General features: G+C 58.8%; 53 protein-coding genes (1 of these 53 running past the window's edge). 26 read left to right on the forward strand and 27 right to left on the reverse strand.

Going from position 1 to position 57,671, the window contains the following annotated elements:
• Positions 1 to 398 precede the first annotated feature (398 nt).
• Positions 399 to 1,604: a tyrosine--tRNA ligase gene (gene tyrS, locus BWR59_RS06920; RefSeq protein ID WP_081564901.1), complete on the reverse strand. Its 1,206-nt coding sequence runs from the start codon at positions 1,602 to 1,604 to the stop codon at positions 399 to 401.
• 212 nt (positions 1,605 to 1,816) lie between these two features.
• Between tyrS and BWR59_RS06925 the strand changes: the two genes are divergently transcribed.
• Positions 1,817 to 3,253, forward strand: coding sequence for a peptidoglycan DD-metalloendopeptidase family protein (locus BWR59_RS06925; RefSeq protein ID WP_081564902.1), 1,437 nt, complete (start codon positions 1,817 to 1,819; stop codon positions 3,251 to 3,253).
• A 3-nt stretch (positions 3,254 to 3,256) separates the two neighbouring features.
• Entirely contained in the window at positions 3,257 to 4,348 is a 1,092-nt protein-coding gene (locus tag BWR59_RS06930; RefSeq protein WP_081564903.1) for an anhydro-N-acetylmuramic acid kinase, read from the forward strand.
• Positions 4,349 to 4,410: 62 nt separating this feature from the next.
• Here the strand turns inward: BWR59_RS06930 and erpA are convergent, their stop codons facing one another.
• Positions 4,411 to 4,761: an iron-sulfur cluster insertion protein ErpA gene (gene erpA, locus BWR59_RS06935; RefSeq protein ID WP_074752191.1), complete on the reverse strand. Its 351-nt coding sequence runs from the start codon at positions 4,759 to 4,761 to the stop codon at positions 4,411 to 4,413.
• Between the two features lie 166 nt (positions 4,762 to 4,927).
• A complete protein-coding gene (gene argC / locus BWR59_RS06940; protein WP_081564904.1) occupies positions 4,928 to 5,962 on the reverse strand; it encodes an N-acetyl-gamma-glutamyl-phosphate reductase in 1,035 nt (344 codons plus the stop codon).
• A 135-nt stretch (positions 5,963 to 6,097) separates the two neighbouring features.
• Here argC and hemJ point away from each other — a divergent pair, with 135 nt between their 5' ends.
• The 5 genes from hemJ (at position 6,098) to coq7 (ending at position 9,529) form a co-directional block, all read left to right on the forward strand.
• Positions 6,098 to 6,523 (forward strand): protoporphyrinogen oxidase HemJ, encoded by a 426-nt coding sequence (gene hemJ / locus BWR59_RS06945; RefSeq protein WP_081564905.1) that lies wholly within the window; start codon positions 6,098 to 6,100, stop codon positions 6,521 to 6,523.
• Between the two features lie 46 nt (positions 6,524 to 6,569).
• Positions 6,570 to 7,493: a DUF805 domain-containing protein gene (locus tag BWR59_RS06950; protein WP_081564906.1), complete on the forward strand. Its 924-nt coding sequence runs from the start codon at positions 6,570 to 6,572 to the stop codon at positions 7,491 to 7,493.
• 51 nt (positions 7,494 to 7,544) lie between these two features.
• On the forward strand, positions 7,545 to 8,330 hold the full coding sequence (locus BWR59_RS06955) for an SDR family oxidoreductase (RefSeq protein ID WP_081564907.1): 786 nt from the start codon (positions 7,545 to 7,547) through the stop codon (positions 8,328 to 8,330).
• 88 nt (positions 8,331 to 8,418) lie between these two features.
• Positions 8,419 to 8,757, forward strand: coding sequence for a histidine triad nucleotide-binding protein (locus BWR59_RS06960; protein WP_074752196.1), 339 nt, complete (start codon positions 8,419 to 8,421; stop codon positions 8,755 to 8,757).
• A 124-nt stretch (positions 8,758 to 8,881) separates the two neighbouring features.
• Positions 8,882 to 9,529, forward strand: coding sequence for a 2-polyprenyl-3-methyl-6-methoxy-1,4-benzoquinone monooxygenase (coq7, locus tag BWR59_RS06965; RefSeq protein WP_081564908.1), 648 nt, complete (start codon positions 8,882 to 8,884; stop codon positions 9,527 to 9,529).
• A gap of 67 nt (positions 9,530 to 9,596) precedes the next feature.
• On the opposite strand, the gene BWR59_RS06970 is transcribed toward coq7, so the two are convergent.
• Entirely contained in the window at positions 9,597 to 10,019 is a 423-nt protein-coding gene (locus BWR59_RS06970; protein ID WP_081564909.1) for an OsmC family protein, read from the reverse strand.
• Positions 10,020 to 10,226: 207 nt separating this feature from the next.
• Between BWR59_RS06970 and crp the strand changes: the two genes are divergently transcribed.
• Positions 10,227 to 10,871 (forward strand): cAMP-activated global transcriptional regulator CRP, encoded by a 645-nt coding sequence (crp, locus tag BWR59_RS06975; protein WP_081564910.1) that lies wholly within the window; start codon positions 10,227 to 10,229, stop codon positions 10,869 to 10,871.
• 17 nt (positions 10,872 to 10,888) lie between these two features.
• On the opposite strand, the gene BWR59_RS06980 is transcribed toward crp, so the two are convergent.
• From BWR59_RS06980 to BWR59_RS07000, 5 genes are all read right to left on the reverse strand, one after another.
• On the reverse strand, positions 10,889 to 11,584 hold the full coding sequence (locus BWR59_RS06980) for a lipoate--protein ligase family protein (protein ID WP_081564911.1): 696 nt from the start codon (positions 11,582 to 11,584) through the stop codon (positions 10,889 to 10,891).
• A 100-nt stretch (positions 11,585 to 11,684) separates the two neighbouring features.
• Positions 11,685 to 12,521 (reverse strand): indole-3-glycerol phosphate synthase TrpC, encoded by an 837-nt coding sequence (gene trpC, locus BWR59_RS06985; protein ID WP_081564912.1) that lies wholly within the window; start codon positions 12,519 to 12,521, stop codon positions 11,685 to 11,687.
• Positions 12,518 to 13,567 carry an anthranilate phosphoribosyltransferase gene (trpD, locus tag BWR59_RS06990; protein WP_081565246.1) on the reverse strand — a complete coding sequence of 350 codons (1,050 nt, stop codon included), beginning with the start codon at positions 13,565 to 13,567 and terminating at the stop codon, positions 12,518 to 12,520. Before trpD ends, trpC begins: the two co-directional genes overlap by 4 nt.
• An 18-nt stretch (positions 13,568 to 13,585) precedes the next feature.
• Positions 13,586 to 14,185, reverse strand: a complete 600-nt coding sequence (locus BWR59_RS06995; RefSeq protein WP_081564913.1) for an aminodeoxychorismate/anthranilate synthase component II — start codon at positions 14,183 to 14,185, stop codon at positions 13,586 to 13,588.
• Positions 14,186 to 14,537: 352 nt separating this feature from the next.
• Positions 14,538 to 15,464: a LysR family transcriptional regulator gene (locus BWR59_RS07000; RefSeq protein ID WP_081564914.1), complete on the reverse strand. Its 927-nt coding sequence runs from the start codon at positions 15,462 to 15,464 to the stop codon at positions 14,538 to 14,540.
• Positions 15,465 to 15,608: 144 nt separating this feature from the next.
• On the opposite strand from BWR59_RS07000, the gene BWR59_RS07005 reads away from it, so the two are divergent.
• A complete protein-coding gene (locus BWR59_RS07005) occupies positions 15,609 to 16,844 on the forward strand; it encodes an MFS transporter (RefSeq protein WP_081564915.1) in 1,236 nt (411 codons plus the stop codon).
• A 241-nt stretch (positions 16,845 to 17,085) separates the two neighbouring features.
• A complete protein-coding gene (estP, locus tag BWR59_RS07010; protein ID WP_081564916.1) occupies positions 17,086 to 19,026 on the forward strand; it encodes an esterase EstP in 1,941 nt (646 codons plus the stop codon).
• 67 nt (positions 19,027 to 19,093) lie between these two features.
• On the opposite strand, the gene trpE is transcribed toward estP, so the two are convergent.
• The 12 genes from trpE to BWR59_RS07070 all read right to left on the reverse strand — a co-directional run bounded on the left by trpE (position 19,094) and on the right by BWR59_RS07070 (position 34,186).
• On the reverse strand, positions 19,094 to 20,575 hold the full coding sequence (trpE, locus tag BWR59_RS07015; RefSeq protein ID WP_081564917.1) for an anthranilate synthase component I: 1,482 nt from the start codon (positions 20,573 to 20,575) through the stop codon (positions 19,094 to 19,096).
• Positions 20,576 to 20,644: 69 nt separating this feature from the next.
• The gene (locus BWR59_RS07020; RefSeq protein WP_081564918.1) at positions 20,645 to 21,475 is read right to left on the reverse strand and encodes a phosphoglycolate phosphatase; all 831 of its coding nucleotides are present in this window, start codon (positions 21,473 to 21,475) and stop codon (positions 20,645 to 20,647) included.
• On the reverse strand, positions 21,475 to 22,146 hold the full coding sequence (gene rpe / locus BWR59_RS07025; protein WP_081564919.1) for a ribulose-phosphate 3-epimerase: 672 nt from the start codon (positions 22,144 to 22,146) through the stop codon (positions 21,475 to 21,477). Before rpe ends, BWR59_RS07020 begins: the two co-directional genes overlap by 1 nt.
• Before the next feature lie 233 nt (positions 22,147 to 22,379).
• A complete protein-coding gene (locus BWR59_RS07030) occupies positions 22,380 to 23,804 on the reverse strand; it encodes a hypothetical protein (RefSeq protein ID WP_081564920.1) in 1,425 nt (474 codons plus the stop codon).
• A gap of 85 nt (positions 23,805 to 23,889) precedes the next feature.
• Positions 23,890 to 25,053 (reverse strand): iron-containing alcohol dehydrogenase, encoded by a 1,164-nt coding sequence (locus tag BWR59_RS07035; RefSeq protein ID WP_081564921.1) that lies wholly within the window; start codon positions 25,051 to 25,053, stop codon positions 23,890 to 23,892.
• A gap of 182 nt (positions 25,054 to 25,235) precedes the next feature.
• Entirely contained in the window at positions 25,236 to 26,609 is a 1,374-nt protein-coding gene (locus BWR59_RS07040) for a sigma 54-interacting transcriptional regulator (protein ID WP_081564922.1), read from the reverse strand.
• A gap of 184 nt (positions 26,610 to 26,793) precedes the next feature.
• Entirely contained in the window at positions 26,794 to 27,618 is an 825-nt protein-coding gene (locus tag BWR59_RS07045) for an ABC transporter permease (protein ID WP_081564923.1), read from the reverse strand.
• Positions 27,619 to 27,628: 10 nt separating this feature from the next.
• Entirely contained in the window at positions 27,629 to 28,876 is a 1,248-nt protein-coding gene (locus BWR59_RS07050; RefSeq protein ID WP_081564924.1) for an ABC transporter permease, read from the reverse strand.
• Positions 28,877 to 28,975: 99 nt separating this feature from the next.
• A complete protein-coding gene (locus BWR59_RS07055; protein WP_081564925.1) occupies positions 28,976 to 30,007 on the reverse strand; it encodes an ABC transporter substrate-binding protein in 1,032 nt (343 codons plus the stop codon).
• A gap of 89 nt (positions 30,008 to 30,096) precedes the next feature.
• Complete coding sequence (locus BWR59_RS07060; RefSeq protein WP_081564926.1) at positions 30,097 to 31,221, reverse strand: ABC transporter ATP-binding protein; 1,125 nt, start codon at positions 31,219 to 31,221, stop codon at positions 30,097 to 30,099.
• Between the two features lie 323 nt (positions 31,222 to 31,544).
• Positions 31,545 to 32,174: a response regulator transcription factor gene (locus tag BWR59_RS07065; RefSeq protein WP_081564927.1), complete on the reverse strand. Its 630-nt coding sequence runs from the start codon at positions 32,172 to 32,174 to the stop codon at positions 31,545 to 31,547.
• Entirely contained in the window at positions 32,171 to 34,186 is a 2,016-nt protein-coding gene (locus BWR59_RS07070; RefSeq protein WP_143490784.1) for a transporter substrate-binding domain-containing protein, read from the reverse strand. The genes BWR59_RS07065 and BWR59_RS07070 overlap by 4 nt, the downstream gene beginning before the upstream one ends.
• Before the next feature lie 191 nt (positions 34,187 to 34,377).
• Here BWR59_RS07070 and BWR59_RS07075 point away from each other — a divergent pair, with 191 nt between their 5' ends.
• The gene (locus BWR59_RS07075) at positions 34,378 to 35,364 is read left to right on the forward strand and encodes an alpha/beta hydrolase family protein (RefSeq protein WP_081564929.1); all 987 of its coding nucleotides are present in this window, start codon (positions 34,378 to 34,380) and stop codon (positions 35,362 to 35,364) included.
• A 113-nt stretch (positions 35,365 to 35,477) separates the two neighbouring features.
• On the opposite strand, the gene BWR59_RS07080 is transcribed toward BWR59_RS07075, so the two are convergent.
• The 3 genes from BWR59_RS07080 to BWR59_RS07090 are packed head-to-tail and all read right to left on the reverse strand — an operon-like array spanning position 35,478 to position 37,982.
• Positions 35,478 to 36,248, reverse strand: coding sequence for a DnaJ domain-containing protein (locus BWR59_RS07080; RefSeq protein WP_081564930.1), 771 nt, complete (start codon positions 36,246 to 36,248; stop codon positions 35,478 to 35,480).
• Positions 36,249 to 36,917 (reverse strand): N-acetylmuramate alpha-1-phosphate uridylyltransferase MurU, encoded by a 669-nt coding sequence (gene murU / locus BWR59_RS07085; protein ID WP_081564931.1) that lies wholly within the window; start codon positions 36,915 to 36,917, stop codon positions 36,249 to 36,251. It lies immediately after the preceding gene.
• A 36-nt stretch (positions 36,918 to 36,953) separates the two neighbouring features.
• A complete protein-coding gene (locus BWR59_RS07090; RefSeq protein ID WP_081564932.1) occupies positions 36,954 to 37,982 on the reverse strand; it encodes a phosphotransferase in 1,029 nt (342 codons plus the stop codon).
• Between the two features lie 129 nt (positions 37,983 to 38,111).
• On the opposite strand from BWR59_RS07090, the gene BWR59_RS07095 reads away from it, so the two are divergent.
• The 11 genes from BWR59_RS07095 (at position 38,112) to BWR59_RS07145 (ending at position 52,226) form a co-directional block, all read left to right on the forward strand.
• Positions 38,112 to 40,919 carry an LPS-assembly protein LptD gene (locus BWR59_RS07095; RefSeq protein ID WP_081564933.1) on the forward strand — a complete coding sequence of 936 codons (2,808 nt, stop codon included), beginning with the start codon at positions 38,112 to 38,114 and terminating at the stop codon, positions 40,917 to 40,919.
• Positions 40,900 to 42,222, forward strand: coding sequence for a peptidylprolyl isomerase (locus tag BWR59_RS07100; protein WP_081565247.1), 1,323 nt, complete (start codon positions 40,900 to 40,902; stop codon positions 42,220 to 42,222). The genes BWR59_RS07095 and BWR59_RS07100 overlap by 20 nt, the downstream gene beginning before the upstream one ends.
• Complete coding sequence (gene pdxA, locus BWR59_RS07105) at positions 42,219 to 43,208, forward strand: 4-hydroxythreonine-4-phosphate dehydrogenase PdxA (protein WP_081564934.1); 990 nt, start codon at positions 42,219 to 42,221, stop codon at positions 43,206 to 43,208. The genes BWR59_RS07100 and pdxA overlap by 4 nt, the downstream gene beginning before the upstream one ends.
• Entirely contained in the window at positions 43,205 to 44,011 is an 807-nt protein-coding gene (gene rsmA / locus BWR59_RS07110; RefSeq protein WP_081564935.1) for a 16S rRNA (adenine(1518)-N(6)/adenine(1519)-N(6))-dimethyltransferase RsmA, read from the forward strand. The genes pdxA and rsmA overlap by 4 nt, the downstream gene beginning before the upstream one ends.
• A 117-nt stretch (positions 44,012 to 44,128) precedes the next feature.
• The gene (apaG, locus tag BWR59_RS07115; protein ID WP_081564936.1) at positions 44,129 to 44,509 is read left to right on the forward strand and encodes a Co2+/Mg2+ efflux protein ApaG; all 381 of its coding nucleotides are present in this window, start codon (positions 44,129 to 44,131) and stop codon (positions 44,507 to 44,509) included.
• Entirely contained in the window at positions 44,509 to 45,390 is an 882-nt protein-coding gene (locus BWR59_RS07120; RefSeq protein WP_081564937.1) for a symmetrical bis(5'-nucleosyl)-tetraphosphatase, read from the forward strand. Before apaG ends, BWR59_RS07120 begins: the two co-directional genes overlap by 1 nt.
• 56 nt (positions 45,391 to 45,446) lie before the next feature.
• Positions 45,447 to 45,767 carry a thiosulfate sulfurtransferase GlpE gene (gene glpE, locus BWR59_RS07125; RefSeq protein WP_081564938.1) on the forward strand — a complete coding sequence of 107 codons (321 nt, stop codon included), beginning with the start codon at positions 45,447 to 45,449 and terminating at the stop codon, positions 45,765 to 45,767.
• Positions 45,768 to 46,055: 288 nt separating this feature from the next.
• Positions 46,056 to 47,978, forward strand: coding sequence for a PrkA family serine protein kinase (locus tag BWR59_RS07130; RefSeq protein WP_081564939.1), 1,923 nt, complete (start codon positions 46,056 to 46,058; stop codon positions 47,976 to 47,978).
• Between the two features lie 116 nt (positions 47,979 to 48,094).
• Entirely contained in the window at positions 48,095 to 49,366 is a 1,272-nt protein-coding gene (locus tag BWR59_RS07135; protein WP_081564940.1) for a YeaH/YhbH family protein, read from the forward strand.
• Complete coding sequence (locus BWR59_RS07140) at positions 49,363 to 50,925, forward strand: SpoVR family protein (RefSeq protein WP_081564941.1); 1,563 nt, start codon at positions 49,363 to 49,365, stop codon at positions 50,923 to 50,925. Before BWR59_RS07135 ends, BWR59_RS07140 begins: the two co-directional genes overlap by 4 nt.
• 71 nt (positions 50,926 to 50,996) lie before the next feature.
• Complete coding sequence (locus BWR59_RS07145) at positions 50,997 to 52,226, forward strand: multifunctional CCA addition/repair protein (protein ID WP_081564942.1); 1,230 nt, start codon at positions 50,997 to 50,999, stop codon at positions 52,224 to 52,226.
• A gap of 78 nt (positions 52,227 to 52,304) precedes the next feature.
• Here BWR59_RS07145 and folK read toward each other — a convergent pair whose 3' ends face one another.
• Complete coding sequence (folK, locus tag BWR59_RS07150) at positions 52,305 to 52,838, reverse strand: 2-amino-4-hydroxy-6-hydroxymethyldihydropteridine diphosphokinase (protein ID WP_081564943.1); 534 nt, start codon at positions 52,836 to 52,838, stop codon at positions 52,305 to 52,307.
• A complete protein-coding gene (gene folB, locus BWR59_RS07155; RefSeq protein WP_074886956.1) occupies positions 52,829 to 53,182 on the reverse strand; it encodes a dihydroneopterin aldolase in 354 nt (117 codons plus the stop codon). The genes folK and folB overlap by 10 nt, the downstream gene beginning before the upstream one ends.
• Positions 53,183 to 53,256: 74 nt before the next feature.
• On the opposite strand from folB, the gene plsY reads away from it, so the two are divergent.
• Positions 53,257 to 53,826 carry a glycerol-3-phosphate 1-O-acyltransferase PlsY gene (gene plsY, locus BWR59_RS07160; protein ID WP_081564944.1) on the forward strand — a complete coding sequence of 190 codons (570 nt, stop codon included), beginning with the start codon at positions 53,257 to 53,259 and terminating at the stop codon, positions 53,824 to 53,826.
• Between the two features lie 53 nt (positions 53,827 to 53,879).
• Here the strand turns inward: plsY and tsaD are convergent, their stop codons facing one another.
• Positions 53,880 to 54,905: a tRNA (adenosine(37)-N6)-threonylcarbamoyltransferase complex transferase subunit TsaD gene (tsaD, locus tag BWR59_RS07165; protein WP_081564945.1), complete on the reverse strand. Its 1,026-nt coding sequence runs from the start codon at positions 54,903 to 54,905 to the stop codon at positions 53,880 to 53,882.
• A gap of 196 nt (positions 54,906 to 55,101) precedes the next feature.
• Between tsaD and rpsU the strand changes: the two genes are divergently transcribed.
• The 3 genes from rpsU to rpoD form a co-directional block, all read left to right on the forward strand.
• A complete protein-coding gene (rpsU, locus tag BWR59_RS07170) occupies positions 55,102 to 55,317 on the forward strand; it encodes a 30S ribosomal protein S21 (RefSeq protein WP_002551877.1) in 216 nt (71 codons plus the stop codon).
• Between the two features lie 246 nt (positions 55,318 to 55,563).
• A complete protein-coding gene (gene dnaG, locus BWR59_RS07175) occupies positions 55,564 to 57,534 on the forward strand; it encodes a DNA primase (protein ID WP_081564946.1) in 1,971 nt (656 codons plus the stop codon).
• A gap of 67 nt (positions 57,535 to 57,601) precedes the next feature.
• On the forward strand, positions 57,602 to 57,671 hold the 5' end (the start) of the coding sequence (gene rpoD, locus BWR59_RS07180) for an RNA polymerase sigma factor RpoD (RefSeq protein ID WP_081564947.1). 1,775 nt of this gene lie beyond the right edge of the window; only the first 70 of its 1,845 coding nucleotides appear in the window; the start codon lies at positions 57,602 to 57,604; its stop codon lies off the right edge, out of view.

Below are 57,671 nucleotides of genomic sequence, written 5' to 3' on the forward strand. Positions count from 1 at the left end.
CTCAACCGAGGCGCGCATTCTACAGCGYCCTCYGYATCTGTCAAGCGGTTATTTTAAGAAGTTTTCAAAGTTTCCTTTTCAACTTCAACCACTTGCGCTTCGTTCGACTTGGCGYCTCACGTCAGCGGGAGGCGAATTCTACAGYGTTACAATCTGCTGTCAACCACCTTTTTCACCGCTGTCGATTCAAGCATCTGAACCGAAGCACTTCCTCACTGCTTACTTCGTCCAACTCTTTGATTCTCTTTTTCACCGCTGTCGATTCAAGCATCTGAACCGAAGCACTTCCTCACTGCTTACTTCGTCCAACTCTTTGATTCTCAAGGAGTTTTCCGTTTCGTCTGCGCCGGAAGTGGGGCGAATTATAGACAGTTCCTGAGGGGCGTCAAGCACTTATTTCAAACTTGCTCCAAATTCAGCGTAACGCGTCCGAAAGCCTTCTTGCCAGCCTGGCAAACATGGGTAGCGCCCAGCTTGAAGATGAAGGTGCGATCAACAACTTCTCCATCTATACGCACACCACCGGACGCCAGCAGGTCACGAGCGACAGCAGAGTTCTTCACCAGGCCCGCCTTATTAAGGACAGCAGCGATCGGCATGTCTTCAGCACCCATAACACTAATCTCAGGAAGATCTTCCGGTAGCTCGCCATCCTTCATACGGTTCCCCGCAGAACGGTGGGCCGACGAAGCAGCTTCCTCACCATGGAAACGGGCGACGATCTCTTCAGCCAGCTTGATCTTGATGTCGCGCGGGTTCGCACCTGCCTCGCAGTCCGCCTTGAAGCCGTCAATCTCTTCCATAGAGCGAAAGCTCAGCAGCTCGAAATAGCGCCACATCAACGCATCGGGAATGGAGACCAGCTTGCTGTACATGATGCCCGGCGCTTCCTGGATACCCACATAGTTACCCAGCGACTTGGACATCTTCTTCACGCCATCCAGACCTTCGAGCAAAGGCATGGTCAGCACGCACTGGGCTTCCTGACCATAAGCGCGCTGAAGCTCACGCCCCATGAGCAGGTTGAACTTCTGATCCGTACCGCCCAGCTCGACATCGGCACGCAATGCGACCGAGTCGTAACCCTGAACCAGCGGATAGAGGAATTCGTGGATAGCGATGGACTGGTTCGACTTGTAGCGTTTGTCGAAGTCATCACGCTCCAGCATGCGGGCTACTGTGTATTGAGAAGATAGGCGAATGAAGTCGGCAGGACTCAGTTGATCCATCCAGGTGGAGTTGAACGCCACCTCGGTCTTGGCCGGATCGAGAATTTTGAACACTTGAACCTTATAGGTCTCGGCATAGTCCAGCACTTGCTCGCGGGTCAGCGGCGGGCGCGTGGCGCTCTTGCCACTCGGATCGCCGATCATGCCGGTGAAGTCGCCGATCAGGAAGATGACCTGATGGCCCAACTCCTGGAACTGACGCAGCTTATTAATAAGCACCGTATGACCCAGGTGCAGGTCGGGCGCCGTCGGGTCGAAACCGGCCTTGATGCGCAGTGGCTGACCACGCTTGAGTTTCGCGACCAGTTCGGACTCGACCAGGAGTTCATCCGCGCCACGCTTGATCAGCGCTAGCTGCTCTTCAACCGACTTCATAACAGCCCCGTAATGCCTTATTTCAAAGGGAAACAACCATACAAGATCACCGCCCAAATACAAGATCCGACCGCAGACGGTAGACGAATCAGGAAGCGATCCGTACGCGAGCTTGCCTCAGGGAGGATTTGGTTATATTTTATACAGTTATTTCATCTTCATCATGTCATTCATCTTTTCCATTTCATCTTTTTTCAAAGTCAAAATTACCTATGAACGACACTCCGCCTAAAGCGCCCCCGCTTTATCCGAAGAGCCACCTGCTAGCTGCAAGCGGTATTGCAGCCTTGCTGAGCCTGGCCCTTCTGGTTTTTCCATCCAGTGATGTCGAAGCCAAGAAAACCAATCTCACCCTCGAACTGGACACGCCAGTTGAGCAGTTCAAGCAAGAACAAGACGCACAGCAACAGAGCCAAGCCACAGAAGACACCACAGTTTCTCCGTTTGCGCAGATCGACAACGGCGCGGACGAGTCGGAAGACACCGCTGCGACAGAGCCGGAAACCAAGCCCGCAGCCCCTGCAGCAGTAGCAGCGGTCAAAGGAGCGACACATAAGGAAGTCGTGGTTTCCAAAGGCGATACGCTTTCTACCTTGTTCGAGAAGGTCGGCCTCCCGCCAGCTGCGGTCCACGAGGTTATCGCCAGCGACAAGCAAGCCAAGCAATTCAGCCAGCTGAAAAACGGTCAGGTGCTGCAGTTCGAGCTGACCCCAGATGGCAACCTCAAGCAACTGCATAGCAAACTCAGCGATCTGGAAAGCATCAGTCTTTCCCGAACCGACAAGGGCTACACCTTCACCCGCGATGTCAGCAAACCGAACGTCCGCACCGCCTATGTCCATGGCGTGATCAGTAATTCGCTGTCTCAGTCGGCACAACGCGCGGGCCTGAGCCACAGCATGACGATGGATATGGCCAACATCTTCGGCTATGACGTCGACTTCGCTCAGGACATTCGCAAAGGCGATGAATTCGACGTGATCTACGAGCAGAAAGTCGTTAACGGCAAGACTGTCGCCACCGGCAACATCCTGTCCGCTCGCTTCACCAACCGCGGCAAAACCTATACCGCCGTGCGTTACACCAACAAACAGGGCAACACTAACTACTACACAGCCGATGGCAACAGCATGCGTAAGGCATTCATCCGCACACCTGTGGAATACGCCCGCATCAGTTCCATGTTCTCCATGGGCCGCAAGCACCCGATCCTGAACAAGATCCGCGCGCACAAAGGCATCGACTATGCTGCTCCACGCGGCACCCCGATCAAGGCCACAGGTGACGGCAAAGTTATCCTCGCAGGTCGGCGCGGCGGCTACGGCAATACCGTGATCATTCAGCACGGGGAGACCTACCGCACGCTGTATGGCCACATGCAGGGTTTCGCCAAAGGCATTCAGAACGGCAGCAGCGTCAAACAAGGTCAGGTCATCGGCTATATTGGAACAACAGGCCTGTCGACCGGTCCGCATGTACATTACGAGTTCCAGGTAAATGGCGTTCACGTTGACCCGCTGGGTCAGAAGCTGCCAATGGCAGACCCGATCGCCAAGTCCGAAAAACAGCGGTTCATGCAAGAGAGCCAGCCTCTGATGGCTCGTATGGACCAGGAAAAGGCCACCATGCTGGCCTCGAGTAAGCGCTGACCCATGACTTTATATGTAGGTGTAATGTCCGGAAGCAGTCTTGATGGACTCGACTTCGCGCTCGTAGAACAGGATGACCGGCCACGCTTGCTCGGCACCCATTACATTCCGATGCCCGACGATTTGCGCGCCGAGCTTCTCGGTCTGTGCTCCAGCGGGCCAGATGAATTGGCTCGCGCCGGCATCGCCGAGCAGAAGTGGGTGCATCTGGCCGCACAAGGCGTACTTGCGCTGCTGGATCAGCAGAATGTGTCAGCAGGTGAAATCCGCGCCATCGGCAGCCACGGCCAGACGATCCGCCACGAGCCTGCCCGTGGCTTCACTATCCAGATCGGCAACCCTGCCCTGCTTGCAGAGTTGACCGGCATTACCGTGGTGAGCGACTTCCGCAAGCGTGATATTGCTGCGGGCGGTCAAGGTGCCCCGCTTGTGCCGGCGTTCCACGAAGCGCTGTTCGATGACAACAAGGACTATCGCGCAGTCTTGAACGTCGGTGGCTTCAGCAATCTAAGCCTGATTGAAATCGATAAACCGGTATCCGGGTTCGATTCCGGTCCTGGCAATGTGCTGCTCGACGCCTGGATTCAGGCCCAACGCGGCCTGAGCTACGACAAGGATGGCGCATGGGGCGAGAGCGGCACGGTCAACGCCGATTTGCTCAAATCCATGCTGACCGATCAGTTCTTCCAGACCAAGGGCCCGAAAAGCACCGGCCGTGAGGTGTTCAACCTCGGCTGGGTACACCACCACATGTTCCAGTTGCCAACGCTGAAGCCTGAAGATGTGCAGGCAACACTGCTGGAAGTGACTGCACTGAGCATTACCGAATCGCTGCAATCGGCTCAGGCGCAGACCAAAGAACTGTTGGTCTGTGGCGGCGGCGCACACAATAAAGCCCTGATGGCACGACTGGCCGCCCTGCTGCCGAACACCAAGGTGTCGAGCACGGCGGAGTTCGGTGTCGATCCTGACTGGGTAGAAGCGATGGCGTTCGCATGGCTGGCTCATTGCGCACTGGAGAGTGTGCCAGCGAACCGCCCTAGTGTGACTGGCGCCAAAGGCCTGCGCGTTCTGGGTGCCATCTATCCGGCTTAACGGCTCAGGTGGACAGCAAAACGCCGCGCATATGCGCGGCGTTTTCGTTTGAAGCCGGTGAATCAGATCGAGAACGAGGAACCACAACCGCAAGTGGTCGCAGCGTTCGGGTTCTTGATCACGAAACGAGAGCCTTCGAGGCCCTCCTGATAATCCACTTCAGCGCCAGCCAGGTACTGGAAGCTCATTGGATCGACAACCAGGCTCACACCCTCGCGCTCGACAATGGTGTCATCATCAGCAACGTCTTCATCAAAAGTAAAACCGTACTGGAAACCGGAACAGCCGCCACCTGTCACGAAAACACGCAACTTAAGGCGGTCATTGCCCTCTTCGTCGACCAGGGTTTTCACTTTGTGCGCTGCACCTTGCGTGAATTCCAAAGCCGTAGGAGTGAAGGATTCGACGCTCATGCTCAATATCTCCCGGCGCTAAGCCGTCATAATGCGTAATGCGCGCATTATCCGCTTGTCCTAGAAAAATGGTCAACTATTTGGAGAGCAGCGGTAAGCCACAAGCTTCAAGCCGCAAGAAGCGTTGCCCCTCCTGCAGATTGAAGCTTGCCGCCAAAAGCTGCTTTTAAGGCAACAATGCGGCGTGAGACAGCCCCATGCGCTCGTCCAGCTCGAACATAATGTTCATGTTCTGCACCGCTTGCCCGGATGCACCTTTGACGAGGTTGTCGATAACCGACAACACCACCACCAGATCGCCATCCTGAGGACGGTGCACCGCGATTCGGCAGACGTTGGCGCCGCGTACACTGCGTGTTTCAGGGTGGCTGCCCGCCGGCATTACATCGACGAACGGTTCATTGGCGAAGCGCTTCTCAAACAGAGCCTGAAGATCAACAGACTGGTCGACAACGGTCGAATACAGCGTCGCGTGTATACCGCGGATCATTGGCGTAAGGTGCGGCACGAAGGTCAATCCGATGTCGCCGCCTGCTGCACGACGCAGGCCTTGGCTGATTTCAGGCAAGTGACGGTGACCTTTCACGGCATAGGCTTTGAAACTCTCACTGGTCTCTGCGTACAGGGAACCAACGCTTGCACCTCGACCGGCGCCGCTGATGCCAGATTTGCAGTCAGCGATCAGCCGCGTCGGGTCAGCCAGCCCCGCTTCAAGCAGCGGCAGGAAACCCAGTTGGGTTGCCGTTGGATAGCAACCCGGCACCGCGATGAGGCGAGCGCCTTTGATTTGTTCGCGATTGACCTCCGGCAAACCATAAACGGCTTCGTTGAGCAGCTCGGGCGCGCCATGCGGCTGGTTGTACCATTTGGCCCACTCAACCGGATCTTGCAGGCGGAAGTCGGCAGACAGATCGATAACCTTGGTGCCTGCGGCGAGCAGTTCACCGGCCAGCGCGTGAGCTACGCCATGGGGTGTGGCGAAAAATACAACGTCACAGGCACCCAGCACTTTCACATCCGGCACGCTGAAGGCCAGACCGTCGTAGTGACCGCGCAGGTTCGGATACATGTCGGCAACGGGCAAACCTGCCTCGGAGCGCGAGGTGATCGCGACCACTTCAGCTTGTGGATGCTGCGCCAGAAGACGTAGCAACTCGACGCCGGTGTAACCCGTGCCGCCGACGATACCGACCTTGACCATAACCTGCCCCTCAACGAAACCACTGGAAAGCCGCTGATAATATGAGTCAAGCGCCCTCGGAACAACCGTGAACGTGACGTACGGGCACGCAAGCCACTACTATTTGCGCCACCGTGATCCTGGAAAATAACCAAAATGCTCTATCTATGGATAAAAGCACTGCACATCGTTTCGATCGTCTGCTGGTTCGCCGGTCTGTTTTATCTCCCTCGGCTGTTCGTTTACCACTCCATGAGCGAGGACGCTGTCAGTCGAGAGCGCTTCTGCACCATGGAGCGCAAACTCTATCGGGGCATCATGGGCCCGGCGATGATCGCCACACTGGTGTTCGGCATCTGGCTGCTTACACTCACACCAGGATTTCTGCAGCAAGGTTGGTTGCACGCCAAGCTGACTCTCGTGGTCTTACTGATCGGGTATCACCACATGTGCGGCGCGCAGGTCAAAAAATTCGCCCGGGGCGAAAACGGCCGCAGCCACGTGTTTTATCGCTGGTTCAATGAAGTCCCGGTATTGATTCTGCTGGCTGTCGTGATTCTGGTGGTCGTCAAACCGTTCTGATCTCAATGCCGACAGACGCATTCAACCCAAGACAAGGAAGCCGAGCATGGCCGAGCACTTCAAGATCGTTTTCGAAGGACAGCTGCGAACGGGCGTCGATCTGGAGACGGCGCGCCTGAACCTGGCGCAGCTGTTCAAAAGCGATGTGGCCAACATGGATCGGCTGTTCACCGGCAAACCGGTGACGGTAAAGCGCGGCCTGTCCCACGGCGATGCCCAGCGCTACCTCAAGGCGCTGAATGACGCCGGTGTTGAAGCGAAGATCGAGCCAGAGCAACCGGTCAGTTGGACGCTGGAGGAGATCGACGAGCCTGCGTCTGATAGGACAGCCTTCGAACCGGCAACGTCGCCTTACGCGCCACCGAGAGCTTCTGTCGCGCAAGAGGGTCCGGATGTTGGCGAACTCAAAGTATTCACGGTGCAGGGTCGCATCGGCCGATTGCGTTATCTTGCATGGACTATGGCGCTGACGTTCGTCGGGCTGGTATTGGGCGCTCTGTGTTTCGGCATCATGAGCATGTCACTGGTAGCAGGCGGCTTGCTGGGCGCGATCGTGCTGGTGGCGTTTGTGGTGGTCAGCATTCAGATGGGCGCACAGCGGCTGCACGATGCGGGCTGGTCTGCCTGGTTGTTGCTGCTCAACCTTGTCCCGGTCGTGGGCGGTTTCTTTCCTCTGCTGATGATCGTAGTACCGGGCAACGGCGGCCCGAATAGATACGGCGCGCCACCCCCTCCCAACAGCCGGACAGTCAAGCTGCTCGCGGTGCTCTGGATTCTGGTGCTCGCGCTGGTGTTCGTCGGCGCGATGATGGGTGGCCTGCAGAAGGTTCAGGAGCAAGTGGAAGCAACGACCGGCGAATACGAACAGACCCTGCCCTACGACGATGACTCGGACGACGCAACGCCGCCTGCCGTTCCCGTCGATCCTGCAGATTCTGGTGACTCTTCCGACAGCGAAGACGACCAATAACTGTCTGGCAGCAAGGATGCTGTCTCAACACCTGCTTCATTGGAGAATTGCATGTCCCGTTACGCCCTGGTCACAGGTGCTTCCAGCGGTATCGGCCTGGCCATGGCCGAAGCCTTGGCTCGCCGCGGCCGCAATCTGATTCTGGTCTCGCGCCATCGGGACATGCTGGAGAGCATTGCGATCGAGTTCACTCAGCGATTCGGCGTCGAAGTGCTGTTCCGCGCCTGCGATCTGGGTGAACCATTGCGGCTTTCGGGCTTTCTGCTTGAACTGGAAGAAGGTGAGCGGCAGATCGACCTGTTGGTGAATTGCGCGGGCATCGGCAACAGCGGACCGTTTCTAGCGCAGGAATGGGCCCAGGAGCAGGATCTGCTGGATCTCAACGTGCTCGCCCTGACACGCCTTTGCCATACCGTCGGTAACCTGATGGCAGTGCAGGGCGGAGGGCAGATTCTCAACGTTGCCTCGATCATGGGCTTCCAGCCGGGGCCCTGGATGAGCACTTACGCGGCGAGCAAAGCGTATGTGCTGCATTTCTCCGAAGGGTTGCGCGAAGAACTGAAAAAAACCGGCGTGAAGATTTCCGTGCTCTGCCCAGGCCCTACGCGCACTTCGTTCTTCCGCACAGCGCAGCTGAGTGCGGACAAGTTCACCAACGAAAAGACCATGACCGCCGAGGAGATCGCGCTGTACACCGTCCGCGCCCTGGACAAAAACCGCGCGATCATCATTCCCGGGAGACGCAACCGCTTCCTCAGCCGCTTGCCTCGATTGGCCGGACGCTGGATGACACGAAAAATCTGGGGGTCGATGCTGAAGTCTCGCACGTCGGCCTGAGTCGCCGTACTACGAGAAACGGCTGGGCGCGGCTCGACACGCTCAGTACACTCGGCTCATTCCCCACAAGAAACGGAGAAACAAGGCTGTGGAAACTCTGTTCACCAAAATCATCAATCGGGAAATTCCGGCGAAGATCATCTACGAAGATGACCAGGTCCTGGCTTTTCACGACATCGCCCCACAGGCGCCGGTGCATTTTCTGGTCATCCCGAAAAAACCGATCCGCACCCTCAACGACGTGACTGAAGAAGACAAGGGCCTGCTGGGTCACATCCTTTTTACCGCGCAGCGCCTGGCCAAGGAGCAGGGTTGTGAAGACGGTTTCCGCGTTGTCATGAACACCAATGAGAAAGGCGGTCAGACCGTCTATCACATTCACATGCACGTGCTGGGCAAGCGTCAGATGACCTGGCCGCCGGGCTGAGTCGCAAATTCAAAGACTTACACCCGCCGAGCGTCTATACCGCGCTTCGGCGGGCTGACGCATTACAAGCTCCGTCAGATCGATTGAGGTAGACTGGCCGCCGTGGATTCATCCGGAGGTGCCCATGGCTACCGAACGTCACTACTCCCCTATCGACCGTTTCCTTCTGCAAGCCGATGCTGCGATGAAAACGCTGCTGCCTGCCAGCGCGCACTCTCACCGCCCTTCGCCTGCCATCGTTCAACCTGACACCAAGATGAGCGAGACCGACACCAGGCATGTCGCCGGCCTAATGCGCATCAATCATACCGGCGAAGTCTGTGCTCAGGCGCTGTATCAGGGCCAGGCCCTGACCGCCAAGCTGCCACACGTCCGTAAAGCCATGGAGCACGCCGCCGAAGAGGAAATCGATCACTTGGTGTGGTGCGAACAGCGCATTCGCCAGCTCGGCAGCCACACCAGCGTGCTCAACCCGCTGTTCTATGGGATGTCCTTCGGTATTGGGGCTGTGGCGGGCCTGATCAGCGACAAGGTCAGCCTTGGATTTGTGGCCGCTACTGAAGATCAGGTTTGCAAACATCTGAACGAACATCTTGAGCAACTGCCGGTGGAGGACGAAAAGTCCCGCGCGATTCTCGAGCAGATGCGTACCGACGAAGAACAACACGCGGAAGGCGCGATTCAGGCGGGGGGTTTTCGCTTCCCGAAGCCTGTGAAATTCGGCATGAGCATGCTGGCCAAGGTGATGACCAAGAGCACGTATCGGATCTGACCCGATTCGCAAACACAAAAGAGGCGCCTCGTTGGCGCCTTTTTCGTTTATCGGATCGGGCTATCGGTCAGCCCAGCTCGATAATTTCGTAATCGTGGGAGATTTCAACGCCCGCGTTGCCCAGCATGATCGAAGCCGAGCAGTATTTTTCAGCGGAAAGTTCGATGGCGCGCTTGACCTGGTTTTCTTTCAGGCCACGGCCCTTGACCACGAAATGCAGGTGGATCCTGGTAAATATCTTAGGGTCTTCAGTGGCGCGTTCGGCTTCCAGAAACGCCTCGCAACTTTCAACCGGCTGACGCGCTTTCTTGAGAATGCTCACCACGTCGAAGTTACTGCAGCCGCCCAGGCCAATCAGCACCATTTCCATCGGACGCACACCCAGGTTGCGGCCGCCGCTCTCGGGCGGGCCGTCCATCACGACCACGTGGCCGCTGCCCGATTCGCCGAGGAACATGGCCTCACCGGCCCACTGAATACGCGCTTTCATCCCCAGGACTCCAATGCTTGAAAAAAGGCGGCCAGCTTAGCACAGGGCCACGATGTCGCTGAGTGGACCGGAAATGTCGATATGTGCCAGAAATGTAGGAAATTTCTGAAAAAATGGCGATTTGCCGCTGTGGAACTGTGTCAAATCGGAAATACTGCCGATACCTATAAGAATGCCTCAGGGCGCAGTTTTTTACGGGATACAGCCATGGTTGCCATCGCCCCTGCGAACAAAGTGAAACTGGTCGACAAACTCCTCCCCCACGCGCAACGGAAGCGCTGCGCCGCCAAGAGCAACATTATTTGTGCGGGCGAGAATTCCGAGTCGTTGTACCTGATCATCAAGGGTTCGGTCACGATCCTGATCGAGGACAACGAAGGCCGCGAGATGATTGTGGCGTACCTCAACAGCGGTGATTTTTTCGGCGAACTGGGCCTGTTCGACCAAGCGAGCGCCGGGCCACAGCGCAGCGCCTGGGTTCGCGCCAAGACGGAGTGCGAAGTGGCCGAAATCAGCTACGCCAAGTTCCGCGAACTGAGTCAGCACGATCCTGATCTAATGTACGCAATCGGCGGACAAATGGCCGAACGCCTGCGCAATACAACGCGCAAAGTGGGTGATCTGGCATTTCTCGATGTCACCGGCCGCGTTGCGCGCAGCCTGCTGGACCTGTGCAAACAGCCAGATGCCATGACTCACCCGGATGGTATGCAGATCAAGATTACCCGTCAGGAAATTGGTCGTATCGTCGGCTGTTCACGGGAGATGGTCGGCCGTGTACTCAAGGCCCTGGAAGAACAGAAGCTGGTGCATGTGCGCGGCAAGACCATGGTGGTCTTCGGTACACGCTGAGCTGAAAGGAAGGGTAACTACAAGCGGGCGAAAACGTCCGCGTAGCGCTCGCCCAAACGGTGGAGAAAATCCGGGGCGGCAAATAACTCGCGCAAGGCGATGTGGCTGTCGGCGCGGCAACGCTGTTCGATTTCACATATTTCGTTGAAACGGTTAACCGCATTGACCATCTCGATCCGCTCGTTATCCATCAACATCGCGCCATGGGCGAGCACAACCGGCCGCTGCCCACCCTGACTTTGACGCCAGCGTTGAGCAGTGCCGACCATCTTTCGGCCATTCAGGTTGACGTTGAAGCGACCGTCGCAAAACGCCCCCTCGACTTCGCCCAGAGAGGCTGCGCCACCCAGCTCGGTCAAGACGTCGAGCATTGGCTGACAAAGGCGCATGTAGGCCTTCTCGATTCGGTCACGATCCAGATCCGCTTTGGGCTGAACGTAGACCAGCGCCACGTTGACTGTGGCATGGGATTGCGGCACCGGCTCGCCGCCGCTTTCACGCAGCAGCACTGGCCAACCGATGTCGGCCAGGGTTTCACTGGCTTCGGTGAATCCGCCCAGACGGCCCAGCCGACGGGGCATCACCAAGGCGTGATCATCAGGCCGCCAGAACAACAGGCCGTAATCGGCATCGCCAGCGCAGACCGAGGCCAGCAGATCCTGCTCCGCCTTGAGGCCTGCTTCAACGCAGATGTCGAGTACCTGAGGGGTCATGGGGATTCCTTGTCAGGACATACCAGTCGCAGCCGGCCTGTTGGCACTCGCGTTTTCGAAAAAGCCACCGCCAGCAATCGGGCTGCCACAAACGTCTATCTCAATCCAGGCTACTGGACTTGATCGCAGTGCCCTTCTCTGGAAAGAACAGACGCTGCAGTTCCACGCCCGGTTTCTCCGCGCGCATGAACGCTTCGCCGACCAGAAATGAATAGACGTCGTTTATTTCCATCAATTCGACATCGGCACGATTCAGGATACCGCTCTCGGTGATCACCAGACGATCACGCGGAATGCGCGGCAGCAAGTCCAGTGTGGTTTCCAGGCTGACGTCGAAGGTGTGCAGATTGCGGTTGTTGATGCCGACCAACGGGGTGTCGAGGGTTTTCAGCGCACGCTCCAACTCGGCACCGTCGTGAACTTCAACCAGCACGTCCAGTTGGTTGGCCTTGGCGACCGCCGCCAGCTCGGCCATCTTCACGTCATCCAGAGCCGAGACGATCAGCAAAATGCAATCGGCGCCCAAGGCGCGAGCTTCAACCACCTGATAGGGATCGATCATGAAATCCTTGCGGATCACCGGCAATTTGCACGCGCCACGGGCTTCTTTCAGGTAAGCGTCGGCGCCCTGAAAGAAGTCGATGTCGGTCAGTACGGACAGGCAAGTCGCACCGCCCGCCTCGTAGCTCTTGGCGATTTCAGCAGGCTGGAAATTCTCACGAATTACACCTTTGCTCGGTGACGCTTTCTTGATCTCAGCGATCACGGCGGGCTGTTTGCGCTTGGCCTGTTCAATCAGCGCCTTAGCAAAACCACGCGAGGCATCGGCGGTGGAGACCAGCGTCTCGAGCTCCGACAGGCTGACGCTGGCACGGCGCGCAGCCACTTCTTCAGCCTTGCGGGCGAGAATCTTTTCCAGAACCGTCGGCACACTCATCCTTCATTCTCCTGTTTGAATACCGCGGTAAACGCACCTAACTCTTCAAGCTTCTCGCGCGCAAGACCTGTATGCAGCGCGTCGTGAGCCAGTTCCACGCCCTCTTTCAGCGAAGAGGCATGGTCAGCAGCATAGAGGGCGGCCCCCGCGTTGAGCACGATCATTTCAGCGGCTTTCTGACCGTTCTCGGTCTTGCGACGCCCAAGAGCATCACGGATCAATTCCAGCGACTGGGCCGGGCTGTCGACCACCAGGCCAAACAGACTCTGGCTCTTCATGCCCAGATCTTCCGGCTGTACCGAGTATTCGGTGACTTCGCCGTTTTTCAGTTCAGCCACGAAAGTCGGCGCGGCGAGGCTGAATTCGTCCAGACCGTCCTGAGAGTGAACCACCAGCACGTGCTTACTGCCCAGGCGCAACAGCACTTCGGCCAGCGGGCGGCAAAGGGCCTGGCTGAATACGCCAACGACCTGATGCTTGACGCCTGCGGGGTTGGTCAGTGGACCCAGCATGTTGAAGATCGTGCGCAAACCCAGATCCTTGCGCGGACCAGCGGCGTGTTTCATTGCGCCGTGATGGGTCTGGGCAAACATGAAGCCAATGCCCACGCTGTCGATGCAGCGCGCCACTTGGACTGGTGTCAGATTCAGATACACACCCGCCGCCTCCAGCAAATCGGCGCTGCCGCTCTTGCCCGACACCGCGCGGTTACCGTGCTTGGCGACCGTGCAGCCTGCCGCAGCGATCACGAAGGATGCTGCCGTCGAGACGTTGAAGATGTTCGCGCCGTCGCCGCCAGTGCCGACAATGTCGACCACGCTATCGAGCGTCTTGAGTTCGACCTTGTCCGCCAGCTCGCGCATGACTGAAACCGCGCCAACGATTTCGTCGATGCTCTCGCTCTTCATGCGCATGCCCATCAGAAAAGCGCCGATCTGCGCCTGGGTGCACTGGCCGGTCATGATTTCGCGCATGACGTCGCGCATTTCGTCGGTGCTCAGGTCCAGTTGCGTGACAACCCGACCCAGCGCCGTCTTGATATCCATTGCCATAACGAAGTGTCCTTAACCCTGACGAGTGCCGCCGGTCTGCTTGAGGAAGTTGGCGAACAGCTCGTGGCCCTGCTCGGAGAGAATCGACTCGGGGTGGAATTGCACACCTTCGACGTTCAGCGTCTTGTGGCGCAGGCCCATAATCTCGTCCACCGAGCCGTCTTCGAGTTGGGTCCAGGCGGTTACTTCCAGGCAGTCGGGCAATGTTTCGCGCTTGACGATAAGCGAGTGGTAGCGGGTGACGGTGAGCGGATGCTTCAAACCGTCGAACACGCCTTTGTCTTCATGAATCAGGTCGCTGGTCTTGCCGTGCATCACCTGACGGGCGCGCACGACATCGCCGCCAAATGCCTGACCGATGGACTGATGCCCGAGGCAAACACCCAGCACCGGCAGTTTGCCCGCAAAGTGCTTGATCACTTCGATGGAAACCCCGGCTTCATTCGGGGTGCAAGGGCCGGGTGAAACCACGATGCGCTCGGGATTCAGGGCCTCGATCTCGGCAACGGTCATTTCATCGTTGCGGATCACTTTAACGTCGGCGCCGAGCTCGCCCAGATACTGCACGACGTTATAGGTAAAGGAGTCGTAGTTATCGATCATCAGCAGCATTTTGTGCTCAACCTCTTGAAATCACTGACCTTCATTCAAGCCTTTCGAAATCCGTATCCGCGCTTGCGCCCGCGTTATCAGTCATTGCGAAACGCTCGACTGGCGGCAGACGTCACGGTTTGAAGGCATGGTGTTGCAGGGCCGGGTGAACCGGCAGGGAAAAGAGTCAGGCGCGCCAACGCCAACGGGCGTGAGCCTTGATAACGCGCATCAAGAGTTTGCTGACAATTGTCACAGGAGGGGTCTCATCTATACGTTTCGGGACATTAGCGTACCGAACCCAGCGGTGCAACAGCATTCTACGATAGAAAAATCCAGGTGGATGTAGGCAGAACAGCGTGCATACCGCGGATCAGTCTTGAGCTGATGCAGGATCAAGGAACAGTTTGGATGTCCTGATGCGCAGCCGAGGGGCCACGAAGTCCAGAAAGGCCCGCAGCTTCAACGGCAGCGGCGTTTGCCCCTTGTGCACCAGGCTGACGGGCAAGGGTTCAGATTCGAATGACTCGAGCACCACGCGCAACGCATCCCCACGCACAGCGTCCTCGACCTGATAGGACAATACGCGTATCAGCCCCACGCCCAACGCCGACGCAGCAATCGCGGCCTCGGCTGTATTGACTGCAAGACGGGCGCGAACCGGAACCGACACTTGCGCCCTCCCGCTACCGAACACCCAGGCGCGTTTCGATTCCAGTACCTCGAAGGTGATGCAGTCATGACCAACGAGATCGTCAGGCGTCGTTGGAACTCCACGGTTAGACAGATAGGAAGGACTGGCGCAGACGACCCTGCGCACTTTTCCCACTTGAGTGGCCATCAGCGAGCTGTCGGGCAAGTCGCCGATGCGCAAGGCGACGTCGCCGTGCTCCTCCATCAAGTGCACGACACGATCAGTGAGCATGAGGCTGATGTTGATTTCGGGATAGTGCGCAAGAAACTCGGCAATTACGGGCACGACGTGCAAACGGCCGAAAACCACCGGCGCCGTGACCACCAGTTCGCCTTTGGGAGCGGCGTTTTCGCCAGTCGCCGCACGCTCGGCCTCGCCAATGTCCTCAAGAATTCGCCGACACGCCGCCACGTATGAGCTTCCCGCCTCCGTCAGAGAGAGCTGACGGGTGGTGCGATGAAGCAGCCGAGTATTCAAGTGCGACTCAAGCTCAGCCACCTTGCGGCTGACTGTCGCCAGCGGCATACCGAGCCGACGCGCTGCCGCTGTAAGACTGCCTGCATCGGCGACTGCGATAAAGATGGACATGGCGTCGAGACGATTCATGGAAATTCTCTCGAATTTTGGAAGGATGATTCCCGATCTTAGGGAATTCTCTTTATATAAGCGAGTGCGTAGGGTTTGAGCCTAATGATCGGTAAGCGGCGCTCAGCCGCCAACACCCAAGCCACTCAAACTCAGGAGGGTGCCATGAGCAGCCTGCCCAACTCAGCCCAAACCGCCAGCGCACCGAACGCGCCCACGACAGCGTCGCGGGGCAAAATCATCATGATGGCGATCATCGCGGGCGCGGTGATCACCAACCTGTATTGCGTCCAGCCGATTCTGCCGCTGATCGCAGCAAGCCTTGCGGTGGACCAGACTACAGTCGATCTCGTGGCGGGCTCGGCCCTGCTGGGTTTCGCCTTCGGGCTCGCATTGCTGTTGCCTCTGGGCGACCGATTCGACCGGCGCAAGCTGGTGCTGGGGCAAATCATCGTCGCGTTCTTTTTCGGCATGGCGGCGGCTATCTCGCCAAGCATCTGGACGTTGATCGCTGCAGCCTTCGGGTTGGGCGTCGTCAGCTGCGTTCCCCAGCAACTGGTGCCCTTCGCGGCGGTGATGTCCAGACCGAGCGAGCGTGGCCGCTCGGTGGGGACGGTCGTCAGCGGGATCATGGTCGGCATTCTCCTGGGCCGCACGATCAGCGGGTTTGTTGGCGACATGTTTGGCTGGCGGGCAGTCTTCGCCGTTGAAGCGGCGTTCATGATTCCGGTGTGGATTGCCGCGGCGATGCTGCTGCCCAAGGGCGTGCCCAGCACCAACCTTTCCTACGGGCGCTTGCTGGCTTCGCTCTGGCCATTGATGCGTGACAACCGTCCGATTCGCGAGTCGATGATCATTCAGGCTCTGCTGTGGGCGTGCTTCAACGCGTTCTGGGTCAACCTCGCGGCGTTGCTCGCTGACGGCCCGATGCATCTGGGCAGCGCATGGGCGGGAGCGTTCGGCATCATCGGCGCGGCTGGCGCACTCGCCGCTACGTTCGGTGGTCGTGCCTCCGACAAGTTGGGACCGCGCAGTGTGATCGGCGCCAGCATCGGCATCGTCACCTTGTCTTTCCTGCTCCTGGCTGGCGCCGAATCCTCGCTGATCTGTCTGGTGATCGGGGTCATCGTCCTCGACATCGGGGTCCAGGCCGGTCTCGTGTCGAACCAGACCCGCGCTTTTGCAGTCGATCCGAAAGCCCAAGGCCGCATCAACAGCCTATATATGACTGCCACCTTCTTTGGCGGCGCCGTGGGCACGATCATCAGCGGCTGGCTGATGGCGCGACTCGGCTGGGAGGGCATCGTCGCCTTCGGGATTCTGTTGGGGCTGATCGCGCTGGCAATTCACTGGATCGGCGCCCCTCGTCATGCAGAGAAGCCCGCGACACCGGGCGCCTGAAGGCTTCGCCGACATCAGATGCAGAAACAAACCACAACAAGCAGCACTAAACGCATCCTCTTGACCCCAATGCCCCGGCGCTGGGTGTCTACCTCCGCGGTGGACACCCTTTTTTACCTCTCTTCGTTTGACTTGACTCTTTTTCGACACAAATACGTCCTGCGTGACACAAAGCATGGCGGGTTGTCTCGTGGCTGCTACCTTGTCGTACAGCAACAAAAAGACAAGAAGGGATCTCTCGATGCTCAAAGCCACAATGTCGCGGCCCTTTGCCGCCTGCCTGCTCACCCTTGCCTGCTCCTCAGCGATGGCAGCATCCTCCCCCTACTCGACGATGATCGTGTTCGGCGACAGCCTCGCCGATGCCGGTCAATTCCCCGATGCTGGCGGCCCGCCGGGCGCAACGTTGCGCTTCACCAACCGCGTCGGGCCGACCTATCTCAACGGCAGCGGTGAGGTCTTCGGGCTGAACTCGTCGACGCTGCTGGGCGGGATGCTCGGTGTCGCACCGGGCGATTTGCAAGCATCTACGTCTCCGGTACGCGCAGCGCAGGGTCTGGCGGATGGCAACAACTGGGCGGTGGGCGGGGATCGGACGGATCAGATCCTCGCGGCGATCACCACCGAGTCGCAAGTGGCGAATACCGATACGTCCACGGGCGTGACTACGGTCTTTCGTACCCGGCCCGGTTATCTGGTGGAGACCGGTCTGCGCGCAGACCCGAACGCGCTGTATTACCTGACCGGCGGGGGAAATGACTTCCTCCAGGGCCGAGTACTGAGCCTGGGGCAGGCGGTCAACGCTGCCAATAACCTCGCCGACAGCGCCCAGGTACTTTCGCAGGCGGGCGCGCGCTACATCATGGTCTGGCTGCTGCCGGATATCGGCCAGACTCCTGCGGTTTCCGGCACTCCATTGCAAGGGCCTTCGACGCTGCTCAGCGGTGTGTTCAATCAGCAACTGGTCAATCGGCTGGGGCAGATCGATGCCGAAGTCATCCCGCTGAACGTTCCGGGACTGGTGCGCGAAGTCCTGAATGATCCGGCGCGGTATGGTCTGGCAGCCGATCAGAACCTCGTCGGCACCTGTTTCAGCGGCAACAGCTGCACCGCCAACAGTGTGTATGGGATCGGTGGCCTCACGCCCGACCCCACCAAGCTCCTGTTCAATGACGGCGTTCACCCGACCGTTGCCGGGCAACGCCTGATTGCTGATTACGGCTATTCGATCCTCTCCGCGCCATGGGAAATCACCCTGCTGCCGGAAATGGCCAACGGTACGTTACGCGCACAACAGGACGAGCTGCGCAGTCAGTGGCTGGCGGACTGGGGCAATTGGCAGAACGTCGGCGAGTGGCGTGCCATCGTCGCAGGTGGTGGTCAGAAACTGGACATTGACGCGCAAAGCAATTCCGCCAGCGGCGACGGCCATGGCTACAACCTGACCATCGGTGGCAGCTACCGATTTGCTGAAGACTGGCGTGCCGGTCTGGTCGCTGGCGCCTATCGACAGACGCTGGAAGCCGGGCCTCGCGATTCGGACTACAAACTCAATAGCTACATCGCCACCGCATTCGTGCAGTTTCAGGCCAATCATTGGTGGGCCGATCTGGCGGCATCGGGTGGACGACTGGACTACGACAATCTGAAGCGCAAATTCGCCCTCGGCATCAGCGAAGGATCGGAAAAAGGCGACACCGATGGCGACCTGTGGGCGGTCAGCGGTCGCCTGGGATTCGACATGGCCGAACAGACCAGTCGCTGGCATTTCTCGCCCTTCATCAGCGCGGACTATTCCCATGTCGAGGTCGACGGTTATTCGGAGAACAGTACGCGCTCGACAGCCCTCAGCTACGACGATCAGACCCGCCGTTCGAAACGTCTGGGCGCAGGGTTGCAAGGCAAGTTCGAGACCACCCCGCAGACTCAGGTATTTGGCGAGATCGCGCACGAACGTGAGTTCGACACCGATCAACAGGATTTGACCATTGCCGTGAACAGCGTGCCTGGAGTGGATTTCAACCTGGAAGGCTATGAGCCACAGCGCAGCCTGAACCGGGCAAGTGTCGGCCTGGCCCAGAAACTGGCGCCGGACCTGACGCTGCGCGCCGGCTACAACTGGCGCAAGAACGATGACGTGACGCAGCAAGGGGTGAATCTGGCGCTGAGTCTGGATTTCTGACCGATCGCCAGCCACAAAAAAACGCGGGGCCATTGGCACCCGCGTTTTGTTATCGACCCTACTGCGGTCAACTTTCCGGCGTCTGCTCCGCCAGTGCTACCGCGCGGAACATGGCGCGGCGCTTGTTCAGGGTTTCTTCCCACTCAAGCGCAGGCACCGAATCGGCAACGATCCCGCCGCCAGCCTGGACGTGCAGCTCTCCGTTCTTGATCACTGCGGTGCGGATGGCAATTGCAGTGTCCATGTTGCCGTTCCACGCCAGATATCCCACGGCCCCGCCGTAGACGCCACGCTTGACCGGCTCCAACTCGTCGATGATTTCCATCGCACGAATTTTCGGTGCGCCCGACAAAGTACCCGCTGGCAGAATGGCGCGAAGTGCGTCCATCGCCGTCAGCCCGCTTTTCAGTTGGCCGGTGACGTTGGACACGATATGCATCACGTTGGAATAACGTTCGATGACCATCTTCTCGGTGAGCTTCACCGAGCCGATTTCCGAGACGCGGCCAGTATCGTTACGGCCCAGATCGATGAGCATCAAGTGCTCGGCGATTTCCTTGTCATCGGAAAGCAGGTCAACTTCCAGCGCGTGGTCCGCTTCTTCGGTCGCGCCGCGAGGGCGAGTTCCGGCGATTGGCCGTACGGTGATCAGGTTGTCTTCGACGCGCACCAGCACTTCCGGCGAACTGCCGACGACGTGGAAATCGCCGAAGTTGAAGAAATACATGTACGGCGTCGGGTTGAAGCAACGCAGTGCGCGATAAAGATCGATCGGCGCCGCCTTGAAGTCGATCGACATCCGCTGCGACGGCACGACCTGCATGCAGTCGCCCGCCAGGATGTATTCCTTAATGGTGTCGACAGCTTTCTCGTAATCGCTCTGAGTGAAACTCGAACGGAACACCGGATCGGCCGCTTGCGGACGCGTCAGGTCCAGGCCACGACGTGGCGTGATCGGCTGACGCAGTTTTTCCATCAACTGTTCCAAGCGCGCGAGACCACTTTCGTAAGCTTCGGGCTGCGCTGGATCAACGAGCACGATCGCGTGCATCTTCCCGGCCAGGTTGTCGAACACCACCACGGCATCGGACACCATCAACAGGATGTCCGGCACGCCCAGCGGATCAGGATTCGGGCATGCACCCAGACGCTGTTCCACGTAACGCACGCAGTCGTAACCGAAGTAGCCCACCAGGCCGCCATTGAAGCGAGGAAGACCTGCAATGGTCGGGACGTTGTAACGCGCCTTGAAGGTTTCGACGAAGGCCAACGGGTCTTCGGCTTCCAGGCTTTCGATCTCGACGCCGTCAAGGGTCACGCTGATCTTGTGCTCATGCACTCGCATCACGGTGCGACATGGCAGACCGATGATCGAATAACGGCCCCACTTCTCGCCGCCCTGAACGGACTCCAGCAGATAGGAGTTCGGCTCGTCGGCCAGTTTGAGGTAGATCGACAGCGGCGTGTCGAAGTCGGCCAGGGTTTCAAGGGCAAGCGGGATGCGGTTGTAGCCTTCAGCGCCCAAACGCAGGAATTCTTCGCGGATCATGATCAGCCTCGTGGTCTGAGGTAAAACGGTCAGGTGTGCAAACGCGCCGGAGAGCCGGCCAGATTCAAGTCAGGCGCGCCAACGCCAACGGGCCAAGGCCTTGATGACTTTCATCCAGAGTTTGCGAGTGACCACCACGATGGATTCTCTAAAGGAGGGAGATTTGACGTCGGGCAACGTTATCTCAGCCCCATCTTCTAAGCAACCGCCAGTGCAACCCGTAATCAGTTTGCGCAAATCATCGATTACCAATGCCGGCGATTCCTCGGCAATCGGACGACCGTGGTTGTAGCCATAACTAAGCGCGACACAGCTGACGCCCGCAGCCTTCGCCGCCAGTACATCGTTGCGCGAGTCGCCGACAAACAGCGATTGCGAACCCGACGCGCCGGCCATCTTCATCACGAAGAACAGCGCCGCAGGATCAGGTTTCTGCTGTGGCAAGGTATCGCCACCGACGATCCAGCGAAAGAAACGGCCAAGCTTCATGTCATCCAGCAAGGGCGCGACAAACTGCTCGGGCTTGTTGGTGATGAGGGCCATTTCCACGCCATTTTTTTGCAGCCACTTCAGCGCTTCACGCACGCCAGGATAGACCTTGGTCAGGGAGTGATCGCCGCCATAGGCTTCCATGAATATGGCCAGCGCCGATTCAGTGGAGGCCTCATCGACGCTGGAGTGATCCATGTCGTTGGCCAGCGCGCGACGCACAAGCACCCGTACGCCGTTGCCGATCCAGTCGCGTACACGCTCGATGCCCGCAGGCGCACGGCCGAGCTGAAGCAGGGTTTTGTCCACAGCTGCGGCCAGGTCCGGCACCGAGTCGACCAACGTCCCATCCAGATCGAACATGATCAGTTTGGGGAGGCGACCCGGAAACAGCTGTTCGAAGCCGCTCATCAACGAGCCAACGCCAGTTCTGCGCGCATTTTCTCAATGACCTCTTGGTAGTCGGGCGCATTGAAGATAGCTGAACCTGCAACAAACGTATCGGCGCCAGCGGCGGCGATTTCACGGATGTTGTTGACGTTGACGCCGCCGTCGATTTCCAGACGGATATCACGGCCGGAAGCATCGATGAGCGCGCGGGCTTCGCGCAGCTTGTTGAGCGTGCCGGGAATGAACTTCTGACCGCCGAAGCCCGGGTTTACGCTCATGAGCAGGATCATGTCGACCTTGTCCATGACGTATTCGAGCAGGTTCAGCGGGGTCGCCGGGTTGAACACCAGGCCCGACTTGCAACCGCCTTCGCGGATCAGCTGCAGGGAACGGTCGATGTGCTGGGTCGCTTCCGGATGGAAGGTAATGTAGGTCGCGCCTGCTTCGACGAAGTCGCCGATGATGCGATCCACCGGGCTGACCATCAGGTGTACGTCGATGGGCGCCGTGATGCCGTACTTGCGCAACGCCGCGCAGACCATCGGACCGATGGTGAGGTTGGGGACGTAGTGGTTGTCCATGACGTCGAAGTGGACGATGTCGGCGCCAGCGGCCAGGACATTGTCGACTTCCTGACCCAGACGGGCGAAATCGGCGGACAGAATCGACGGAGCAATAGCGAAGGGCTGCATGACGCACCTTTTTTGAGCGAAATCACGGTGGCGCGCATTGTACTCCAAGAGTTTGAAACATGGGTTGTGTGGCGGATGAATGCGGTTTTACGTGAATCCGTACGCGGTCCATCGTGGGAGCTGCCGGCGGTTACGACGATGAGAGCCGCATCTGGACGAAAGCGGTGTCAGGCACCGCATCGCCACCGTCGTGACCTCCGGCAGCTCCCACAGAGGATCGTGATAAGCCGGGATCAATCCACCAACGCTTCTTCCTTGATGCGCTCAGGCTTGACGGGCGGCTTGGCGTCCACGGCTTTCAAATCCTTGCTGAAGGTGCCGTCCACTTCGCCCTTGAAGAAGTTCTTGCCGTAGATCAGCAGACACAGCACGACACCGATACCGAATGCCCAGCTTGCGCCCTTGATGGCCAGGACCGCCCCGATCACCCCTGCAATTCCCAGGTCACGCTGGCTGCGCGCTTCGAGGATCCCCAGACGCACGCTCACGTATCCCTGAATCAGCAACGTCAGCGACAGCGCCACACCGAGGATGGGTTGTACCAGCGTCACCACCGGCAACAGCAGCAGGCCGGTATTGGTCCCCCAACGGAATGAGCCAACGCCGCCGATGATCGACTGCATTGCCTTCGGCCCGCCTTTGAAACGTTCGATCACGACCACCAGCATCGCGGCCCATTTCGGGCCGCACATGGCGACGTCGGGGCCGAAGATGCTCATGAAGGCGTTGCGGGCACCGAAGATCAGGTGCGCGCGGTCGGGGTTGTAGTCCACGACTTCATCGGTACGGACAGTTTCCGCTTCATCGAGTAGGGATTTCGCACTGAGTACGTCGCCAAAAACGATGATGTAGACCGCCAGCATGGTCGGCAGCGCCGAGATGAACATCGACAGCGGCGGCATGCCCAGCCCGAATACGGTGTAGTTGCTCCACAGCCCCGCGAAGTCCGGTTTGCTGATGCCCCACTGGATGGTCGGCCACGCGGCTTCACCAAACAGCGGCGCAATCACCACCGCCAGCAGAATAATCGGCAGGATTCCCAGTTTGGCGAAGTTCCACCAGAACCGGTTGCGCTGTTTCAGTTCGTTGAAGTGTTGAGAAAAGATCAGGTAGAAGGCAATGCCGACTGCGATGGAAATGGTCCAGGGCAGCACGTTGAATTTGCCACCGACCTGAAACACGGCGATCACGGCGCTCAATCCGGCGCCGACAATGATCCCCGACTTGATCGCCGACGGCACATATTCCACGACCTTCTTCGCCATCCCTGTTGCCCCCAGTGCAATCGAGAAAACCCCGAGCATCAACTGGAAGGCAATCAAGGCATGGACACGCTCCGGGCCCATGGGAAATTGCGCGCAGTAGGCCATCAACAGCGGAACCGCCGGGGTGATCCAGCCGGGGACCGTCGGATCACCGAGCAGATGGTGGGTGAGATACAGCAAGCCGTTGAGCATCACCACTGCCAGCGCCACTTCGAAGGGCATGCCCAGCAGTTCGGTCATCAGCGGGATGGCAGCCAGATCCACGGCGCACATCAGCAGGCCTTGCAGGTAGTCAGGCATCTCGAACTTGTAGTGAATGAACGGCAACCGGACCTTGAACGGGCCGAGCGGGATGTAGGGGCTTTCGCTCCGCTGTTGGGGAGTGTTGGACATTGAGTGCACCTGTTTTATTGGTCTTATTTGTGTGTCTTGAAGCGGCAGACGCCCGTGCGCGTGGCCGGGCGTCGTGGTCTCGGGATCAGTAGGCTGCGCGGTAGATCTTCTCGATATCGGCGGCGGTCAATTTACGGGGGTTATTGCGCATCAGGCGGTCAATCTTGCTGGCCTCTTCAGCCATCGCAGGAATGGCATCTTCGGGGACGTTGAAACTGCGCATGCCGGACGGGATATCCACAGCGGCGCAAAGATCGGCCATGGCTTTGACGGCCTGATCGGCAGCGTCCTTGTCGCTCAGGTCGGCGACACGCACGCACATGGCTTCGGCGATGTCCCGGAAGCGCTCGACGCAAGCCATCTTGTTCCACTCCATTACGTACGGCAGCAGCAGGGCATTGCTCACGCCGTGGGCGATGTTGAATCGCCCACCCAACGGATAGGCCAGCGCATGCACCGCGCCTACGCCCGCATTGCCGAATGCCATCCCGGCCATGAGGCTGGCGGTGGCCATATCCTCTCGGGCTTGCAGATTCGAAGGATTGGCGTATGCCTTGGGCAGCGCCTTGGCGATCAGCTTGATGGCGCCCAGCGCGATGGCGTCGGTAATCGGAGAGGCATTGACCGACAGATACGATTCGACCGCATGCACCAGCGCATCGACACCGCTTGCCGCTGTCACGCTGCGCGGGCAGGTCAGGGTCATGATCGGGCTGACCAGAGCAACGTCCGGCAGCAGGTAGTCGCTGACGATGCCCTTTTTCAGCTGGGCCTCTTTGTCGGAGAAGATCGCCACGTTGGTCACTTCCGAGCCAGTGCCTGCCGTGGTCGGAATGGCAATCAGCGAAGGACCTTTGCGCTTTACCAGATCGACGCCAAACAACTCAGTCAGCGGGCCTTCGTGACCTGCAAACGCCGCCACGCCTTTGGCGATATCAATAGCACTGCCGCCACCCAGCCCGATCAAACCGTCGTGTCCACCTTCGCGATAGGCGCGGGTGCAGTCCTCAACGATAGAGATTTCAGGCTCGGGTTTGACCTGATCGAAAATGCCGTAACGACGTCCGCCCAACTGGGCTAGCGCCAGATCGACGGTGCCGGACTTGACCAGAATGGCGTCGGTGACGATCAGGGGATTGTTGACGTTGAGGCGGGTCAGCTCGGCGGCAAGCTGCTCAATGGCGGCAGGGCCGGTGATCAGCTTGTTGGCGATTTTGAAAGCGCTGATTTTGGAGGCAGAGGTGCTCATCGGGCTCGTCCTGTGTGCGTTGTTTTATTGGAAGACGTGCCGGAACAGATAGCGAAAGCTGTGCCAATACGCGCAAGAGCCCATGAACTGGGGCTTTGCGCGATTCACCTGAGGTTTGAAGGGTTTTGACAGGGCAGTTCTGATCAGCTTTTTGATCGAATTAAGGGGCCTTGATTGAAATCCTAATCAGAACGCTCCCAGCGTTTCATCTTCTGCACCACCGTCGCCTGGCTGACACCCAATGCCTTGGCCGCCAGGCGCGTGGTCTTGTGAGCCTGCAATGCGGCGCGAATCGCCGAACGTTCGGCGTTCTCCAATACCTTGCGCAGGGGCAGGCGGCTGTCGTCGGTGTTCTGCGGATTGAGGTTGAGGATTTCCTCGGGCAGATCCAGCGCCTCGATGGTCCCGGTCTGATTGGTCACCACCAGCCGCTCGACGATGTTGATCAACTCGCGAATGTTGCCCGGCCAGGCGTATTCGCACATCAGGTCGAGGGCTTCGAGGCTCCATTGCAGTTGCCGCTCGTAGCGGACGTTGAAGCTCTCGAGGTAGTAATGCAGCAGTGGCGGGATTTCTTCGCTGCGCTCGCGCAAAGCCGGAATGTTGATCGGCACCACGTTGAGCCGGTAATACAGATCAGCGCGAAAACGCCCTTCCGCCACCAGCTGTTTGAGGTCGTGGTGAGTCGCGCTGATGATGCGTACGTCGACCTCTTTCAACTCCAGCCCGCCGACCGGAATAAAGCGGTTTTCCTCGATGACCTTGAGCAGTTTCACCTGGACCGGTAGCGGCAGGTCGCCGATTTCATCGAGGAACAAAGTGCCGTGATGCGCCAGCTCAAGCAGGCCGCGCTTGCCTTTCGGGCCTGCACCAGTGAACGCGCCAGGGGCATAGCCAAACAGTTCGGCTTCGATCAGGTTCTCCGGCAGCGCGCCGCAGTTAAGCGCCAGAAACGGCTCGCTGGCGCGAGGACTGGCGTTGTGAATGAACTGCGCGACGAGCGTTTTGCCGACACCGGTTTCGCCTTGCAGCAGGACTTTCACCGAACTGTTGGCGACTTGCCTGGCGAGGGCGAAGACTCGCCCCGAGACTTCCTGATCGGCCATCAACGGTGAGTGCAAAAGGTTGTCGCGCTGGCCGGCATGCAGCTTGGCGGTGCTGTTGCGCAGTTGTTTGAGTTGCTGAAGCTCGTCGCGCTCGTGCTTCATGCGCAGCAGTTCGGTCATGTCGCGAACGGTGCTGACGACGTAGGAAATGCGGTGTTCGGCGTCGAGAATCGGCGTGGCGCTGACCAGCAGTTTCTTGCCTTGACTCAGGCTCTGCATCACCGAAACCGGACGGCCTTCCTGCAACACCCGCAATGAGGCGGATTGCGAGATGACCCCTTCCTTGACCAGCTCCTGCATTGGACGGCCGATGAGGTCTGCACCGCTGAGACCGGTCAGACGCTCGTAGGCATGATTGACCTTGAGCGTCTTGCCGGCGCCGTCGGTGATATAGACGCCGTCATGCAGAGCGTTGAGCAGTTCTTCGAAACTGGCGTCGTTGACGTTCACCGAGGGGCTCCATGCGTGGGTTGGGAGCGGTGAAGTTTAAACGGTGTGGTGCGGGTTGCAGAGCAGACATTGGTCTTGAAAATGACTAACGATGATCCTGCCCACGCAGAGCGCGGGCAGGATCATCATTCGCGCGCAAGCGCCCTCCCACAGGACAGGTGTCGTGCTTCAGACGTGCCTCAGATCACACCGCTGCCGTACGCAATTTCTCGCTGCGCCCACGCAACCACTCCAGCACCAGCAACAGCACCACCGAAAAGCCGATCAGCAAGGTCGCGGCGGCGGCGATGGTCGGGCTGAGGTTTTCGCGGATGCCGCTGAACATCTGGCGAGGCAGGGTCGCCTGTTCGGGGCCGGCGAGGAAAAGCGTCACCACGACTTCATCGAACGAGGTGGCGAACGCGAACAACGCACCGGAAATCACCCCTGGGGCAATCAGCGGCAGGGTCACGCGTCGGAAGGCGGTTACGGGTGACGCACCGAGACTCGCCGCCGCCCGCACCAGGTTGTAATTGAAGCCTTGCAGCGTTGCCGACACCGTGATGATCACGAACGGCACGCCCAGCACGGCATGCACCAGAATCAGCGAGGTGTAGCTGTTGCCCAGGCCCAGCGGCGCGAAGAACAGGTAGCTCGCGACACCGACGATCACCACAGGCACGACCATCGGCGAGATCACCAACGCCATCACCAGCGATTTGCCGGGGAAGTTGCTGCGGGTCAGTCCAATCGCAGCCAGTGTGCCGAACCCCATTGCCAGCACCGTGGCTGCCGGGGCGACGATCAGGCTGTTCTTCAACGCACGCATCCACTCGGCCGAACCGAAGAAGTCCTGATACCAGTGCAGTGAGAAGCCTTGCAGCGGATAGACCAGAAAGCTGCCGGAGTTGAACGACAACGGCACGATCACCAGCACCGGAAGCACGAGGAACAACAGGATCAGCCCGCACATGATGCGCAGCGTGTAATACCAGACCCGCTCGATGGGCGAGGAATAAGGGCTCAACATATCAGTCTCCTCAGCTCAGTCGCAGGCGGCTGGCGCCGACCAGCCAGCTATAGATCAGGTACAGCACCACGGTCGCCAGCAGCAACAGGCCACCCAGCGCTGTCGCCATACCCCAGTTGATGCTGGTGTTGGTGTAGAAGGCCACGAAGTAGCTGACCATCTGGTCGTTCGGGCTGCCGAGCAATGCCGGGGTGATGTAGTAACCGATGGCCAGAATGAACACCAGCAGACAGCCTGCCCCGACGCCGGCATAGGTCTGCGGGAAGTACACGCGCCAGAAGCTGGCGAACGGGTTGCAGCCCAGCGAAATCGCTGCGCGCATGTAGGTCGGCGAGATGCCTTTCATCACGCTGTAGATGGGCAGGATCATGAACGGCAGCATGATGTGCACCATCGAGATGTAGACGCCGACCCGGTTGAACACCAGCTCCAGCGGTTTATCGATGATCCCCAGCGCCATCAGCGCGCCGTTGATCAGGCCGCTCGATTGGAGCAGCACGATCCAGGCGGCGACGCGCACCAGAATCGAAGTCCAGAACGGCAGCAGCACCAGAATCATCAACAGGTTGCTCTGCCGCGCAGGCAGATTCGCCAGCAGGTACGCCAGCGGGTAAGCGAGGAACAGGCAGATCACGGTGATCACCAGACCCATCCAGAAAGTGCGGGCAAAGATGTCGAGGTAGATCGCCTGATCGGGGGTCGCCGGCGCCACTTCACCAAGGTCATCGATGCGATGGTCGACAGCGGCCAGCAGGTAATAAGGGGTGAAGCTGGAGGTGTTGCGACGGATCGCCTGCCAGTAGGCCGGATCGCCCCAACGCTCGTCGACGGCTTCCAGCGCTTCTTTATAAGAGGCGGGCTCTTCCTTGAATGGCAACGCGCGGGCGGTTTTCGCCAACAGGCTGCGGTAACCGGCCAGCTCTTGGTTGAGGCGCTTGGACAGGTCGCCCAGTGTCTGATTCTTGCGGGCGTCGGCCAAATCCTGGCTTGCAGCCTTGTACACCGACTCAGGTGGCAGACCCTTGCCATCCCACTTGGAGACTTCTACGACAGTGAGCGGCATGCCGCCGACCACTTCAGGGTTATTCACGCTCTTGTAGAGCAGTGCCGCAATCGGCACCAGAAACACCAGCAGCAGGAAAATCGCCAATGGCGCGATCAACGCCTGAGCCTTCCAGCGGTTGACGCGCTCGGCACGGGCCAGGCGTTGCTTCAAGGTCGGGCTGGCGCCTTCAGTCAGGGGCACGGCGGTGGCCATAGCGAACTCCGAAATCTTTCAACAAAGGGTGCGTTTTTTCCCCGTTACGAGAAAGAAAACGCACCCGGATCTAACTCAAATCAAAAAGCGATGCAGCACTTACTTGGCGGCCCAAGAGTTGAAACGCTGCTCCAGTGACTCGCCATTGTCGGTCCAGAAGCTCACGCTCAACTGCACCTGATCCTTGATGTTCTCAGGCGTGGTTGGCATGTTTTTCTGGTTGTCGGCGGTCAGCAGGCTGACGGCCTGCGAGTTGGCCGGACCGTATGCGATGTTTTCGGAATAGGTCTTCTGCTGCTCAGGCTTGAGGGTGTAAGCGATGAACTTCTTGGCTTCCTCGGCGTTTTTCGCGCCCTTCGGAATGGCCCACGAGTCGAAGTCATACACGCCGCCCGTCCATACCACTTTCAGGTTGCTTTCTTTCTGCACGGCAGCGATGCGACCGTTGTAGGCCGAGCTCATCACCACATCGCCAGACTGCAGGAATTGCGGCGGCTGTGCGCCCGCTTCCCACCACTGAATGCTTGGCTTGAGTTTGTCGAGCATCTTGAAGGCGCGGTCCTGGCCGTCTTTGCTGGCCAGCACTTTGTAGACGTCTTTCGGCGCGACGCCGTCAGCCATCAGCGCGAACTCCAGGGTGTACTTGGCGCCTTTGCGCAGGCCACGCTTGCCCGGGAATTTTTCGGTGTTCCAGAAATCGGCCCAACCGGTCGGTGCGGTTTTCAGTTTGTCGGCGTTGTAGGCCAGCACGGTCGACCACACGAAGAAGCCTACGCCACAGGTCTGAATCGCACCTGGCACGTAATCTTCTTTCTTACCCAGAATGGCCGGATCGAGCGTCTCGAACATGTCCTCGTCGCAACCGCGAGCCAGTTCGGGAGATTCAACCTCGACCAGATCCCAGCTCACGCTTTTGGTGTCGACCATGGCTTTGACCTTGGCCATCTCGCCGTTGTACTCGCCGGCAATGATCTTGCCGCTGCCCGCTTTTTCCCACGGTGCATAGAAGGCCTTTTCCTGTGCAGCCTTGTTCGCGCCACCGAAGGAAATGACAGTCAGGTCGGCTGCCATGGCTTGCGCCGCGCACATCATGCCGACCGATAGAGCGGTGAGCTTTAATGTCTTGAGCATTTATTTTTCTCTCCACGAACAATGTTGGTTAAGCGATGGGGGCGATGAGTCGCCTCTGATTGCTTCGGTTTGCGACTACAGCGGTTGAATCAATGCGCTTCCTGCAAAGGGTCTAGCGCGCGGGCGTGCTCGACCTGCCATCCAATGGGCACAACGTCGCCAACGCTCAAGGCCGGATCCAGCTCGGCAATGGGCTGTTTGACGAAGAAATCGGTTTTGCCGGCAACTTCCAGACGTACGCGCACGTGGTCGCCCAGATAAATGAATTCAGCAACGCGGCCGGAGAAACGGTTGACGCAACTTTCGCTGCGGCCGTTGAGGTTTACCCGCTCAGGGCGGATCGAAAGGGTCACAGGATCGCCCGCCGCACCCACGTTTACCGCCAGCGCCTCGACTTTCTCGCCACGGCCGAGGGTGACCACGCAACGGTCGCCTGTCTGGCTGAGCAACGTGCCGTTGATGCGGTTGTTCTCGCCGATGAAGTTGGCGACGAAGGTGTTCTTCGGCTCTTCATACAGGGTGCGCGGGGGGGCGATCTGCTGGATTTCACCCTGATGGAATACCGCGACCCGGTCGGACATGGTCAGCGCTTCGCCTTGGTCGTGGGTCACATAAACCACGGTCACGCCCAGACGCTGGTGGATATGCTTGATCTCCATCTGCATGTGCTCGCGCAGCTGTTTGTCGAGAGCACCCAGCGGTTCGTCCATCAATACCAGTTGCGGTTCGAACACCAGCGCGCGGGCCAGCGCCACACGTTGCTGTTGACCGCCGGACAACTGCGCCGGATAGCGATGGGCGAAGGTGCCGAGTTGCACCATGTCGAGGGCGCGCTTGACCTTCTCGGTGACGTCGGTCTTGCTCATGCCGCGCACCGACAGCGGGAACGCCAGGTTCTCGGCCACCGTCATGTGCGGGAACAGCGCGTAGTTCTGGAACACCATGCCAATGTCGCGCTTGTGCGGCGGCACGTTGTTGATCGAGCGGCCGGCCAACTGGATCTCGCCTGCGGTCGGCGTTTCGAACCCGGCGAGCATCATCAGGCTGGTGGTCTTGCCGGAACCCGAAGGCCCGAGCAGGGTGAGGAACTCGCCCTTGCGAATGTCCAGGTTGAGGTCTTTGACGATCAGGGCTTCGCCGTCGTAGCTTTTTTGCACACCACGAAAGCTGACCAGAACATCACTCGCCCCAGCGCTTGAATCGACGTTGCTCATTACCCACACCTTTGTTTAATCAACCGTTGGAACAAGCCTAGGCTAGCCTGCAGACCGCGCAAATCGGGGCGCAGGAGAGATTGTCCTAGGTGCGATGGAAGGTTTTGGGTAGGGATTGCCCTACACGGATGGCGGGGATAGGCATGTGGTCTTTCAGGAATTTATCCGCCGAGTCTGCAGGCTTGATCTGTGGCAGTCCGGCTTGACGGCGGTGTCGCCCTCAGGACCGCTACCGCTGGCAAGCCGGACTGCTACAAGGGTCGGTAGCCGTAGCAACGAACCCGCCCGTCATGGCGTCACCTCAACTTGGCGAAATGTCGTTTTCAGACCAGCTTGTGCTCCATCGCATACTTCACCAATTCGGCCAGCGACGTGATATTCAGCTTCTGCATCAGTCGCGCCTTGTGGGTGCTGATGGTCTTGCTGCTCAGCGCCAGTTGCTGAGCGATGTCATTGACGTTGGCGCCTTGAGCCAGGCGCTCGAACACCGAAAACTCACGCTCGGACAACAATGAATGAAGTGGCCGGCTGTCAGTCAAACCGACTTCAAACACCATGCGGTCGGCCAGGTCCGGATCGATGTAACGCCCGCCCGATGCCACCCGTCGGATCGCTGTCAGCAACAGCGCCGGATCACTGTCTTTTGTTGCGTACCCGGCTGCACCAACCTTCAATGCACGAGCCGCCATTTGCGCTTCATCGTGCATCGACAGCACCAGAATCGCCGGCGGATTGTTCAGCGCGCGGATTCTCGGGATGGCCTCAAGGCCGTTCACGCCTGGCATCGAGATATCGAGCAGCACGACCTCGCACTCGATATGACGCAAGGCTTCGAGCAGTTGTTCACCATTGCTGGCCTCCCCTACCACTTGCAGGTCCTTGGCTAGACCGATCAATTGCTTGATGCCTTCACGAACGATGGTGTGGTCTTCGGCGACCAATACACGAATCACTGCACTTGCTCCTGCGCGATCTGTTCCAGCGGAATGTCGATACGCAAGGTTGTGCCTTCTCCCAGCATACTGTCCAGATGCAATCGTCCGCCCATGATCAACACGCGCTCGCGCATGCCCACCAAGCCGAACGACGCGGGGCGCTCGGCACCTTGATCGAAGCCTTTGCCATCATCGGCGATGCTCATGCACAACACCCCATCGGTCAGGCTCAACTCCAGCTCGACGGTGTGTGCCTCGGCGTGACGCATGACGTTGGTCAGCGACTCCTGAAGAATGCGAAACAGGCCGATGGCCGTTGCGTCCGGCAGCGCTGGCAAGTTGTCGGGCACCTGCACCAGACACGGGATCTGCGTGCGCGCCTCGAACCGACGCGCCTGCCATTCAATGGCCGAGGCAATGCCCGCATCGAGAATCGGCGGACGCAATGCAGTCGCCACATCGCGCACCAACTGGAACAACTGAGCGATCAGGCGCTTCATGCTGTTCAGGCGATCACGCAAGCCGGGGTCGAGATCGGCGTAGGCCAGTTCACACATGGACGTTTCAAGTTTGAGAACGGTCAGCATCTGACCCAGCTCGTCGTGAACCTCCCGAGCAATCCGGGCCTTTTCCTCTTCCCTCACCGTTTCCAGGTGCGCAGACAAATCGCGCAGCTGTTCGGCCAACACCTGCAAACGCGCCTCGCTTTCCTGCAACGCGGCCAGAGAACGCCGACGCTCGGTGACGTCGGTAATGAACACCACCAGGTATTCGGCCTCGCGAAAACGCAGGAAGCTCAGCGAGACATCGGCAGGCAAGATGCTGCCATCGGCGCGCACGCAATTGCTCTCGAAGTTCTGTGGGGCTTCATCGCTCGCGCGGGCGTTTTTCCACAGATTGAGCCAGCGATCCATATTCAGGCCCGGCTCGAAATCGATCAGCGGTCGGTCGACCACGCCACCCGACGCATAACCGAGCATGCTTTCGGCGGCTCCGTTGGCGTAGCGCACGTGGCTGTCCCAGTTGACCCAAAGGATGCCGACCGTGCTCTGGTCGATGGAGAATTGCGCCAGGCGCAACGCTTCTTCACCCGCCAATCGACGGGCGATGGTTTCACGGGCAGCCAACAGATCGCGCTCCAGGACCTGCTGCTGCTTGCGCTGCCAGACAACGATGGCGCCGCTGGCCAGCGTTAATAAAAGCAAAAGAAGCGCGATGTTTTTCCACAGCCCCGGCGATTCTGTGGCCTGCGGATACTTGGGTTGCAGCCATTGGGCGTGCAGTTGATCCAGATCCTTGGGCGCAATCGCATTCAGCGCCTGACTGATGATCTCGGCCAGTTCCGGCGCATCGCGACGAGACGCGACGCGAAGCAGTTGCGGAAAACCGATATCTCCTACCACGGCCAACCCGGCGAACTCGCTCTCGCGGGACAGCCGGCTGAGCTGCGCCTCGTCGACTACCGCGTAACGGGCCTGCTGGCTGAGCAACAGCTGTAACGCCTGTCGCTCCAAAGGCACGCCTTGCAGATTGAGATGGGTGAAGTTGGCCCGCAGATAATCCGCCGTGGCGCTGGGCATGCGCACCGCGATACGAACCTGACTGTCGAGCTTTTCCAGATCCACGACACCGGAGCCATCGCGCTCACCCACCACCAGTTGTGGCACGCGCATGTAGGGGTCGGAATACAGCCACATGCGCAGACCGGCCGGGGTTTGCGTCAGGCCGGGAGCAAAATCGATCTGCCCCTCAGCCAGGGCTTTCTCAAGTTCCGCCTGATCCGAAAAGTTGCGCCATAGCAACTCGACCTGGAGGGTTCTGGCCATCAGATTGACCAGATCGACGTTGGCCCCGGAAAGCACCTGCGCCCGCCGATCGAATTGCGCATAGGGCGCCTGCAATACCAGGCCGACACGCAACTGACCGCGCTGATTCAGCCATTCGCGCTGAACACCGTTCAGTGGATCGGGTGGGGCGGTGGGCGCTCCAGCCTGCGTCATAGAAGACAGGATCAGCAGCACCAGAAACATCAAGAGCGCTCTCGGACAGCCGATAACCCGAAGGCCCAGCACGCGGATTCTCAACCTGTCATCTCCACTTCCCTGAATCCTCGTTCGATCGCGCATTGCGTTAGGCTCACGAAACGAGCGCCGCTGCCCGCCTGACAAACAATCATCAACCCATTAGGCTGCCGGAATTGTTTCTGGCTTTGGAATATTCGATGTCCTACACCATTCGCGCAATCTTTCCCGCGATCTGCCTGACGCTGATACTACCCTGCTCGCAGATCGCAATGGCGGCGGATCCCGCTCCAGCGAAAGACGCCAAGCCCGCCGAAACCCCGATCGAGCGCGCTCCGTTGCCCTCGCGCAGCCAGGAAGACACGCTGGCGCTGGAGCGCACGGTGCCAGCGGCCGAGCAGCAGCAATTGCAGGCTGGGGACGAAAGCTTCCTCGCCCTATGGAAACCCGCCAACGTCGATGAGCCCAAAGGTGCTGTGGTGATCGTGCCCGGCGCCGACGAATCCGCCGACTGGCCAAATGCAGTAGGACCTCTGCGCCGCAAGCTGCCGGACGTGGGTTGGTCGAGCCTCAGCCTGAGCATGCCTGACGCATACAATGACGGCATCTTCGCCCGTGCGGCTGATGCACCGGCTACAGATGACAAGACGGCTTCCGACAAGGACAAAGCCAAGGACCCACAAGCCAAGGCGCCGGACCCTGCTGCCAGCGCAGAAGTCGACGCAGCTGCGGCCGCCGAACAAGCCGCCGCTCAGGCAGAACTGTCCAAGGCCAACGCCGAAAAAATCTTTGCCCGCATCGACAGCGCAGTGGCCTTTGCACAACAGAACAAGGCCCGCAGCATCGTATTACTGGGTCACGGTACCGGTGCCTACTGGGCTGCGCGATACATGAGCGAACGCCCGTCGCCGGCGGTTCAGAAACTGGTGATGGTGACCGCAGTCGATAGCGGCAAAGACACGCCTTCGCTACTGGACGTCCTGCCGACCCTGAAAATCGCCACGGCGGACTTCGTGAATAAAGAACGCCCCGTCGCTCGCCAACAAGCTCAGGATCGGCTCGACGCCAGCAAACGCGTGAAGAACGCGCGGTTCACGCAAGTGGCACTGAACGCAATCCCGGGTAATTCGGCGATGGAGCAGGATCAGCTTTTCCGCCGAGTGCGCGGGTGGCTGGAAGCGCAGTGAGGAACGATTCAAATCCTGTCGCAGCACGGCTTGCTGGCGGTGGCGTCGTTGAGATCGCTACCGCCGGCAAGCCGGACTGAGACAGGGGATGTCGGCGGCCCTAAGGCCTGGACTCAGCGAAACCCGCGCTTGTCTCTGATCACCGCATAGGCATTGTGCAGCTCGCGGGTTCTTTCGGTGGCATCCCGCACCTGGGTCTGATTGGCTCCGGAACCGGCGATCTTGTCCGGGTGGTGACGACTCAACAAACGACGATAGGCCCGTTTGATCTGCGCAGGCTCCGAGTCTGACCTGACACCCAGCAGACGCAAGGCCTCCTGATACTCGCCACCGCTGCTGGCTGGCGCCCGGGTGCGCTGCTCGTCTTCTGTCGATGACAAACCCTCGACCTTGTCCGCAGGCCAACCCAGCCACTTGCCCCACAACACGATCAACTCGCGCTCGGCTCGCGAAGCCTTGCCATCCGCCCAGGCCATGCGCCAGCAAGCACGCAGCAAACCTTCGGCGGCATGAGGCTGGGTTTTCATGCGCGTCAGGTGCACACGCAGATTGTCGCGGCCATCCTTGCCCCGGTTAAACGCAGCGATGGCGCGTCGCGTTGCGGGCTCGCTCAAATCCAGACGACGCATTTCAACCCGCGCCTGCTGAATGTGGCCGTCGACCACTCGCCCATCACTCTTGGCGACGCGTCCCAGCAGGATGAAAATCAGCTCGTCGTCGCGGGGAACGCCGCGCCCGCTGAGGCGCTCGCGCAACTCTGCAAGGCTTTGAACGTGCAAGCGCCGATCAAGTGCCTGGCCCAACAAAGCGCCCAACATCGCACCGGGAATGCTCGCAATCGCGTACCCGGCGCCACCGCCGATCACTGTGAATGGCCAGAGCATTTAGGATTGCACCGCAAGAATCTGTTCGACTTCCGCCAATCGTTCGTGAGTACCGACATCCACCCAGCGTCCGGTGAAATGCTCACCGGTCACCAGACCTTTAGCCATCGCGTCGCGCAACAACGGCGCGAGTTTGAAAGCTCCGTCGCTGCAGCCGGCGAACAGCTGCGGGTGCAACACCGCGATCCCGCTATAGGTCAGGCGCGGCAGGTTGGCGTCATCCCGCACTTCGCCTCCTACCAACGCGAAGTCGCCAGCGGGGTGGTGCAGCGGGTTATCCACCAACACCAGATGCGCAAGCCCTTTGATGGGAGCGTTGAGTGCGGTGAAATCACAGTTGGTCCAGATGTCGCCATTGACCACCAGAAACGGCTCATCGCCGAGCAAGGGCAGCGCACGAAAAATGCCGCCACCGGTCTCCAGCGGCTCGCCTTCCGGGGAATAGCGAATATTCAGCCCCAGCCGTTGCCCGTCGCCGAGGTAATCCTCTATCTGCTGACCGAGCCATGCATGGTTGATCACCACATCGGTGAAACCCGCAACCTGCAGAGCTCGCAGGTGATACTCGATCAGCGGGACGCCGCCGGCACGAACCAGCGGCTTGGGCGTGTGCAGGGTCAGCGGGCGCAGGCGCTCGCCTTTGCCAGCGGCCAGAATCATCGCTTTCATGCGTCCCTCTTCAAGACAGTCTTCACATCCAATCCTTCAAACGGCGGCTTCTTGTTTTGGCTGACCGAGGCTGGTCAGCAGATTGCTCAGTTCGACCAGTTCAGGTCGACGGGCCAGCACCGCTTCTATATAGGAGAAGAAGCGCGGGACATCGGCGACGTAACGCGGCTTGCCGTCACGATGGCAGATACGGGCAAAAATACCGATCACCTTCAAATGGCGCTGTACGCCCATCAAATCGCTGGCGCGGTGAAACTCTTCAAAATCGTCCTGCACCGGAATTCCAATCGCGCCGGCCTTCTCCCAATAGGTCTTGAGCCAGTTCGCCACCCGCTCTTCAGGCCAGCTCAGGAATGCATCCTTGAACAGGCAAGTGATGTCGTAGGTCACCGGGCCATACACTGCATCCTGAAAGTCCAGCACGCCAGGATTGGGCTCGCTGAGCATCAAGTTACGTGGCATGTAGTCGCGATGCACCAGCACCTTCGGTTGTGCCAGGGCGCTGTCGATCAACAGGTCACTGACCCGCTGCCAACTGGCTTGCTGAACTGCATCGAACTCGATGCCCAGATGACGCTTCACGTACCACTCAGGGAAAAGCTCCAGCTCGCGACGCAAGAGTGCCACGTCATAGCTGGGCAGCGGCGCCTGCATCGGCAACTGCTGATAAGCCAGCAATGCCTCGATGGCGTCGGCGAACAATCGATCCGCATTTTGTTCGTCGATGACCTCCAGATAGGTTTTTCGACCCAGATCGTTGAGCAGAAGAAAGCCCTGATTCAGGTCTTCGGCATAAATTTTTGGAACATTAATTCCCGATTCGCTCAATAAATGAGCGATATCAACGAAGGGTTTGCAGTTTTCCTGGGGGGGAGGAGCATCCATAACAATAAAAGTATGGCCCTGGCCTTCCCAGCGGAAATAGCGTCGGAAACTAGCGTCGCTGCTCGCCGCAGTCAACGTGGCCGGGGGTATGGCGCCCCAGCCTTGAGCCGAGAACAATTTCGGCAGTTGCTCATCGAGCCAAACTTTCAGGTGTTGCAGGCGTACATCTTGATCTGGCATTGCAAGGGTCTCCGACGGCGCTAGCCGTCAAGCGGGTCATGCTTTATTATCCGACATCTTTTTCAGCCCATCGAGAGGCGTGCGGCCCCCCCGCGGGCAGATGGCGCGCAGGAAGCCCGGACTAATAAGATGGCATTGAAATCCCCCGCGTTTCGTAAAAAATTTCCGTTGCTCGTAACCGGCAGTTTGCTGGCGATGCAACCTCTGGCCACCCAGTACGTGGTTGCAGCCGAACAGTATGACTGCTCGGTGTCTGCAGCAGGTTCCTGGGATTGCTCCCCGAAAACCAACGCAGCCCAGTTGCCCCCGCGGCCGGTGCACGACGCCAACAGCGTGTCGTCCAACAGCAGCACGGTGACTGAAAGCACGACCACCACCGAAACCGGTGAAGTCGTGCCCAAGACCATGCTGGTCACCGAAGCGAAGGGCCGTGGCCTGAAATCGCGTAGCGCAGACTACAGCCATCTGGACTGGGTGCCACGCGAGAAGTTGACCGCTGCCCAACTGGCGGAGACCGGCCCCTACTGCTCCGGTGCCTACATCGAGCCGATTCGTCCAGGCATGGACGACAAGACCGCGAAGAGCGACGCCCCGACTTTCATTGGCGCCAAAGCTTCGCGTTATCAGCAGGAAGAGCAGATCGCAACCCTGGCCGGTGACGTTGTCATGCGCCAGGGCTCCATGCAGATCGAATCCGACGAAGCCAGCCTGCATCAGGCCGAGAACCGTGGCGAGCTGAACGGCGATGTGCGTCTGCGCGACAACGGTGCCCTGATCGTCGGCGACCACGCTGAAGTCCAGTTGGACACCGGCGAGGCGAAGGTCGACAACGCCGAGTACGTGCTGCACAAATCCAACGTGCGTGGTAACGCGCTGTACGCTCGCCGTGCAGAGAACGCGATCATCCGCCTGAAGGACGGTACGTACACCACGTGCGAACCCAACAGCAACGCCTGGACCGTCAAGGGCAACAACATCACCCTTAACCCGGCCACCGGCTTCGGTACCGCGACCAATGCAACCCTGCGCGTGAAGGACATCCCGATCCTCTACACGCCCTACATCTATTTCCCGATCGACGACCGTCGCCAGTCCGGCTTCCTGCCACCGACCATCGGTGCCAGCAGCGACACCGGCTTCTCGTTGCTCACCCCGTACTACTTCAACCTGGCGCCGAACTACGACGCTACGTTGTATCCGACCTACATGGCCAAACGCGGTCTGTTGCTCGAGGGTGAATTCCGCTACTTGACCAAGAGCAGTGAAGGTCAGTTTGGCGCGGCTTACCTGAACGACGACAATGACGATCGTAAAGAACAGTCGGACTACAAAGACACCCGCTGGTTGATCAACTGGCAGAACCGCAGCGGTCTGGACGAACGTCTGACCGCGCACGTCGACTACACCAAGGTCAGCGATCCTTACTACTTCAGGGATCTGAAGAGCGGCCAGGAAGGCGTCAGCACTCACGACTTCCTCAATCAACAGGCTGATCTGACGTATCGCGGAGACGGCTACAACGCGCGCCTGAACGTTCAGCAGTACCAGTTGACCACCGTGACCCAGATCACGCCGTACGGTCGTCTGCCACAGCTGACGCTGGACGGCACACTGCCGTTCAATCCGGGCGGGCTGAAATTTGACTACAACACCGAGCTGGTTCGCTTTGACCGTGACTTGAGAACAGGGGATTTCACCGATGAAGACGGAATTTCGTCTACTCGCCTGGATAACAACGTCTTCGGGATCGAACGCGCCACTGGCGACAGGCTGAACCTCGCTCCAGCGATTAGTTTGCCGCTGACAGCCAGCTACGGCTATGTCACCCCGAAACTGAAGTACGTTTACACCAAATATGATCTGGACCTGGACGGACGGGGCAGGGCCGACCTGGCGTCAAACGCCAATCTGCAAGATGCAGGCAGGCAGCAGAACTTCGATAGCGGCGTAGACCGAGCCGTGCCGATCTTCAGCGTCGACAGCGGTCTTTATTTCGATCGCAACACCAATTGGTTCGGCAAGGATTACCGCCAGACCCTGGAACCACGTCTCTACTACCTCTATGTCCCAGAGAAGGATCAGAATGACATTCCGGTCTTTGACAGTGGCGAGACGACATTCAACTATGCCTCGCTGTTCCGCGACAACCGCTTCGTCGGCTCCGACCGTATCGGTGACGAGAACAAGCTATCGCTGGGTGTGACCAACCGCTGGATCGAAGACAACGGATTTGAGCGTCAGCGTTTCAGCATCGGTCAGGCATTGTATTTCGCCGACCGCAAGGTGCAGTTGCCAGGCATCAGCTACGAAGACCGCAAGGACGCACAGTCCGACGTGTCGCCGTATGCACTGGAATACGAATACCGCTTCAACCGCGATTGGCGTGCCACTTCGGATTTCAACTGGGATCCGGACAGCAAGACAACCCGTTCCGGCAGCGCGATGTTCCATTACCAGCCTGAAGACGAACCGGGCAAGATCGTGAACGCCGGCTTCCGCTACCGCAATGACCAGGTCCGGTATGACCAGAACTCCGGTCGCTGGGTAGTCGGCAGTGGTTTAGGGACGCCTGGGCAACCTGGATATGATCCGGACTACTACAAGATCAAACAACATGACTTCTCGGTCATCTGGCCGATCGTGCCGCAGTGGAGCGCAATCGCTCGCTGGCAGTACGATTACAACCGTGATCGCACCCTCGAAGCCTTTGGTGGTTTTGAATATGACAACTGCTGCTGGAAGCTGCGCCTGATCAACCGGTACTGGGTCGACTACGACGAAACCAGTCAGGACGTTGCTCAGAATGAAAAAGGCGACCGCGGCATTTTCCTACAAATCGTGTTGAAGGGACTTGGCGGCGTTGTTGGCCAAAAAGTTGAAAGCTTCCTCGACCAAGGCATTCAAGGTTATCGTGAACGTGAAGACCAAGCTTTCTGATTGTCTGCGCCCGCTGATGCTGGGCGCGCTACTCATCGGTACCGTGGCGCACGCTGAAGTGCGCTCCATCGACAAGGTTGTAGCCATCGTCGACAACGACGTGGTCATGCAAAGCCAGCTCGACCAGCGCACCCGTGAAGTTCAGCAAACCATCGCCAAGCGCGGTCAGGGCGTTCCGCCTGCCAGCGCGCTGGAGTCTCAGGTTCTGGATCGTCTGATTCTGGAAAACCTGCAACTGCAGATCGGCGAGCGCTCCGGCATTCGCATCACCGATGAAGAACTGAACCAGGCGGTCGGTACCATCGCTCAACGCAACAACATGAGCATCGACCAGTTCAAGGCCGCACTGGCACATGACGGCTTGTCATACAACAACGCTCGTGAGCAGATTCGCCGGGAAATGATCATCAGCCGCGTGCGTCAGCGTCGTGTCGCCGAGCGCATTCAAGTGTCGGAGCAGGAAGTGAAGAACTTCCTCGCCTCGGACATGGCGAAGGTTCAGTTCTCCGAAGAATTCCACCTGGCCAATATCCTGATTCCGACCCCTGACAGCGCGACCTCGGACCAGATCCAGGCAGCAGCCGCCAAGGCCAAGGATATCTACGGCAAGCTTGAGCAAGGTGCAAACTTCGAGCAGATGGCGATTTCCTCCTCGGCCAGCGAAAGCGCCCTGGACGGCGGCGACATGGGCTGGCGCAAGGCTGCTCAACTGCCTCCGCCATTCGGTGACATGCTCAGCTCTATGAGTCCAGGCCAGGTGACGCCTCCAGCGCGCACACCAGGCGGCTTCATCATCATCAAATTGCTGGAAAAACGCGGCGGCGAAAATCAGACCCAGATGCGCGACGAAGTCCACGTTCGTCACATCCTGATCAAACCAAGCGAAATCCGCAGCGAAGCTGAAACCAAGTTGTTGGCACAACGCATCTATGACCGGATCCAGAACGGCGAAGACTTTGCCGAGCTGGCGAAGAACTTCTCCGAAGATCCGGGCTCGGCTCTGAATGGCGGCGACATGAACTGGGTTGATCCCCGTTCGCTGGTGCCTGAGTTCCGTGATGTGATGAACGAAACACCGCAGGGCGTTGTGTCCAAACCGTTCCAGACTCAATTCGGCTGGCACGTTCTCGAAGTCCTGGGGCGTCGCGCAACCGACGGCACAAACCAGGCTCGCGAACAACAGGCCATGACAGTATTGCGTAACCGCAAATACGACGAAGAGCTGCAAACCTGGCTGCGTCAGATCCGCGACGAAGCCTACGTTGAAATCAAGCTCCCTGGCGCTGACCAGGCTGCCAAGTGAAACCCCGGCGTTTCGCCCTGACACCCGGCGAGCCCGCCGGCATCGGTCCAGACCTTTGCCTGCTGCTCGCCGCGCAGTCCCAGCCACACCCCCTGATCGCCATCACCAGTTGCGACCTGCTCACCGAGCGGGCCGCGCAACTGGGTGTGGCTGTCAGCCTGATTCCCATCATGCCGGACGTCTGGCCTGACATACCCGCCCCAGCCGGCAGCCTGTATGTATGGGATACCCCGCTTCAGGCCCCCGTGCTTGCCGGGCAACTGAACACGGCCAATGGCGCCTTCGTTCTGCAAACACTGACCCGCGCCGGTCAAGGCTGCATCGCCGGCGATTTCGCCGGGATGATCACCGCGCCTGTTCACAAGGGCGTTATCAATGAAAGCGGCATCGCCTTTTCCGGGCACACCGAATTTCTCGCCGAACTGACCCAGACCGAACAAGTGGTGATGATGCTCGCGACCGGCGATCTGCGCGTGGCACTGGTGACCACTCACCTGCCCTTGCGTGATGTTACCGACGCCATCACACCTGAGCGGCTGGAGCGCGTGGCCCGCATTCTCCACGCAGACCTGGTCAATAAGTTTGGCATCGCGCATCCACGCATTCTGGTCTGCGGCCTGAATCCGCACGCCGGCGAAAGCGGCCACCTCGGCCGCGAAGAAATCGACATCATTGAACCAACTCTGGAGCGTCTGCGCAGTGAGGGCCTGGATTTTCGCGGCCCGCTGCCAGCAGACACTCTGTTTACCCCTAAATATCTGGAGCACTGCGATGCAGTGCTGGCGATGTACCACGACCAAGGCCTGCCCGTATTGAAGTACAAGGGCTTCGGCGCCGCCGTCAACGTCACGCTTGGTCTGCCAATCATTCGCACCTCCGTGGATCACGGTACGGCGCTGGATCTGGCCGGCAGTGGCAAGATTGACACCGGTAGCCTCAAGGTCGCTCTGGAAACCGCCTATCAGATGTCCGAGACCCGTAAATGACTGAGCAATACCAACACAAGGCGCGCAAGCGTTTCGGCCAGAACTTCCTGCATGACGCGGGCGTGATCGACAAGATCCTGCGCTCGATCCGTGCCAAGGCAGAAGACCGCATGCTGGAAATCGGCCCGGGCCAGGGCGCCCTGACTGAAGGCCTGCTGAGCAGCGGCGCTCAGCTGGATGTCGTGGAGCTGGACAAGGACCTCGTTCCGATCCTGATGCAGCAGTTCGGTGACAAACCGAACTTCAACCTGCATCAGGGCGATGCTCTGAAGTTCGACTTCACAAGCCTCGATGCAGCGCCGAACAGCCTGCGCGTTGTCGGTAACCTGCCGTACAACATCTCGACGCCGCTGATCTTTCACCTGCTGCAAAACGCCCACCTGATCCGCGACATGCACTTCATGCTGCAAAAAGAAGTGGTCGAGCGCCTGGCGGCAGGCCCTGGTGGCGGCGACTGGGGTCGCCTGTCGATCATGGTTCAGTATCACTGCCGCGTGGAACACCTGTTCAACGTAGGTCCTGGTGCTTTCAATCCGCCGCCGAAAGTCGACTCTGCGATTGTCCGCCTGGTGCCGCATCAAACGTTGCCGCATCCAGCCATGGACCAACGCGTCCTTGAGCGCGTCGTTCGTGAAGCCTTCAACCAGCGCCGCAAAACCCTGCGCAATACCTTGAAGGCGCTGCTCACCAGCGAAGAAATCACCGAAGCTGGTGTGGACGGTAGCCTACGTCCTGAGCAGCTGGATCTGGCAGCATTTGTCCGGCTGGCTGACAAGCTCACCGAGAAGTCTCTCGTCGGCTAAGCCAAAAGGACATGTCCGGTCTAAGCACCAATTGGTTTTTTAGCCGTCACATGTCCTAGACTGAGTCTTCTCCGGGCTTTTCCGGCTTTTTCCGCTTCCGCTTTTAAGGCCTCTTGCATGTCCGATCTTCGTTATCAGGTCGACGTCAGCGTCGTCACCCGCTTCCTCGCAGAACAATCCCAACCCGAGCAGAACCGCTTTGCCTTCGCCTACACCGTCACTGTTCACAACAGCGGCCAGCTACCGGCCAAGCTGTTGTCGCGCCATTGGGTGATCACCGACGGTGACGGCCATGTCGAAGAAGTTCGCGGTGAGGGTGTGGTCGGTCAGCAGCCGCTGATTCAGGCGGGCCAGAGCCATACCTACAGCAGCGGTACGGTGATGACCACCAAGGTCGGGAACATGCAAGGCACCTATCAGATGCTTGCCGAAGACGGCAAACGATTCGACGCCATCATTGCTCCATTCCGGCTGGCGGTACCGGGGGCGCTTCACTGATGACGGTCTACGCGGTCGGCGATCTGCAAGGTTGCCTCGAACCTCTGAAATGCCTGCTTGAGCGGGTTTCTTTCGAACCTGGCAAGGACAAACTCTGGCTGGTGGGTGATCTGGTCAACCGTGGCCCGCGCTCGCTGGAAACCCTGCGATTCCTATATGCCATGCGTGACTCGCTCGTTTGCGTGCTGGGCAACCATGACCTGCACCTGCTCGCGGCCGGTCGCAACATCGAGCGCCTGAAGAAAGGCGACACTTTGCGGGAGATCCTTGAGGCCCCGGACTGCAACGAGCTGCTCGACTGGCTGCGGCAACAAAAGCTGCTGCATTACGACGCCCAGCGGGACATCGCGCTGGTGCATGCAGGCATCCCGCCGCAATGGACGCTGAAGAAAGCGCTGCGCTGCGCCGAGGAAGTCGAAGAGGCGCTGCGCGACGACAATCTGTTCGAACCTTTTCTGGACGGCATGTATGGCAACGAGCCCGCCAGATGGGACAAGGATCTGCATGGCGTCACGCGCCTTCGCGTGATCACCAACTACTTCACGCGCATGCGCTTCTGCACCGCTGACGGCAAGTTGGACCTCAAGAGCAAGGAAGGCCTGGACAGCGCCCCTGCCGGATACGCGCCATGGTTCAGCCACAAGGATCGCAAGACCAAGGGCCTGAATATCATTTTCGGGCACTGGGCTGCGCTGGAAGGCCGCTGCGACGAGCCCGGCATCTACGCGTTGGACACCGGCTGCGTATGGGGCAATGTGATGACCATGCTCAACGTCGACACCCGCCAGCGGATCAGCTGCGATTGCGATGAACGTGGCAACCTCGCGCCTTCAGCATCCAGCAACCCGCCCGCTGGCGACTCGGTCGCCGCCCGGCGTTAGAATTGTCTTTTCCGTTCTCGACCGATCGAGAACCCAATGGCCCAGGAGCCCACGCCATGACCGACTTCAAACGCATTCCGCCGGAGCAGGCCCAGGCCCTGCGTGAACAAGGCGCCGTGCTGGTCGATGTCCGCGACGCACAGACATTCGCCAGTAATCACATTCCTGACTCGCATCACCTGGACAATCACTCCATTGCCGATTTCATCCGCAATGCCGATCTCGACAAACCGCTCGTCGTCCTCTGCTATCACGGCAATTCCAGTCAGAGCGCGGCCGCCTATCTTGTAGGTCAGGGCTTCTCCGAGGTCTACAGCATGGATGGCGGTTTCGAGCTGTGGAAAAACACTTTCCCGAGCGAAACCGCGCAAGGCTGATCGAAAAATATTTTTTTCAGTGCGCGAGCCCGCGTTCTACGCGGCCTCGCGCGTCCAACTGACGAACGGTCCCCCTTCATTCATACGCCTTCCTTCTTTCTGTGTGCGAATCCGAACTATCCTTAGCCTCAGGCCATCCGAATCAGGGGAGAGCCGGTACACCGGCGCGTGGGTCATCGGTAGCTACTTTTATGGTGTTTGGGGGGTAATGGCTTCTGAGTAATCAGATGTCAGCCAGCATCGACTGACGATCCGCCGCCGGCTCCACGTATCGAGCGAGGTGACGTCATGAGTATTTTTAGCCACTTCCAACAACGCTTTGAATCGACACGCCAGGAAGAGCTCTCGCTACAGGAGTATCTGGAGCTCTGCAAAACCGACCGCAGCGCATACGCCTCAGCCGCAGAACGTCTTCTGATGGCCATCGGCGAGCCTGAGTTGTTCGACACCTCGACCAACTCCCGGCTATCCAGAATCTTCTCCAACAAGGTCATTCGACGCTATCCCGCGTTCGAGGATTTCCACGGCATGGAGGACTGCATCGAGCAAATCGTCTCGTACTTCCGCCACGCCGCTCAGGGCCTGGAAGAGAAGAAACAGATCCTTTACCTGCTCGGCCCTGTAGGCGGCGGTAAGTCGTCCCTGGCTGAAAAACTCAAACAGCTGGTTGAAAAAGTACCTTTCTACGCCATCAAGGGCTCCCCGGTTTTCGAATCGCCCTTGGGCCTGTTCAAACCCACCGAAGACGGGACGATCCTCGAAGAGGACTACGGCATCCCGCGTCGTTATCTGAATACCATCATGTCGCCATGGGCGACCAAACGTCTGGCCGAGTTCGGGGGCGACATCAGCCAGTTCAAGGTGGTGAAACTCTATCCGTCGATCCTCAACCAGATCGCCGTGGCCAAAACCGAGCCGGGGGACGAGAACAACCAGGACATTTCGGCGTTGGTCGGCAAAGTCGACATTCGCAAACTCGAGGAATACCCACAGAACGACGCCGACGCTTACAGCTATTCTGGCGCGCTGTGCCGGGCCAACCAGGGCCTGATGGAATTCGTGGAGATGTTCAAGGCGCCGATCAAGGTCCTGCACCCACTGCTCACCGCTACTCAGGAAGGTAACTACAACAGTACCGAAGGCCTGGGCGCGATCCCGTTCACCGGTATTCTGCTGGCCCACTCCAACGAATCGGAATGGCACAGCTTCCGCAACAACAAGAACAACGAAGCCTTCATCGACCGTATCTACATCGTGAAGGTGCCGTACTGCCTGCGCGTCAGCGATGAGATCAAGATTTACGACAAGTTGCTGTTCAACAGCTCACTGGCCAAGGCGCATTGCGCACCGGACACGCTGAAAATGCTTGCGCAGTTCACTGTTCTGTCCCGCCTCAAGGAGCCTGAGAACTCCAATATCTATTCCAAGATGCGGGTTTACGACGGCGAGAACCTAAAAGACACCGACCCCAAAGCCAAGTCGATTCAGGAGTACCGCGACAGCGCGGGCGTCGATGAAGGCATGAACGGTCTGTCTACCCGGTTCGCGTTCAAGATCCTGTCGAAAGTCTTCAACTTCGACCCTCATGAAGTGGCAGCCAACCCGGTCCACCTGCTGTATGTGCTTGAACAGCAGATCGAGCAGGAACAGTTTCAGGCCGAAACCCGCGAACGCTATCTGCGGTTCATCAAGGAATATCTGGCCCCACGCTACATCGAGTTCATCGGCAAGGAAATCCAGACGGCCTACCTTGAGTCCTATAGCGAATACGGCCAGAACATCTTCGACCGCTACGTGCTCTATGCGGATTTCTGGATTCAGGATCAGGAATACCGCGATCCGGAGACCGGCGAAATTCTCAACCGAGTCGCACTGAACGAAGAACTGGAAAAAATCGAGAAACCGGCCGGCATCAGCAACCCGAAAGATTTCCGCAACGAGATCGTCAACTTCGTGTTGCGCGCACGTGCCAACAACAACGGCAAGAATCCGACCTGGCTCAGCTACGAGAAGCTGCGGGTGGTGATCGAGAAGAAAATGTTCTCCAACACCGAGGATCTGCTGCCGGTTATCAGCTTCAACGCCAAGGCGAGCAAAGAGGACCAACAGAAGCACAACGACTTCGTTACCCGAATGGTCGAGCGCGGTTACACCGATAAACAGGTACGTCTGCTCTCTGAGTGGTACCTGCGCGTGCGTAAGTCCCAATAAAGCAGCTGTGAGCTACAAGCCTCAAGCGGCAAGCTGGACGGATCAGCGCCTAAGTGCCTGGCAGGATCAGCTTGCAGCTTGTAGCTGTTTTTTTCTTGTAGCTGCCCGGAGGGCCTATGAGCTATGTGATCGACCGACGTCTCAATGGCAAGAACAAGAGCACGGTGAACCGGCAGCGCTTCCTGCGCCGCTACCGTGACCACATAAAGAAAGCAGTCGAAGAAGCAGTCAGCCGCCGCTCCATTACCGATATGGAACATGGCGAACAGATCAGCATCCCCGGTCGCGATATCGATGAACCGGTACTTCACCATGGTCGCGGCGGGAAACAAACCGTCGTCCACCCTGGCAACAAGGAATTCACAACTGGCGAACACATCGCCCGCCCGCAAGGTGGCGGCGGCGGAAAGGGGCCTGGCAAGGCGAGCAATTCCGGCGAAGGCATGGACGAGTTCGTGTTCCAGATCACCCAGGAAGAATTTCTCGAATTCATGTTCGAAGATCTCGAACTGCCTAATCTGGTCAAACGCAACCTGAGCGGCACCGACACGTTCAAGACCGTCCGCGCGGGGATCAGCAACGAAGGCAATCCTTCGCGCATCAACATCATTCGCACCCTGCGCTCAGCCCATGCGCGACGCATCGCGCTGTCCGGCAGCAGCCGCGCCAAGCTTCGAGAAGTACTCGCCGAACTTGAGCGCATGAAACGCGAAGAACCCGATAACTTTGGCGACATTCAAGAACTCGAGATCGAGGCTCAGCGTCTGCAAGCGCGGATAAAACGCGTCCCCTATCTCGACACCTTCGACCTCAAGTACAACCTGCTGGTCAAACAACCCAACCCCAGCTCCAAGGCCGTCATGTTTTGTCTCATGGACGTTTCCGGCTCCATGACCCAAGCCACCAAAGACATTGCCAAGCGCTTTTTCATACTCCTGTACCTGTTCCTCAAGCGGAACTACGACAAGATCGAAGTGGTGTTCATCCGCCATCACACCAGTGCGCGGGAAGTCGACGAAGAAGAGTTTTTTTACTCGCGGGAAACCGGCGGGACCATCGTTTCCAGCGCATTGAAGCTGATGCAGGAGATCATGGCCGAGCGCTACCCCACCAACGAGTGGAACATTTATGCGGCCCAAGCCTCCGACGGCGACAACTGGAACGACGATTCACCTATCTGCCGCGACATCCTGATCAAACAGATCATGCCCTTCGTGCAGTACTACACTTACGTCGAAATCACGCCACGCGAGCATCAGGCGCTGTGGTTCGAATACGAGCGCATCGGCGAAGCTTTCGCTGACACGTTTGCCCAGCAGCAGCTTGTCTCTGCCGGTGATATCTATCCGGTATTCCGTGAACTCTTCCAGCGCAGGTTAGTGACATGACCGGTAGAGAACAGAAACGCCAACCCCTTTCCACGGGTTCAGAGTGGACGTTCGAACTGATCCAGGCCTACGACCGGGAGATCAGTCGCATCGCCGAGCGCTACGCCCTGGACACCTATCCCAACCAGATTGAGGTGATCACCGCCGAGCAGATGATGGACGCTTATGCGTCGGTCGGCATGCCGCTCGGCTATCACCACTGGTCCTACGGCAAACACTTCCTCAGCACGGAAAAATCCTACTCACGCGGCCAGATGGGTCTCGCATACGAGATCGTCATCAACTCCGATCCGTGCATCGCCTATCTGATGGAAGAAAACACCATCTGCATGCAGGCGCTGGTGGTTGCGCATGCCTGCTATGGTCACAACAGCTTCTTCAAGGGCAATTACCTGTTCCGCACCTGGACTGACGCCAGCTCGATCATCGACTACCTGGTGTTCGCCAAGCAGTACATCATGCAATGCGAGGAGCGCCATGGCATCGACGCAGTTGAGGACCTTCTCGACTCGTGCCACGCGCTGATGAACTACGGCGTCGACCGCTACAAGCGCCCTTACCCGATTTCCGCCGAAGAAGAACGCCGCCGCCAGAAAGATCGCGAAGAGCATATGCAAAAACAGATCAACGATCTATGGCGCACCATCCCCAAGAATGCCAGCAAGAATGACAAAGAGGACGGTGCACGCTTCCCCGCAGAGCCGCAGGAAAACATTCTCTATTTCATCGAAAAACATGCGCCACTGCTGGAGCCCTGGCAGCGTGAAGTCGTGCGTATCGTGCGCAAGATCGCCCAGTATTTTTATCCACAGCGCCAGACGCAAGTCATGAACGAAGGCTGGGCGACGTTCTGGCACTACACCCTGATGAACGACTTGTACGACGAGGGGCTGGTAACCGACGGATTCATGATGGAATTCCTGCAGTCTCACACCAGTGTGGTGTTCCAGCCCGGCTTTGACAGCCCGTATTACAGCGGTATAAACCCGTACACCTTGGGTTTCGCCATGTATCAGGATATCCGGCGGATGTGCGAGCACCCCACCGAGGAAGACCGTCACTGGTTCCCTGACCTGGCCGGCACCGACTGGTTGACCGCTGTGAAGTTTGCGATGAGCAGCTTCAAGGATGAGAGCTTCATCCTTCAGTACCTGTCACCCAAGGTCATTCGCGACCTGAAACTGTTCAGCATCCTGGATGACGATCAGAAGGATGACCTGCTCGTTCCTGCGATTCATGACGAAACCGGCTACAAGATCATTCGAGAAACACTGGCTGCGCAATACAACCTCGGCAACCGTGAGCCCAATGTGCAGATCTACAGCATCGACCGCCGTGGCGACCGCTCGCTGACACTGCGCCATCAACAACATGATCGCAAACCGTTGGGCGACTCCACCGACGAGGTGCTCAAACACCTGCACCGTTTGTGGGGCTTCGATATTCATCTGGAAACGCTGCAAGGCGACCAGATCATGAAAACTCACCACGTACCCCCGAGAAGCGAACACGCTGACAGTGAATATCCCCGGCTCGATCTGGCCGTCGTTCACCTATAGGCGATAAAGTAATTTCCGCCTCCGCAAGAGCGACGTAAGGTTTATCCTGTCGCGCTTACGGAGGCTTTTTTATGCAGATCTATAAAGTTGGCGGAGCCGTTCGCGACCGCCTGCTTGGCAAACCGGTCGCTGACACTGACTGGGTGGTCGTCGGCGCGACGACCGACGAGATGCTGATCAAGGGCTATCGCCCGGTCGGCACAGATTTCCCGGTATTTCTGCACCCGCTGACCGGCGAGGAATACGCGCTGGCCCGAACCGAGCGAAAGAGCGGGCGCGGGTATGGCGGCTTCGTGTTTCATGCCGATTCGAACGTTACTCTGGAAGAAGATTTGATCCGCCGCGACCTGACGATCAACGCCATCGCCGAGGACAAGGACGGGCATCTGACTGATCCGTTCCACGGCCAGCGAGATCTGGGAGAACGAGTTTTACGCCACGTTTCCCCGGCATTTGCCGAAGATCCCCTCCGAGTGCTGCGTGTCGCGCGATTCGCTGCTCGCTATGCGCCTGACGGCTTCACAATCGCCCCTGAGACGATGGAACTGATGCGCCAGCTCAGCGCCTCGGGAGAGCTGGAAGCGCTGACGCCGGAACGCAGCTGGAAGGAAATCTCCCGCGCTTTGATGGAGAAAGAGCCTCAGGTTTTTATCGAGGTCTTAAGGGAGTGCGGGGCGCTCAAGATATTGATGCCGGAAATCGACACCCTCTTCGGCGTGCCGCAACCGGAAGCCCACCACCCCGAAATCGATACCGGCCTGCATGTGCTGAGCGTGCTGCATCAAGCCGCGATCCATCAGCAGCCGTTGAGTGTGCGTTGGGCTTGCCTGCTGCATGACTTGGGGAAGGGTCTGACACCGGAAGAGGAATGGCCTCGCCACATTGCCCACGAGCACAAAGGCTTGAAGGCGATCAAGGCGGTGAACCAGCGCTTCAAGGTCCCAAGGGATTGTCAGGAACTGGCGCTGTTGGTGGGCCAATATCACACCCATGGGCACCGGGCGCTGGAATTGAAGCCGTCTACCCTGTTCGATTTACTGCAGAGCTTTGACGTCTATCGACGCCCGCAGCGCTTCGAAGAGTTCATCATCGCGTGCGAAATGGACGCGCGAGGGCGAAAGGGGTTTGAAGACCGGAATTATCCCCAGGCCGAGTATTTGCGCGGGGCTGCCGAAGCAGCACGGCAAGTTGCCGTGCAGCCATTGCTGGATCAGGGGTATCAAGGGCAGGAGCTGGGCGAAGCGCTCAAACGTGAGCGGCTGGATACGCTAAAGGTCTACAAAGCGAGCTATCAGAGCTGAAAGCTCATCTGACTTGCCGGCGGTGGTGCAGTTGAGTTCGCTGCCGCCAGCAAGCCGCACCGCCACAGCAACGCAATTCTAACCAACAGGCTCGTCAAACAGGGGCGCCGGGGTCAATGGCTCTCCCCGCCACTCGAACCTCACCGGCCATAACTGCTGGTCGATCTGCGCCTCGGCCCACAGCTGAGCGAACGCAATACCGACACCTGGATGCAGACGCTCAGGCGCGATCAACGAAAGAGGCCAAAGAACGAATGCATTCTTGAGGATTTCGGCACGGGGCAATACCAGACCGTCGAAATTGCCTACGTGTTCGTCGTATAGCAGGACGTCGATATCCAACGGCAAACCCTTGCGGTCCGGCGCGTAACGCCCGTTATCGGCTTCGATGAATTTCAGGCGACGATCCAGTTCCATCAACGGCAGGTCGGTCAGCGCCGATACCACCAGATTGAAAAACGGACCGCTCTTGATCCCCACCGGATGGCTTTCGAACACCGGGGAGCAACTCAGGTCGGTGAGAAAGCCCGCCAGCGCATCGAGCCCGGCGCAGAGGTGCTTCTCTCGGTCGATATTGCTACCCAAGCCAAGGAAAATCCGTGTCAGCGACATCCGCGCTCGATCTCCACGCCAACGCCTTTGGCCGCTGGCACGGCTCCGGGCTTGGTCAGTTTGAGGTGCAGCCAGGGGATATTGAACTCGCTCATCAACACTTCGGCCAGACGCTCGGCGAAGGTTTCGACCAACTGGAATTGCGATGCTTCGGCGAAAGCCTGGATGCGTGCAGAAACGCTAGCGTAATCGAGCGCCTTGCTCAGGTCATCGCCTGCCGCGGCAGGCCGGTTATCCCAGGCAAAACTCAGGTCCAGACGCAAGCACTGGCGAATGCCCCGTTCCCAGTCGTAGGCACCGATAACGGTGTCGACTTCCAGACCCTCAATGAAAACTCTGTCCAAGCCTTTCTCTCCGTTGCACGACAAGGGCGCGATGCGCCGTTAGAATCAAGGCATCCTCGCCCGGAATGGTTAGCATGTTTTGGTTAATGGCGATACTCGCCTACCTGCTCGGCTCGCTGTCCTTCGCCATCCTGCTCAGCCGCATAACCGGCAGTCCGGACCCACGCGCCAGCGGCTCGGGCAACGCTGGCGCCACCAACATGCTGCGTCTGGCGGGCAAGAAGCTCGCTATCCTGACCCTGATTGGCGATGTCTGCAAAGGACTGATCCCCGTGCTGATCGCCAGCTGGATCGGACTCGATCCCCGGCAACAGGCCTGGATCGGCCTCTACGCCGTACTCGGTCACTTGTTTCCGTTGTACTTCCGTTTTCGCGGCGGCAAGGGCGTTGCGACCGCAGCAGGCATGTTGCTCGGCCTGTATCCACCCGCTGCGCTGCTGGCCATAGCCGCCTGGCTACTGACGTTCTACCTGACCCGGACCAGCTCGCTCGCCTCGCTCATCGCTACACCGCTGACCCTGCCGTTACTGGCGTGGCAAGAACCTCATGCGTTGCTGCCGATGAGCCTGCTGACCCTGCTTATCGTCTGGCGCCACCGCGGCAATTTACGCGACCTGTTTGCCGGGCGCGAACGGCATTTCTGAATCCATAAGATGAAAAAGGCTCATTCGAGCCTCTTCCCGACACTCCAGCCTGCTTACAGCCCAGGCAATTGCTCCATCGGCCAGCGTGCCTGAACGGTGATGCTGAGGCTTTCCTTCTGGCCCGCCTGCAGACGCTGACAACCGGCAAAGGCAATCATCGCGCCGTTGTCGGTGCAGAACTCAGGACGAGCGTAGTAAACGTTGCCGCCCAGACCACCGAGCATCTGTTCGAGCGATTCGCGCAGTGCCTTGTTCGCACTCACGCCACCGGCGATCACCAGACGCTTCATTCCCGCCTGCTTCAACGCACGCTTGCACTTGATGGTCAAAGTCTCCACCACCGCCTGCTGGAAGGCCAGCGAGATGTCGCAACGGGTTTGTTCTCCGTCGTCCCCAGCGCTCTGGCACTGCTGCCAGGTGTTCAGGGCGAATGTTTTCAAGCCGCTGAAGCTGAAATCCAGGCCGGGACGATCCGTCATCGGCCGCGGGAAAGTGAAACGTCCCGCTACGCCTTTGAGCGCCAGACGGGAAATCTCGGGGCCGCCCGGGTAATTCAGGCCCATCATTTTTGCCGTCTTGTCGAAAGCCTCGCCTGCCGCATCATCCAGCGTCTCGCCCAACAGCTCATAAAGGCCGATGCCGTCGACCCGAACCAGTTGGGTATGTCCACCGGAAACCAACAAAGCGACGAACGGAAATTCTGGCGGTTGCTCCTCCAGCATGGGTGCCAGCAGATGGCCCTCCATGTGGTGAACACCAAGCGCCGGGATGTCCCAGGCGAAGGCCAGTGCCTGGGCGCAGGAAGCCCCCACCAGCAGCGCCCCGACAAGGCCGGGGCCTGCGGTATAAGCGATCGCATCGATCTCGGTCACGGCACAGTCAGCCTCGGCCAACACCTGACGGATCAAGGGCAGCATGCGTTTTACGTGATCGCGGGACGCAAGTTCCGGGACCACGCCACCATAGACGCGGTGCAGGTCTATCTGGCTGAACAATGCATCGGCAAGAAGGCCGCGTTCGCTGTCGTACAGCGCTACGCCGGTCTCGTCGCAGGAGGTTTCCAATCCCAGTACTAGCATGGGTTACGCCTTGTAGAGGCCAAATTCGAAGGCGCGCATAATAGTCGCCGCTCATGCCTGCGACCAGCGGTTTTCGATCAGAGGCTTTGCATTCCTCGCTGCGAGGGGTTAACATCCGCAACCCTTAAAAACCGACGTACTTAGTGCAAGTGTTGCACGAGGCGTTGACCCCGGTAATGAATGAAGGTAGCTCTGGATGCCAGCCGTCAAAGTTAAAGAGAACGAACCCTTCGACGTAGCTCTGCGTCGTTTCAAGCGCTCCTGCGAAAAAGCCGGTGTTCTGGCTGAAGTTCGTAGCCGCGAATTTTACGAGAAGCCGACTTCTGAGCGTAAGCGTAAAGCAGCTGCTGCTGTTAAGCGCCACGCCAAGAAAGTTCAGCGCGAACAGCGCCGCGCCGTTCGTCTGTATTAATACAGACGTCTGTCGCAAGCTTCTGCCTTGCCCGGCCCTAAAGCCGGGCTGTCGGCAGTTGCAGAATTAGCCTCAAGCAGCACAGGCAGAGGCTGTCGACGCCGCAGATGCGACCTAGACAAACCCCGTCGAACTCTTCCAGCCTGATTCAGGCCGCGTTGACCCGTCTACACTGACCAAGCAACCGTCGTTACGCTTTGGATTCGCCACGATCTTTCTGGCGGGGCGCCTGATGATGAGAACGCCATGGCCGGACTGATTCCCCAAGGTTTTATTGACGACCTCCTGAACCGCACCGACATCGTCGATGTTGTCAGCTCGCGCGTCCAATTAAAGAAAACCGGCAAGAACTTCAGCGCCTGCTGTCCTTTCCACAAGGAAAAGACACCGTCGTTCAGCGTCAGCCCGGACAAACAGTTCTACTACTGCTTCGGTTGCGGCGCAGGCGGAAACGCCCTCGGCTTCATCATGGACCACGACAACCTGGATTTCCCTCAGGCCGTCGAGGATCTGGCAAAAGCCGCAGGCATGGAAGTACCCCGCGAACAGGGCGTGAAAGGCCAAAAGCCGAGACAGCCCACTGATTCGCCGCTTTACCCATTACTTACAGCCGCCGCCGAGTTTTACCGTGCGGCGCTGAAAAGCCATCCGACACGCAAGTCGGCGGTGGACTACCTGAAAGGCCGCGGCCTTTCAGGTGAGATTGCCCGCGATTTCGGTTTGGGGTTCGCTCCGCCAGGCTGGGACAATCTCTACAAACATCTGAGCAGCGACACCCTTCAGCAGAAGGCCATGATCGACGCAGGCCTGCTGATCGAGAACGCCGAAACCGGTAAACGCTACGATCGCTTCCGTGATCGCGTGATGTTTCCTATCCGCGACAGTCGCGGTCGGGTCATCGCTTTTGGTGGGCGTGTACTCGGAGATGACAAACCGAAATACCTGAACTCCCCCGAGACGCCGGTATTTCATAAAGGCCAGGAGTTGTACGGCCTGTTCGAGGCGCGCAAACATAATCGCAACCTCGACGAGATCATCGTTGTCGAAGGCTACATGGACGTCATTGCTTTAGCCCAGCAAGGCCTGCGCAATGCCGTTGCAACACTTGGGACCGCGACCAGCGAAGAGCATCTGAAGCGACTCTTTCGTGTAGTACCTAACGTGCTGTTCTGTTTCGACGGCGACCAGGCAGGTCGCAACGCTGCATGGCGTGCATTGGAAGCGACGCTCTCCAGCTTGCAGGACGGCCGCCGCGCCCGGTTTCTGTTTCTGCCGGAAGGCGAAGACCCGGACACCCTGGTACGCGCCGAAGGAACGGATGCGTTCAAGGCAAGGATCAACCAGCACGCTCAGCCTCTGGCCGATTACTTCTTCGAACAACTGACCAAGGAAGCGGACCCGCGCTCGCTGGAAGGCAAGGCGCACATGGTCACCCTGGCTGCACCGCTGATCGAAAAGGTGCCTGGGGCCAACCTGCGCGAACTGATGCGTCGCCGACTCAAGGAAATCACCGGGCTGGATACCGCAGCCGTGAATCAACTGGTGCAGGCCGCACCACACGAAGCCCCGCCGGTATACGACCCGGGCTTCGATTACGATTCAGTCCCGGATTACAGCGACTACCAACCGCACGATGCGTACGAGCCGCAGCAGGAATGGGCGCCGAAGGCACCGGGTGGGCAGCAGAAGAAGTGGGAAAACAAGCCATGGGAAAAGGGCAAGAAGTGGGACAAGAACGGTAAACGGCCGGACTTCGAACCTCGCGCCCCGCGTACCCCGGCGACGGTCGAGCCACCGACACTGACAGCGCTCAGGACGCTCCTTCATCATCCTGACCTGTCGCAGAAAGTGGAAGACACCAGCCACTTCGCAGCAGAAGACAACGTTTATTCACAGTTGCTGGTGGCGCTGCTCGAGGCCCTGCAGAAAAATCCCAAGTTGCGATCGCTGCAGTTGATCGCGCGGTGGCACGGGACCGACCAGGGACGATTATTAAGACAACTGGCGGAAAAGGAATGGCTGATCTCCGCCGATAACCTTGAACAACAGTTTTTCGACACTATAACTAGCTTGTCCGCCCGCCAACGCGAGCGAAGCCTGGATCAATTGATCAGGAAGGAACGGCAGTCAGGGTTGAGCGCAGAGGAAAAAGTTCAGCTGCTCAGCCTGTTAAATCGCAAAGTTCCTGCACAAACCCCGACCTCAACTGGCGCGTGAGGTCCTAGCTCGGGTATAATCCTCGGCTTGTTTTTTGCCCGCCAAGACCTTCAGTGGATAGGGTGTTATGTCCGGAAAAGCGCAACAGCAGTCTCGCCTCAAAGAGTTGATCAGCCGCGGTCGTGAGCAGGGTTACC

Source organism: Pseudomonas sp. Bc-h (genome assembly GCF_002080045.1).
Taxonomy (GTDB): domain Bacteria; phylum Pseudomonadota; class Gammaproteobacteria; order Pseudomonadales; family Pseudomonadaceae; genus Aquipseudomonas.

Coding starts and splice junctions, on each gene's coding strand:
- BWR59_RS07070 (WP_143490784.1), bottom strand. CDS start 34,186: ATGTTTCTGGTGCTGCTGATCCTGTCTTCTATGACGCAGGCTGGAGCG.
- BWR59_RS07075 (WP_081564929.1), top strand. CDS start 34,378: ATGTCCTACACCATTCGCGCAATCTTTCCCGCGATCTGCCTGACGCTG.
- glpE (WP_081564938.1), top strand. CDS start 45,447: ATGACCGACTTCAAACGCATTCCGCCGGAGCAGGCCCAGGCCCTGCGT.
- BWR59_RS06955 (WP_081564907.1), top strand. CDS start 7,545: ATGTCCCGTTACGCCCTGGTCACAGGTGCTTCCAGCGGTATCGGCCTG.
- BWR59_RS07020 (WP_081564918.1), bottom strand. CDS start 21,475: ATGAGCGGCTTCGAACAGCTGTTTCCGGGTCGCCTCCCCAAACTGATC.
- argC (WP_081564904.1), bottom strand. CDS start 5,962: ATGGTCAAGGTCGGTATCGTCGGCGGCACGGGTTACACCGGCGTCGAG.
- BWR59_RS07035 (WP_081564921.1), bottom strand. CDS start 25,053: ATGAGCACCTCTGCCTCCAAAATCAGCGCTTTCAAAATCGCCAACAAG.
- BWR59_RS06930 (WP_081564903.1), top strand. CDS start 3,257: ATGACTTTATATGTAGGTGTAATGTCCGGAAGCAGTCTTGATGGACTC.
- BWR59_RS07045 (WP_081564923.1), bottom strand. CDS start 27,618: ATGTTGAGCCCTTATTCCTCGCCCATCGAGCGGGTCTGGTATTACACG.
- rsmA (WP_081564935.1), top strand. CDS start 43,205: ATGACTGAGCAATACCAACACAAGGCGCGCAAGCGTTTCGGCCAGAAC.
- rpe (WP_081564919.1), bottom strand. CDS start 22,146: ATGCAGCCCTTCGCTATTGCTCCGTCGATTCTGTCCGCCGATTTCGCC.
- BWR59_RS07080 (WP_081564930.1), bottom strand. CDS start 36,248: ATGCTCTGGCCATTCACAGTGATCGGCGGTGGCGCCGGGTACGCGATT.
- BWR59_RS07145 (WP_081564942.1), top strand. CDS start 50,997: ATGCAGATCTATAAAGTTGGCGGAGCCGTTCGCGACCGCCTGCTTGGC.
- tyrS (WP_081564901.1), bottom strand. CDS start 1,604: ATGAAGTCGGTTGAAGAGCAGCTAGCGCTGATCAAGCGTGGCGCGGAT.
- trpD (WP_081565246.1), bottom strand. CDS start 13,567: ATGGATATCAAGACGGCGCTGGGTCGGGTTGTCACGCAACTGGACCTG.
- BWR59_RS07135 (WP_081564940.1), top strand. CDS start 48,095: ATGAGCTATGTGATCGACCGACGTCTCAATGGCAAGAACAAGAGCACG.
- rpsU (WP_002551877.1), top strand. CDS start 55,102: ATGCCAGCCGTCAAAGTTAAAGAGAACGAACCCTTCGACGTAGCTCTG.
- BWR59_RS07140 (WP_081564941.1), top strand. CDS start 49,363: ATGACCGGTAGAGAACAGAAACGCCAACCCCTTTCCACGGGTTCAGAG.
- hemJ (WP_081564905.1), top strand. CDS start 6,098: ATGCTCTATCTATGGATAAAAGCACTGCACATCGTTTCGATCGTCTGC.
- BWR59_RS07000 (WP_081564914.1), bottom strand. CDS start 15,464: ATGAATCGTCTCGACGCCATGTCCATCTTTATCGCAGTCGCCGATGCA.
- BWR59_RS07120 (WP_081564937.1), top strand. CDS start 44,509: ATGACGGTCTACGCGGTCGGCGATCTGCAAGGTTGCCTCGAACCTCTG.
- crp (WP_081564910.1), top strand. CDS start 10,227: ATGGTTGCCATCGCCCCTGCGAACAAAGTGAAACTGGTCGACAAACTC.
- erpA (WP_074752191.1), bottom strand. CDS start 4,761: ATGAGCGTCGAATCCTTCACTCCTACGGCTTTGGAATTCACGCAAGGT.
- estP (WP_081564916.1), top strand. CDS start 17,086: ATGCTCAAAGCCACAATGTCGCGGCCCTTTGCCGCCTGCCTGCTCACC.
- BWR59_RS06995 (WP_081564913.1), bottom strand. CDS start 14,185: ATGCTGCTGATGATCGATAACTACGACTCCTTTACCTATAACGTCGTG.
- tsaD (WP_081564945.1), bottom strand. CDS start 54,905: ATGCTAGTACTGGGATTGGAAACCTCCTGCGACGAGACCGGCGTAGCG.
- murU (WP_081564931.1), bottom strand. CDS start 36,917: ATGAAAGCGATGATTCTGGCCGCTGGCAAAGGCGAGCGCCTGCGCCCG.
- folK (WP_081564943.1), bottom strand. CDS start 52,838: ATGTCGCTGACACGGATTTTCCTTGGCTTGGGTAGCAATATCGACCGA.
- BWR59_RS06950 (WP_081564906.1), top strand. CDS start 6,570: ATGGCCGAGCACTTCAAGATCGTTTTCGAAGGACAGCTGCGAACGGGC.
- BWR59_RS07090 (WP_081564932.1), bottom strand. CDS start 37,982: ATGCCAGATCAAGATGTACGCCTGCAACACCTGAAAGTTTGGCTCGAT.
- coq7 (WP_081564908.1), top strand. CDS start 8,882: ATGGCTACCGAACGTCACTACTCCCCTATCGACCGTTTCCTTCTGCAA.
- plsY (WP_081564944.1), top strand. CDS start 53,257: ATGTTTTGGTTAATGGCGATACTCGCCTACCTGCTCGGCTCGCTGTCC.
- trpC (WP_081564912.1), bottom strand. CDS start 12,521: ATGAGTGTGCCGACGGTTCTGGAAAAGATTCTCGCCCGCAAGGCTGAA.
- dnaG (WP_081564946.1), top strand. CDS start 55,564: ATGGCCGGACTGATTCCCCAAGGTTTTATTGACGACCTCCTGAACCGC.
- trpE (WP_081564917.1), bottom strand. CDS start 20,575: ATGATCCGCGAAGAATTCCTGCGTTTGGGCGCTGAAGGCTACAACCGC.
- BWR59_RS07005 (WP_081564915.1), top strand. CDS start 15,609: ATGAGCAGCCTGCCCAACTCAGCCCAAACCGCCAGCGCACCGAACGCG.
- BWR59_RS07050 (WP_081564924.1), bottom strand. CDS start 28,876: ATGGCCACCGCCGTGCCCCTGACTGAAGGCGCCAGCCCGACCTTGAAG.
- BWR59_RS06925 (WP_081564902.1), top strand. CDS start 1,817: ATGAACGACACTCCGCCTAAAGCGCCCCCGCTTTATCCGAAGAGCCAC.
- BWR59_RS06980 (WP_081564911.1), bottom strand. CDS start 11,584: ATGACCCCTCAGGTACTCGACATCTGCGTTGAAGCAGGCCTCAAGGCG.
- BWR59_RS07060 (WP_081564926.1), bottom strand. CDS start 31,221: ATGAGCAACGTCGATTCAAGCGCTGGGGCGAGTGATGTTCTGGTCAGC.
- BWR59_RS07030 (WP_081564920.1), bottom strand. CDS start 23,804: ATGTCCAACACTCCCCAACAGCGGAGCGAAAGCCCCTACATCCCGCTC.
- BWR59_RS07130 (WP_081564939.1), top strand. CDS start 46,056: ATGAGTATTTTTAGCCACTTCCAACAACGCTTTGAATCGACACGCCAG.
- BWR59_RS07055 (WP_081564925.1), bottom strand. CDS start 30,007: ATGCTCAAGACATTAAAGCTCACCGCTCTATCGGTCGGCATGATGTGC.
- apaG (WP_081564936.1), top strand. CDS start 44,129: ATGTCCGATCTTCGTTATCAGGTCGACGTCAGCGTCGTCACCCGCTTC.
- BWR59_RS06970 (WP_081564909.1), bottom strand. CDS start 10,019: ATGAAAGCGCGTATTCAGTGGGCCGGTGAGGCCATGTTCCTCGGCGAA.
- BWR59_RS07095 (WP_081564933.1), top strand. CDS start 38,112: ATGGCATTGAAATCCCCCGCGTTTCGTAAAAAATTTCCGTTGCTCGTA.